Source organism: Lentzea sp. NPDC092896, from assembly GCF_044754905.1.
GTDB lineage: Bacteria > Actinomycetota > Actinomycetes > Mycobacteriales > Pseudonocardiaceae > Lentzea.
This window is the reverse complement of record NZ_JBIVPX010000004.1, coordinates 227650-283520: the sequence shown is the minus strand read 5'-3', so window position 1 is coordinate 283520 and position 55871 is coordinate 227650. Positions and strand designations below refer to the sequence as shown.

The 55871-nt window shown below is 68.8% G+C and carries 58 protein-coding genes (2 of these 58 only partly in view); 15 read left to right on the top strand and 43 right to left on the bottom strand.

The features are described 5' to 3' along the window. Positions 1 to 1055: the beginning of a DNA translocase FtsK gene (locus ACIQF0_RS22255; RefSeq protein ID WP_401032047.1), read on the bottom strand. Its footprint begins 1330 nt before the window's first position; 1055 of the gene's 2385 nt are visible here — the first part of the coding sequence; the start codon lies at positions 1053 to 1055; its stop codon lies off the left edge, out of view. A gap of 118 nt (positions 1056 to 1173) precedes the next feature. Between ACIQF0_RS22255 and ACIQF0_RS22250 the strand changes: the two genes are divergently transcribed. After that, positions 1174 to 1947, top strand: coding sequence for a lysophospholipid acyltransferase family protein (locus ACIQF0_RS22250; protein WP_401032044.1), 774 nt, complete (start codon positions 1174 to 1176; stop codon positions 1945 to 1947). Here the strand turns inward: ACIQF0_RS22250 and ACIQF0_RS22245 are convergent. Both ACIQF0_RS22245 and ACIQF0_RS22240 read right to left on the bottom strand, forming a co-directional pair. Further along, on the bottom strand, positions 1844 to 2524 hold the full coding sequence (locus tag ACIQF0_RS22245) for a hypothetical protein (protein WP_401032041.1): 681 nt from the start codon (positions 2522 to 2524) through the stop codon (positions 1844 to 1846). The genes ACIQF0_RS22250 and ACIQF0_RS22245 overlap by 104 nt on opposite strands. A gap of 48 nt (positions 2525 to 2572) precedes the next feature. Next, a complete protein-coding gene (locus ACIQF0_RS22240) occupies positions 2573 to 5344 on the bottom strand; it encodes a BTAD domain-containing putative transcriptional regulator (RefSeq protein WP_401032038.1) in 2772 nt (923 codons plus the stop codon). Between the two features lie 137 nt (positions 5345 to 5481). Here ACIQF0_RS22240 and ACIQF0_RS22235 point away from each other — a divergent pair, with 137 nt between their 5' ends. Continuing rightward, the gene (locus ACIQF0_RS22235; RefSeq protein ID WP_360048042.1) at positions 5482 to 6096 is read left to right on the top strand and encodes a class I SAM-dependent methyltransferase; all 615 of its coding nucleotides are present in this window, start codon (positions 5482 to 5484) and stop codon (positions 6094 to 6096) included. Here ACIQF0_RS22235 and ACIQF0_RS22230 read toward each other — a convergent pair. Further along, complete coding sequence (locus ACIQF0_RS22230; RefSeq protein WP_401032034.1) at positions 6093 to 6512, bottom strand: helix-turn-helix transcriptional regulator; 420 nt, start codon at positions 6510 to 6512, stop codon at positions 6093 to 6095. The two genes, ACIQF0_RS22235 and ACIQF0_RS22230, sit on opposite strands and share 4 nt — an antisense overlap. A gap of 57 nt (positions 6513 to 6569) precedes the next feature. On the opposite strand from ACIQF0_RS22230, the gene ACIQF0_RS22225 reads away from it, so the two are divergent. After that, positions 6570 to 7250 (top strand): SDR family NAD(P)-dependent oxidoreductase, encoded by a 681-nt coding sequence (locus ACIQF0_RS22225; RefSeq protein WP_401032031.1) that lies wholly within the window; start codon positions 6570 to 6572, stop codon positions 7248 to 7250. On the opposite strand, the gene ACIQF0_RS22220 is transcribed toward ACIQF0_RS22225, so the two are convergent. The 10 genes from ACIQF0_RS22220 to thyX form a co-directional block, all read right to left on the bottom strand. Further along, on the bottom strand, positions 7239 to 8240 hold the full coding sequence (locus ACIQF0_RS22220) for a hypothetical protein (protein ID WP_401032028.1): 1002 nt from the start codon (positions 8238 to 8240) through the stop codon (positions 7239 to 7241). The two genes, ACIQF0_RS22225 and ACIQF0_RS22220, sit on opposite strands and share 12 nt — an antisense overlap. Positions 8241 to 8307: 67 nt before the next feature. Continuing rightward, the gene (locus ACIQF0_RS22215; protein WP_401032026.1) at positions 8308 to 8667 is read right to left on the bottom strand and encodes a hypothetical protein; all 360 of its coding nucleotides are present in this window, start codon (positions 8665 to 8667) and stop codon (positions 8308 to 8310) included. Further along, positions 8667 to 9470, bottom strand: a complete 804-nt coding sequence (gene atpB, locus ACIQF0_RS22210) for a F0F1 ATP synthase subunit A (RefSeq protein ID WP_360048036.1) — start codon at positions 9468 to 9470, stop codon at positions 8667 to 8669. The genes ACIQF0_RS22215 and atpB overlap by 1 nt, the downstream gene beginning before the upstream one ends. Positions 9471 to 9547: 77 nt before the next feature. Next, complete coding sequence (locus ACIQF0_RS22205; RefSeq protein ID WP_396426036.1) at positions 9548 to 11227, bottom strand: ribonuclease J; 1680 nt, start codon at positions 11225 to 11227, stop codon at positions 9548 to 9550. Beyond that, positions 11224 to 12120 carry a 4-hydroxy-tetrahydrodipicolinate synthase gene (dapA, locus tag ACIQF0_RS22200; RefSeq protein ID WP_401032022.1) on the bottom strand — a complete coding sequence of 299 codons (897 nt, stop codon included), beginning with the start codon at positions 12118 to 12120 and terminating at the stop codon, positions 11224 to 11226. The genes ACIQF0_RS22205 and dapA overlap by 4 nt, the downstream gene beginning before the upstream one ends. A gap of 19 nt (positions 12121 to 12139) precedes the next feature. Next, positions 12140 to 12751, bottom strand: a complete 612-nt coding sequence (locus ACIQF0_RS22195) for a TIGR03085 family metal-binding protein (protein WP_319977417.1) — start codon at positions 12749 to 12751, stop codon at positions 12140 to 12142. A 25-nt stretch (positions 12752 to 12776) separates the two neighbouring features. Further along, complete coding sequence (locus ACIQF0_RS22190; RefSeq protein WP_401032019.1) at positions 12777 to 13190, bottom strand: hypothetical protein; 414 nt, start codon at positions 13188 to 13190, stop codon at positions 12777 to 12779. A gap of 2 nt (positions 13191 to 13192) precedes the next feature. Then, positions 13193 to 14635, bottom strand: a complete 1443-nt coding sequence (locus ACIQF0_RS22185) for a protein kinase domain-containing protein (protein WP_360048032.1) — start codon at positions 14633 to 14635, stop codon at positions 13193 to 13195. A gap of 71 nt (positions 14636 to 14706) precedes the next feature. Next, positions 14707 to 15108, bottom strand: coding sequence for an ACT domain-containing protein (locus tag ACIQF0_RS22180; protein WP_093597593.1), 402 nt, complete (start codon positions 15106 to 15108; stop codon positions 14707 to 14709). A 5-nt stretch (positions 15109 to 15113) separates the two neighbouring features. Continuing rightward, the gene (gene thyX / locus ACIQF0_RS22175; protein WP_319977422.1) at positions 15114 to 15818 is read right to left on the bottom strand and encodes an FAD-dependent thymidylate synthase; all 705 of its coding nucleotides are present in this window, start codon (positions 15816 to 15818) and stop codon (positions 15114 to 15116) included. Between the two features lie 67 nt (positions 15819 to 15885). Between thyX and ACIQF0_RS22170 the strand changes: the two genes are divergently transcribed. Together ACIQF0_RS22170 and ACIQF0_RS22165 are read left to right on the top strand one after the other, a co-directional pair. After that, complete coding sequence (locus ACIQF0_RS22170; protein ID WP_360048031.1) at positions 15886 to 16401, top strand: toxin-antitoxin system HicB family antitoxin; 516 nt, start codon at positions 15886 to 15888, stop codon at positions 16399 to 16401. A gap of 5 nt (positions 16402 to 16406) precedes the next feature. Further along, positions 16407 to 17363, top strand: coding sequence for a DUF4097 family beta strand repeat-containing protein (locus ACIQF0_RS22165; RefSeq protein WP_401032014.1), 957 nt, complete (start codon positions 16407 to 16409; stop codon positions 17361 to 17363). A 32-nt stretch (positions 17364 to 17395) separates the two neighbouring features. Here the strand turns inward: ACIQF0_RS22165 and ACIQF0_RS22160 are convergent, their stop codons facing one another. From ACIQF0_RS22160 to ACIQF0_RS22150, 3 genes are read right to left on the bottom strand one after another with little or no spacing between them, the layout of a single operon-like run. Beyond that, positions 17396 to 17890 (bottom strand): hypothetical protein, encoded by a 495-nt coding sequence (locus ACIQF0_RS22160; protein WP_401032012.1) that lies wholly within the window; start codon positions 17888 to 17890, stop codon positions 17396 to 17398. Positions 17891 to 17908: 18 nt separating this feature from the next. Further along, positions 17909 to 18517 carry a TetR family transcriptional regulator gene (locus tag ACIQF0_RS22155; RefSeq protein ID WP_401032009.1) on the bottom strand — a complete coding sequence of 203 codons (609 nt, stop codon included), beginning with the start codon at positions 18515 to 18517 and terminating at the stop codon, positions 17909 to 17911. A gap of 6 nt (positions 18518 to 18523) precedes the next feature. Beyond that, positions 18524 to 19507 carry an aldo/keto reductase gene (locus tag ACIQF0_RS22150; RefSeq protein ID WP_401032006.1) on the bottom strand — a complete coding sequence of 328 codons (984 nt, stop codon included), beginning with the start codon at positions 19505 to 19507 and terminating at the stop codon, positions 18524 to 18526. 128 nt (positions 19508 to 19635) lie between these two features. On the opposite strand from ACIQF0_RS22150, the gene ACIQF0_RS22145 reads away from it, so the two are divergent. Further along, the gene (locus ACIQF0_RS22145) at positions 19636 to 20178 is read left to right on the top strand and encodes a helix-turn-helix domain-containing protein (RefSeq protein WP_360048024.1); all 543 of its coding nucleotides are present in this window, start codon (positions 19636 to 19638) and stop codon (positions 20176 to 20178) included. Then, the gene (locus ACIQF0_RS22140; protein WP_401032003.1) at positions 20175 to 21041 is read left to right on the top strand and encodes an SRPBCC domain-containing protein; all 867 of its coding nucleotides are present in this window, start codon (positions 20175 to 20177) and stop codon (positions 21039 to 21041) included. Before ACIQF0_RS22145 ends, ACIQF0_RS22140 begins: the two co-directional genes overlap by 4 nt. A 171-nt stretch (positions 21042 to 21212) precedes the next feature. Here ACIQF0_RS22140 and ACIQF0_RS22135 read toward each other — a convergent pair whose 3' ends face one another. Continuing rightward, entirely contained in the window at positions 21213 to 21719 is a 507-nt protein-coding gene (locus ACIQF0_RS22135) for a hypothetical protein (RefSeq protein WP_401032000.1), read from the bottom strand. A gap of 21 nt (positions 21720 to 21740) precedes the next feature. After that, the gene (locus ACIQF0_RS22130) at positions 21741 to 22283 is read right to left on the bottom strand and encodes a GNAT family N-acetyltransferase (RefSeq protein ID WP_401031997.1); all 543 of its coding nucleotides are present in this window, start codon (positions 22281 to 22283) and stop codon (positions 21741 to 21743) included. Between the two features lie 70 nt (positions 22284 to 22353). On the opposite strand from ACIQF0_RS22130, the gene ACIQF0_RS22125 reads away from it, so the two are divergent. After that, complete coding sequence (locus ACIQF0_RS22125; protein ID WP_401031994.1) at positions 22354 to 23565, top strand: winged helix-turn-helix domain-containing protein; 1212 nt, start codon at positions 22354 to 22356, stop codon at positions 23563 to 23565. A gap of 492 nt (positions 23566 to 24057) precedes the next feature. Here the strand turns inward: ACIQF0_RS22125 and ACIQF0_RS22120 are convergent, their stop codons facing one another. The 18 genes from ACIQF0_RS22120 to rimP form a co-directional block, all read right to left on the bottom strand. Next, positions 24058 to 24495 (bottom strand): tetratricopeptide repeat protein, encoded by a 438-nt coding sequence (locus tag ACIQF0_RS22120; RefSeq protein ID WP_401031991.1) that lies wholly within the window; start codon positions 24493 to 24495, stop codon positions 24058 to 24060. Continuing rightward, positions 24492 to 25229: a 4-hydroxy-tetrahydrodipicolinate reductase gene (gene dapB, locus ACIQF0_RS22115; RefSeq protein WP_401031988.1), complete on the bottom strand. Its 738-nt coding sequence runs from the start codon at positions 25227 to 25229 to the stop codon at positions 24492 to 24494. The genes ACIQF0_RS22120 and dapB overlap by 4 nt, the downstream gene beginning before the upstream one ends. Then, positions 25226 to 26518, bottom strand: coding sequence for a M16 family metallopeptidase (locus ACIQF0_RS22110; RefSeq protein WP_401032807.1), 1293 nt, complete (start codon positions 26516 to 26518; stop codon positions 25226 to 25228). The genes dapB and ACIQF0_RS22110 overlap by 4 nt, the downstream gene beginning before the upstream one ends. A 107-nt stretch (positions 26519 to 26625) precedes the next feature. Continuing rightward, positions 26626 to 28875, bottom strand: a complete 2250-nt coding sequence (locus ACIQF0_RS22105) for a polyribonucleotide nucleotidyltransferase (protein ID WP_360048132.1) — start codon at positions 28873 to 28875, stop codon at positions 26626 to 26628. Between the two features lie 231 nt (positions 28876 to 29106). Continuing rightward, positions 29107 to 29376 carry a 30S ribosomal protein S15 gene (gene rpsO, locus ACIQF0_RS22100; protein WP_045318466.1) on the bottom strand — a complete coding sequence of 90 codons (270 nt, stop codon included), beginning with the start codon at positions 29374 to 29376 and terminating at the stop codon, positions 29107 to 29109. A gap of 271 nt (positions 29377 to 29647) precedes the next feature. Further along, entirely contained in the window at positions 29648 to 30136 is a 489-nt protein-coding gene (locus tag ACIQF0_RS22095; RefSeq protein WP_319977437.1) for a helix-turn-helix transcriptional regulator, read from the bottom strand. An 84-nt stretch (positions 30137 to 30220) separates the two neighbouring features. Next, entirely contained in the window at positions 30221 to 31153 is a 933-nt protein-coding gene (locus tag ACIQF0_RS22090) for a bifunctional riboflavin kinase/FAD synthetase (RefSeq protein WP_401031984.1), read from the bottom strand. Positions 31154 to 31388: 235 nt separating this feature from the next. Further along, positions 31389 to 32276 carry a tRNA pseudouridine(55) synthase TruB gene (gene truB / locus ACIQF0_RS22085; RefSeq protein ID WP_360048135.1) on the bottom strand — a complete coding sequence of 296 codons (888 nt, stop codon included), beginning with the start codon at positions 32274 to 32276 and terminating at the stop codon, positions 31389 to 31391. A gap of 176 nt (positions 32277 to 32452) precedes the next feature. Further along, on the bottom strand, positions 32453 to 33814 hold the full coding sequence (locus ACIQF0_RS22080) for a nitrate/nitrite transporter (protein WP_396426074.1): 1362 nt from the start codon (positions 33812 to 33814) through the stop codon (positions 32453 to 32455). A gap of 98 nt (positions 33815 to 33912) precedes the next feature. After that, positions 33913 to 35214: an MATE family efflux transporter gene (locus tag ACIQF0_RS22075; protein ID WP_360048137.1), complete on the bottom strand. Its 1302-nt coding sequence runs from the start codon at positions 35212 to 35214 to the stop codon at positions 33913 to 33915. A 50-nt stretch (positions 35215 to 35264) separates the two neighbouring features. Then, on the bottom strand, positions 35265 to 36398 hold the full coding sequence (locus ACIQF0_RS22070; protein WP_401031979.1) for an ROK family protein: 1134 nt from the start codon (positions 36396 to 36398) through the stop codon (positions 35265 to 35267). Beyond that, entirely contained in the window at positions 36395 to 37381 is a 987-nt protein-coding gene (locus ACIQF0_RS22065) for a bifunctional oligoribonuclease/PAP phosphatase NrnA (protein WP_401031976.1), read from the bottom strand. Before ACIQF0_RS22065 ends, ACIQF0_RS22070 begins: the two co-directional genes overlap by 4 nt. 157 nt (positions 37382 to 37538) lie before the next feature. Continuing rightward, positions 37539 to 37988 (bottom strand): 30S ribosome-binding factor RbfA, encoded by a 450-nt coding sequence (gene rbfA / locus ACIQF0_RS22060; RefSeq protein ID WP_360048142.1) that lies wholly within the window; start codon positions 37986 to 37988, stop codon positions 37539 to 37541. Between the two features lie 13 nt (positions 37989 to 38001). Next, positions 38002 to 38298, bottom strand: a complete 297-nt coding sequence (locus ACIQF0_RS22055; protein WP_258947864.1) for a DUF503 domain-containing protein — start codon at positions 38296 to 38298, stop codon at positions 38002 to 38004. A 70-nt stretch (positions 38299 to 38368) separates the two neighbouring features. Continuing rightward, positions 38369 to 41584, bottom strand: a complete 3216-nt coding sequence (infB, locus tag ACIQF0_RS22050; RefSeq protein WP_401031972.1) for a translation initiation factor IF-2 — start codon at positions 41582 to 41584, stop codon at positions 38369 to 38371. A gap of 87 nt (positions 41585 to 41671) precedes the next feature. Next, positions 41672 to 41914 carry a YlxR family protein gene (locus ACIQF0_RS22045; RefSeq protein ID WP_245822111.1) on the bottom strand — a complete coding sequence of 81 codons (243 nt, stop codon included), beginning with the start codon at positions 41912 to 41914 and terminating at the stop codon, positions 41672 to 41674. Positions 41915 to 42040: 126 nt separating this feature from the next. Then, positions 42041 to 43054: a transcription termination factor NusA gene (gene nusA / locus ACIQF0_RS22040; RefSeq protein ID WP_360048145.1), complete on the bottom strand. Its 1014-nt coding sequence runs from the start codon at positions 43052 to 43054 to the stop codon at positions 42041 to 42043. Continuing rightward, on the bottom strand, positions 43051 to 43575 hold the full coding sequence (gene rimP, locus ACIQF0_RS22035) for a ribosome maturation factor RimP (RefSeq protein ID WP_189153688.1): 525 nt from the start codon (positions 43573 to 43575) through the stop codon (positions 43051 to 43053). The genes nusA and rimP overlap by 4 nt, the downstream gene beginning before the upstream one ends. Before the next feature lie 129 nt (positions 43576 to 43704). On the opposite strand from rimP, the gene ACIQF0_RS22030 reads away from it, so the two are divergent. After that, positions 43705 to 44148 carry a hypothetical protein gene (locus ACIQF0_RS22030; protein ID WP_401031967.1) on the top strand — a complete coding sequence of 148 codons (444 nt, stop codon included), beginning with the start codon at positions 43705 to 43707 and terminating at the stop codon, positions 44146 to 44148. Beyond that, entirely contained in the window at positions 44145 to 44573 is a 429-nt protein-coding gene (locus ACIQF0_RS22025; protein ID WP_360048149.1) for a ferritin-like domain-containing protein, read from the top strand. The genes ACIQF0_RS22030 and ACIQF0_RS22025 overlap by 4 nt, the downstream gene beginning before the upstream one ends. Here the strand turns inward: ACIQF0_RS22025 and ACIQF0_RS22020 are convergent. The 4 genes from ACIQF0_RS22020 to ACIQF0_RS22005 form a co-directional block, all read right to left on the bottom strand. Beyond that, positions 44570 to 45286, bottom strand: a complete 717-nt coding sequence (locus ACIQF0_RS22020) for a hypothetical protein (RefSeq protein ID WP_360048151.1) — start codon at positions 45284 to 45286, stop codon at positions 44570 to 44572. The genes ACIQF0_RS22025 and ACIQF0_RS22020 overlap by 4 nt on opposite strands. A 67-nt stretch (positions 45287 to 45353) precedes the next feature. Further along, a complete protein-coding gene (locus ACIQF0_RS22015; protein ID WP_401031963.1) occupies positions 45354 to 46307 on the bottom strand; it encodes an aminotransferase class V-fold PLP-dependent enzyme in 954 nt (317 codons plus the stop codon). After that, entirely contained in the window at positions 46300 to 46764 is a 465-nt protein-coding gene (locus ACIQF0_RS22010) for a DUF4442 domain-containing protein (protein ID WP_360048155.1), read from the bottom strand. The genes ACIQF0_RS22015 and ACIQF0_RS22010 overlap by 8 nt, the downstream gene beginning before the upstream one ends. An 11-nt stretch (positions 46765 to 46775) precedes the next feature. Continuing rightward, complete coding sequence (locus ACIQF0_RS22005) at positions 46776 to 47729, bottom strand: glycosyltransferase (protein WP_401031960.1); 954 nt, start codon at positions 47727 to 47729, stop codon at positions 46776 to 46778. A 22-nt stretch (positions 47730 to 47751) separates the two neighbouring features. On the opposite strand from ACIQF0_RS22005, the gene ACIQF0_RS22000 reads away from it, so the two are divergent. Together ACIQF0_RS22000 and ACIQF0_RS21995 are read left to right on the top strand one after the other, a co-directional pair. Beyond that, positions 47752 to 48309 carry a sugar O-acetyltransferase gene (locus ACIQF0_RS22000; RefSeq protein WP_401031958.1) on the top strand — a complete coding sequence of 186 codons (558 nt, stop codon included), beginning with the start codon at positions 47752 to 47754 and terminating at the stop codon, positions 48307 to 48309. A 4-nt stretch (positions 48310 to 48313) separates the two neighbouring features. Beyond that, a complete protein-coding gene (locus ACIQF0_RS21995) occupies positions 48314 to 48721 on the top strand; it encodes a YjbQ family protein (RefSeq protein WP_401031955.1) in 408 nt (135 codons plus the stop codon). Here ACIQF0_RS21995 and ACIQF0_RS21990 read toward each other — a convergent pair. Then, positions 48617 to 49576, bottom strand: coding sequence for an ABC transporter permease (locus ACIQF0_RS21990; protein ID WP_401031952.1), 960 nt, complete (start codon positions 49574 to 49576; stop codon positions 48617 to 48619). The two genes, ACIQF0_RS21995 and ACIQF0_RS21990, sit on opposite strands and share 105 nt — an antisense overlap. Before the next feature lie 119 nt (positions 49577 to 49695). On the opposite strand from ACIQF0_RS21990, the gene ACIQF0_RS21985 reads away from it, so the two are divergent. Next, positions 49696 to 50661 carry a hypothetical protein gene (locus ACIQF0_RS21985; RefSeq protein WP_401031950.1) on the top strand — a complete coding sequence of 322 codons (966 nt, stop codon included), beginning with the start codon at positions 49696 to 49698 and terminating at the stop codon, positions 50659 to 50661. Positions 50662 to 50912: 251 nt separating this feature from the next. On the opposite strand, the gene ACIQF0_RS21980 is transcribed toward ACIQF0_RS21985, so the two are convergent. After that, complete coding sequence (locus ACIQF0_RS21980) at positions 50913 to 53900, bottom strand: BTAD domain-containing putative transcriptional regulator (protein ID WP_401031948.1); 2988 nt, start codon at positions 53898 to 53900, stop codon at positions 50913 to 50915. Between the two features lie 746 nt (positions 53901 to 54646). Here ACIQF0_RS21980 and ACIQF0_RS21975 point away from each other — a divergent pair. Next, positions 54647 to 54922, top strand: coding sequence for a hypothetical protein (locus ACIQF0_RS21975; RefSeq protein WP_360048166.1), 276 nt, complete (start codon positions 54647 to 54649; stop codon positions 54920 to 54922). A 44-nt stretch (positions 54923 to 54966) separates the two neighbouring features. Then, positions 54967 to 55871, top strand: partial view of a BTAD domain-containing putative transcriptional regulator gene (locus tag ACIQF0_RS21970; RefSeq protein ID WP_401031944.1) — the start only. It continues 1651 nt past the right edge of the window; the window shows 905 of its 2556 coding nt (coding positions 1-905); it begins with the start codon at positions 54967 to 54969; its stop codon lies off the right edge, out of view.

Below are 55871 nucleotides of genomic sequence, written 5' to 3'. Positions count from 1 at the left end.
ACCGTCGGGCCGCGGGTGAAGCCGGTGACCTGGGCGTCGATCGAGAACTGGTCCAGCACGCCGGAGATCGCCTCGATCATGAGGTCGTTCGCCTTGCTGCGGGTCTTCGGCGCGTCGCCGTCCTTGAGCACGTCCGGTGGCGGTAGCTGGTACTCGCCCTCGACGGCGCGCACGGCCATCGCCGGAGCGGCGGCCTTCTTCTCCTTGACCGGCTTCGGGGCGGGCTCGGAAGCAGGCTCGTCCAGCGGAAGCTCGGCCTGCGTCTCCTCCTCGACGGGCTCGACGGCCTGACGACGGCGGGACGGGCGGCGCAGGCGCACCGGCTTCGGTTCCTCGACCGGCTCCTCCTCGTCGGCGGGCTCGTCCGAGGACTTGGTGCCGGGGTGCAGCAGCGAGCGAATGCGTTCGGGCGCCTGGCGAATCGGCGTGTGCGTCACGACCAGCAGGCCGTAACCGAAGATCAGGAACAACAACGGCCCGGCGACCCACGGCGTCAAACCCTGCGCCAGGAACCCACCGGCCAGATAGCCCAGGGCTCCACCGGCGTCGCGGCGTTCGATCGGGTCCATCGGCAGGCCGCCGATGAGGTGGAACATGCCGAGCACGCCGATCAGCAGCAGCAACGAACCGATGATCAGCCGCGGCCGCGCGTCGGGCTTGGGATCGGTGCGCATCAGCGTGACGCCGATGCCGAGCAGCACGACCGGCACGATCACGGCCGGGAACCCGACGGAGCTGCGCACGGCGACGTCGACCCACTGCCCGACCGGTCCGCCTGCCTGCCACCACACGCCCGCGCCGGTGATGACCGCCAACGCGATCAGCAGCAGCCCCAGGCCGTCACGACGGTGTTCGGGATCGAGGTCCTTGCTACGGCTGACGGTGCGCACGAGACTGCCGACGCCACGGCCCAAAGCACCCCACACGGCACTGATGGCGCCGCCGCTCTTCTTGCGCGGTGCGGGCTTTCTGGACGCGGTGGATCGCGCCCGCGGCTTGGCTGGTGCTTTGCCGCGTGACGTGGTCTTTCTCGAAGTCCCTGTGCGCCCGGCCATGTGTACAAGGTAGTCCCTCGCGTCCCACCAGCCCCGTTAACGCCGGGAACGCGCGCGAATCCTCATGGTTCCCCGGTTCCGGCACGGTGTTGTTCCGACACGCCGTACGCTGCCCCGCGTGTCCACACCGCTTTTCTGGCGCGTGCTCATGGTGGTCGACCGGGGCCTGATCGCGCTGACTGGCAAGCTCGAGGTCTCGGGCGACATCCCGCCGGAACTTCTCGGCAAGCCGTTGCTGCTCGCCTCCAACCACATCGGCAACCTCGACCCGATGGTGCTCATCGCGGCCTGCCGCAAGATCGGCGTCAACCCGCGGTTCATGCTCGCGGGCGGTCTGCTCGACGCGCCGATCATGGGCCCGGCGCTGAAGGCGTGCGGTCACCTGCGCGTCGACCGGCGGTCGGCGAACGTGGGTGAGGCGATGCACCGGGCCGTCGCGGCGTTGCAGAAGGGCGGCGATCCGATCGCCGTCTACCCCGAGGGCAAGATCACGCTGGACCCCGGCATGTGGCCGGAGCGCGGCAAGACCGGCGTGGCCCGGATGGCGTTGGGCGGCGGCATTCCGGTGGTCCCCATCAGTCAGTGGGGCGCGCACGAGGCCGTGTACTGGGGCAACCTGAGCGTCGGCGGCTGGAAGGACCTCCTGCCGTACCTGACGTCCTGGCTGCGCGCGGTGCGCAAGCGGCCGACGTTCAAGGTCCACTTCGGCAAGCCCGTCGAGTTGACGGACCTGAACGCCGAGACGATGGGCGACGCCCGGCGCGCGCACGAGCGGATCATGACCGCGATCACCGAGGGCTTGGTGCCGTTGCGTCTCGACGAGCCGGACGTGCCGAAGTTCCACGACCCGACGCGTCCGACGACCGGCGCCTCGCCCTGGCGGCCCGCCTGATCGAGTAGCCGATCACCGTGATCAGCATGAGCACCGGCATCGGGTTGCCGCGCCACAGGCTGATCGCGAAGTCGATCACCGGGATGACCAGCGCCGCGACGAACGTGAACGCGCTCGCCGTGGGCAGTTTGACCTTCGAGTCGGCCCACGGCGTGCGCCCCCACGGTTTCGCGACGCTGAGCCACGCCTGGAACGCGATCGCGCTGATCATGAGCGCGGTGCCGACCGGCATCCACGCGGTGACGTGCCCGTTCAGCGCTTCCTGCAGGTTGTCGCTCAGGATGAAGACGCCGATGTAGAGCTGGCTGATCGTGATCACGAACTTCGCGAGCACCCACCAGTGCCGGAAATAGCCCCACGGCGTGGTCGCGCTGAGCATGAAGCCGCTGAACGCGCTGGTGTTGGCCATGATCGCGAGCACGCTGTGGTCGAGATAGCGCGCCATCCTGAACGCGTTGAGGTCGCCCGACTTCATGCCGTAGAGCACCAGTGCGAGCAACGCCACGGCCTGGCTGAGCCAGCCCACGGACGTGACGACGTGCAGCCACACCAACAGGGTCCGAGCGCGCTTCTGCATGACATGTAGCTTGCCTACGCATCAGCGCGAGCACATCAGGGATGTCCCCTATCCCAGCTCGTGCAGCCGTGCCCGCACTTCGGGAGTGAGCGGGTGGTCGTAGTCCTCGTAGATCGTCAACGCTTCCAGCAGGTGCGTCCGCGCCACGTCCGGCTGACCGGCGCTCGTCTCCCCAAGGCCGTGCAACGCCTCCGCGAGACTCTTGCGGTCGCCGAGCACGCGCAGGAACGCGACCGCGCGCCGGAACGAGTCGCGCGCCTCGACGCGTTGTCCCAGCTTCGACTGCGCCCAGCCGATGCTCACCAGCGCCATGGCCTTGCCGTGGGGAGCGTCGTGCGAGTCCATCAACTCGAACGCCGTCCGCGCCGACGCCAGCGACGCCTCGAACTGGCCCGCTGAACGCAGGTTGTCGCTCAGGAACAACCTCGTGCCGCCCTCGCCGAACCACGAACCGACCTCGGCGTGCCCGCGCAGGGCCTCGCCGAACCTTTCGACGGCGAGGTCGAACTGGCGCAGGCCGCCGTACGCCATGCCCAGGCCGGTCAGACTCCACGCGGCACCGGCGGCGTCGCCGATCTCGCGGCGGATCGCGAGCGCGCGGTCGAAGAGCTCCAGCGCGTCCGCGAATCGCTGACCGCGGAACGCCGAGAGTCCCTGGCCGTGCACCGCCCACGCACGGGCGACCTGGTTGCCGTCACGGGCGGCGGTGCGTTCGGCCACGCGGTAGGTGCGAGTCCACTCGTCCAGAGCACTCGACACGATGAAGTAGTTCCACAGCGCCACCGGGATCTGCCACGCCGCCGGCGAGTGGTGGTCCTCCGCGAGTCTCGCCACCGCCAGCAGGTTCGAGGATTCCGTGCGGCACCAGGTGAAGGCCTCGTCGTGCGAGGTGAAGTCCTGAGTGGACAGCGGCGGCAGCAGGAACGCGGGGTGGTCCGGCGGCGCGATGACGGTGCCGGCGGCGTTCGCGGTGTCGAAGTACCAGCCCAGCAGGCGCCTCACGGCCTCGGCGCGGCCGTCCGACGACTCCTCGGTGGCGCTGAGTTCCGTGGCGTACAGGCGAAGCAGGTCGTGCAGCCGGAACCGGCCGCGCGCGACCTCCTCCAGCATGTGCCCGCCCGCCAGCACGTCCACCAGCGTCCGGGCCCGGGACACCGGCATGCCCACCAGCGCCGCCACGGCGTCCAGGCTGATCTCGGCGCCCGGATGCAGGCCGATCAGCCGGAACATCCTGGCGGCGTCCGGTTTCAGCGCCAAGTACGACCACGAGAAGGCGGCGCGCACGGCCGTGTCCTCGTCGTCGCCCGTGGCCAGCACGTTCAACCTGTCGTGCTCGTCCGCGAGATCGCTCGCGAGATCGGCCAGCGTGAGATGCGGACGCGTCACGACGCGTTCGGCCGCGATCCGCACCGCCAGCGGCAGGTGCCCGCACAGTTCGACGAGCTTGGCCGCGGCGGCGGGTTCGGCGGCGACGCGGTCCGCGCCCACCGCGGACGTCAGCAGCGCCAGCCCCTCGTCGCGCGTCAGGATCGACAACGTCAGGGAGTGCGCGCCATCACGGGCGACGAGGCCGCCGAGGTGATTTCGGGACGTCACGAGCACCATCGACGTCGACCGGCCCGGCAGCAGCGGACGGACCTGCTCGGCCAGCCGCGCGTTGTCGAGCAGCACCAGAACCCGTTTGCCCGCAAGGACACTGCGGTACAGCGCGGACTTCGCGGGCAGGTCCTCCGGGATGCGTTCGGACGGCACGCCGAGGCTCTGCAGCAGCTGGTGCAACGCGGCGGCGGGCTGCACGGGCGGTGCCGACGAGTCGAACCCGCGCAGGTCGACGTGCAGCTGGCCGTCCGGGAACCGCGACGCCACCTGGTGCGCGAACCGCACGGCCAGCGCGGTCTTGCCGACGCCGCCGGTGCCGGTGATCGCGACGAGCACCGGCGCGTGGTCGTGCGGAACGACCTCGGCGAGCTTCGCGAGCTCCTTCTCCCTGCCGGTGAAGTCGCGGATCTCGTGCGGCAGCTGGACCGGCACCAGCGCGGGCGCGGCGGGTTCCGGCTGCGGGTCGTGCCGGCCGATCAGCACCTGTTCGTGCAGGTGGCGCAGCTCTGGGCCGGGTTCGATGCCCAGTTCCTCGATCAGCAGCCGGCGCAGGTCCGTGTAGACGGCGAGCGCCTCCGCCTGCCTGCCGCCGCGGAACAACGCCGACATCAGCAGGCCGTGCAGCCTCTCGCGCAACGGATGCGCGCTGACCAGCGTCGTGAGCTCCGCAGCCACTTCGGCTTCACGCCCGACCGTCAGCATCAACGCCGCACGCTGCTCCACGGCCGTGAGTCGCATTTCGGCCAGGCGCGCGCGTTCCACCGCCGCGAACGGTCCCGGCACGCCGTCCAGAGCGAGACCCCGCCACAGATCCAACGCGGCGTCGAACGCCGTGATGGCCTCGGCGGGCCTGTCCCGCAGCCGCCCGGCCTCGTCCAGATGCGCGCGGAAAACAGCGGCATCCGAACTACCGGACGGGAGCCTCAGCAAGTATCCAGCGTCCGTGGAGAGCAGCACGGAACTCGGCGCCCGCGACGCCCGGTCCGGTTCGAAGAGCCTGCGCAGCCCCGCGACGTAGGTGTGGATGCCGTTGTCGGCGCTGGCGGGTGGATCTTCGCCCCACACGGCGTCGATCAGCTCACTGCGCGACACGACGTGATTCGCGCGCAACGCGAGCACCGCGAGCACAGCTCTCTGCCGCGGCGGACCGAGCGTGAGCTCCTTGCCGTCCACCGTGGCCGCGAGCGCGCCCAGCAAGCTGACGCGCAACTCGTTCTGCACCCTGTGTCTCACTTCGTCGCTGTCCGCGTTCAGCTAGCAACCTACCGTCAGTTTTCGTCCAGAAGCCATCCAGAAGGCGTGCAGAGAGGTTCTCCACACTTCACTCAGGTGGATTGGGCCGAAATGAGGGGCGGGGAATGAACGCGGCCGAGGTCTTCGACACGCTCGGGCTGGAATACCAACGCGCTTGGTCGCACCAGCCCGCACTGCACGGCACTCTCGCCTGGTTCGCCGCGACCCAGCCCTCCGGCTCGCGCGTGCTGGACATCGGCTGCGGCACGGGCGTTCCCGTGGCGCGGACGCTGGCCAAGGCGGGCATGAGGGTCACCGGTCTCGACGTCTCCCCGGTGATGGTCGACATCGCGACCACCCAGGTCCCCGACGCCACGTTCCACAAGATCGACATTCGCGACTTCGAGTCACCTCCCGGTTCGTGGGACGTCATATGCGCCGTCTTCTCGCTGCTGCAGATGACCCAGGCCGAGATCATCCAGACCCTCGGCCGCATCTCGACCTGGCTGCGACCCGGCGGCCACTTCTTCCTCGCCACCGTCGCGGTCGACGTCGAACAGGTGACCCTGCCCTGGATGGGCCAGGAGATCGAGGTGTCGTCGTTCTCCGAGGAGAACTTCGAGGCGCACCTGGGCGAGGTCGGCCTGCGGGTCGTGCGGCGGAGCCGGCCGGTCTTCACCCCGTCCTACCCCGGTGCCATGCCCGAGGAGTCGCTGCACCTGGTGTGCCAGCGCCCTTAGTTTCCGGCGATGTCCTGAACGACGTCCCAGAAATCACCTGACGCACGGGCGAACAGAGCCTTGCGAACCGCACGCGCGTGCGCCGGTCGGGCAGCGGCGAGGGCGTGCCGGCCCTCATCGGTGGCGATGACCAGCACGCGCCTGCCCGCGCCGTCCTCGCGCCGCAAGAGCCCCCGCTCGGCCATCCTGGAGAGCTGACGCGAGAGGCGGGGACGCTTCCAGTCCAGCATCTCGCCGAGGTCCTGCTGGGGCATGCGCCCGTCGCCGTTCTCGATCACCCGGGAGAGCACCGCGAAGTCGGCCGCGGACAGCCCCGCCGCACCCTGGATCTCCTGCGCGACCGCGGCGAGCACCGCGTCGTTCGCTCGTTTCCAGGCGATCCACCGCGCCATCTCGGCGTCGCTCAGGTGCGTCATGCCCCTCACACTACCTTCGAGTTGCCATGTAAACACACGCGGGCGCATGCTGTTTACATGACAACTCAGGTTCTGATCACCGGCGGCTCCGCGGGCATCGGGCTCGGCCTGGCCCGACGGCACCTCGCCGCCGGACACCGCGTCCTCGTCACCGGCCGCACCCCGGCCCGTCTCGCCGCGGCGGCCGACCTGCTGCCCGGCGCAGAGACGTTCGTGAACGACATCGCCACCCCCGAGGGCCGGCTGCTCCTCGCCGAGCACGTCCGGCGGACCATGCCGGACCTGGACGTGCTGATCAACAACGCCGGCGTCCAGCGACGGGTGGGCATCGCGGAGGACAGGTCCACCTGGGCCGAGGCGCAGGAGGAGATCGACATCCTGTTCGCCGCACCCGTCCACCTGGGACGGCTGCTCGTCCCGCTCATGCTCGCCCACGGCAGGCCCAGCACGCTGATCAACGTCACCTCGGGCGGCGCGTTCGTCCCACAGTCGTTCGCGCCGCTCTACAGCGCGTCCAAAGCCGCGCTGCACAGCTACACCGTCACCCTGCGCCGCGCCCTGGAGTCCACCCCGATCCGGGTGGTGGAACTGATCCCACCGGCCGTGGCGACGGAACTCGCCGGGCCGGGCCAGGCACACGGCGCCGACCTGGACGAGTTCTGCGACACCGTCTTCCCACTGCTGGACGGCTCCCGCGCCGAGGTCGGTTTCGGTCCGACCGCCGCCCTAGTCCAGTAGCGCCAGCATGCTCTTCGTGGCGCGCTCCGCGGCTTCCGGCGTGCGCCTGCCGAGGCCGCACGACGTCGCGATGTCCACAGGCCGTCCCAGCGCTTCCTCCACGAGCCCACGCACGACCAGTTGGTCCTCATAGGACTGTTCCTCGTGCGCGATGCCCGCGATGACCCGCACACACGGCACGAGCTTGCGCAACGGCGCGTAGAACTCCGGCTTGGTCGTCGGCGGCACGTCCCCGCCGGACATCGGCAGGTGCACGAACTCCAGCGTCCGCCCCTCAGGCCAGCGCCGCACCAGCGCGTTCGCGAGCAGCACCAACGGACCGGTGTCCTTCAGCTGCTTCAACGCCTTGTGCCCCATGTCGCCGAGACACAGGTGCACGCCGAACCGGCTGCCCTCGGGCGCCGACCGGACCTGCGCCGTCACGAACCGCGCCATCGTGTCGGCCATCAACGGCCGCAGCGGCGCGGGTGCCGACAGGACCGCGATCAACGCGGCCGGCACCTCCAGCTGGAAGACAACGTTGTCGGAGGCCGCACGGATGCGCGACAACTCTTCGGCCACCGCCCGCAGGAACGTCCGGCCGTGCCGGATCACCCCGGTGGGCCCGAAGGTGAACAACGCCAGGTCCAGGTAGCCGGGCACACCGACCTGCAACGGCAGCGCCGCCCCGAGTTCGCCGAGCACCTCCAGCTCTTCGAGAGCGTGCTCGGCGAACCGCAGCGGGACGTCCTCCGGCCGCAGCCGGGCGTGCAGCGGCACCTTCAACCGGTCGACGTCGTCGTAGTCCGTCCAGTCGCCGCTGCGCACGGTCACGACCTGCGGCAACCGCTTCAGCTCCTTGACCACCGGCACGAACCACTGCGACCGCGGCCCGGTCTCCCCACCGTGGACCCGGTCGAGGTGCTCGGCGATCTCGTCGAGTTCCCACGACAGGGCGGCCTTGGCGGTGGCGAACTGCGGCATGGTGCCGACGAAGTGGAGCTTGCGCATGATCGCCACAAGGCCACCGGCCGCGTGCGTTATTCCATGCGGCGTCTCAATTGTGGCGCCGGCCGCGCTAGCGCGCGAACCCGCGAAGCTCGACGGGCACCACACCTGCGTGCACGTCGCCGTCCCGCACGGTCCACGCGGTCGCCTGCTGCCGCTCGTCGGTCAGCAGGAAGAACCCGACCGGCTGGTCTCCGTCGGAATCCACCAGCCGCGCCAGTTCGGCGACCTGCGCGCGCAGCCAGTCGACGGACTGCTCACGGATGTCGCCGCCGTAGAACACGAAGAGCGTCGAGTTGAACGGCCGCGATGGAATCGCCCAGCCGGCGGAGTACAGGTCGTGATGGTGCGCGGCCAGCACCTGCTCGACCACTTCACGCTGTCCGTGCACGAACTCGATCCAGCCGCGCACGCCGACGTACATCCCCATCAGTGCTGCTCGGCCAGCGCCCGGCCGATGAAGTGCGCCGACAGCAGGGCGAAGATGTAGGCCTGCAGGACCTGCACCAGCGCCTCCAGGAAGAACAGCGCGATGGCGAGCGCGAAGCCCAGCACCGACACCGGCTTGAGGTAGATCGGCGCGTTGAACAGCAGGAACTCGCTGCCGATCGTGAACACCAGGATCAGCAGGTGGCCCGCGAACATCGCCGCGAACACCCGGATCGCGAGGTTCACCGGGTCGAAGAAGAACTTGAGGATGACCTCGGTCGGGATCAGCAGGCCCCACAGCACGGGCTTCGGCACGCCGGGAATGATGAACTGGTTGCGCAGATAGCCCCTGAGCCCGAACTTCCTGATGCCCACGTAGTGGTAGAGCGGGAAGATGATCAGCAGCGCGACGGCCGCCGGGAACCCGCTGTGCGTGAACGTCGGGAACTGGATGAACGGAATCAACCCGTAGAGGTTGTTCACGAGCACGAAGCAGAAGATGCTGACGATCAGCGGCACGTACGGTGCGAATTCCTTCGCGCCTATCTGCTCACGCGCGATGGTGTTGCGGCCGAAGTCGTAGACCGACTCGGCGGCGAACTGCCAGCGCGACGGGATCAGCTTCATGCTCCTGGTGGTGACCAGGAAGAACGTCAGGATGATCGCCACCGACAGGACCAGCAGCGCCTGCGGCTTGGTGACGGAGAAGTCGAACGGCAGGCCCAGCGGCTCGTGCCAGGTGAAAATCGGTGGAAGAAGAATGTCTTCTTTGCCCGGAGGGCTGAAGACGTCATTACCGGCCATAGGGCGAACCCCCTCGTCCATGGTCTGGGACCAGACCTTATCGGACGAGGGGGACGCAGATCACAGCAGGGTCACGTTCACACCGGAATGACCGTGGGAACGATCATCGGACGGCGACGGTAGGTCTCCGCCACCCAACGGCCCACAACGCGTCGCACGGCCTGAGCGACCCGGTGCGTGTCGGCGATGCCCTCGGCCTCGGTGCGCGCCAGCTCCATCTCCACGAGCGGCACGACGGCCTCCAACGCCTTGGGGTCGTCGGAGAAGCCGCGGCCGGAGATCGTCGGCGCCGTCACGGCCCGCCCGGTCGTCTGGTCGATGGCGACCGAGATCGAGATGAAGCCGCCCTCGCCCAGCACCAGCCGGTCGGACAGCGTCGACTCGCCGACGTCACCCACGGACAGGCCGTCGACGTACACGTGGCCGACGACGACACGGCCGGACACCGCCGCCTTGCCGTCGATCAGGTCCACGACGACGCCGTCTTCGGCGATCACGACGTGGTCCTCGGCGACGCCCGTGGCGACCGCGAGAGCCGCGTTCGCGCGGAGGTGGCGCCACTCGCCGTGCACCGGCATCACGTTGGACGGCCGCACGGCGTTGTAGAGGAACAGGAGTTCGCCGGCCGGTGAGTGGCCGGAGACGTGCACCTTGGCGTTGCCCTGGTGCACGACGGTCGCGCCGAGCTTGGCAAGGCCGTTGACGACGTTGAAGACCGCGTTCTCGTTGCCGGGGATCAGCGACGACGCGAGGATCACCGTGTCGCCCTCGCGGATCGAGATCTGGCGGTGGTCGCCGCGGGCCATGCGCGACAGCGCCGACAGCGGCTCGCCCTGCGATCCGGTGGAGACGAAGATGACCTCGTCCTCCTCCATCCGCATCGCGACGTCGAGGTCGACGAACAGACCGTCGGGCACGTTCAGGAAGCCCAGGTCGGACGCGATGCCCATGTTGCGGACCATCGACCGGCCGACGAACGCGATCTTGCGCTTGTACTGCACGGCGACGTCCAGCACCTGCTGGACGCGGTGCACGTGCGAGGCGAAGCAGGCCACGATGACCCGCTGGTCCGCCTTGCGGATCACGTTCTCCAGCACGGGGCCGATCTCGCGCTCGGGCACCACGAAGCCGGGCACCTCGGCGTTGGTCGAGTCGACCAGGAAGAGGTCGACGCCCTCGTCGCCGAGACGCGAGAAGCCCGCCAGGTCGGTCAGTCGACCGTCCAAGGGCAGCTGGTCGAGCTTGATGTCACCGGTGTGCAGGACGAGCCCCGCGGCGGTGCGGATGGCCACGGCCAGCGCGTCCGGGATGGAGTGGTTGACGGCGAAGAACTCGAGCTCGAACGGCCCGTACGAGCGCCGCTCCCCCTCCTTGACCTCCACGAGCCGCGGGGTCTGGCGGTGCTCACGGCACTTGGCGGCGAGCAGCGCCAGCGTGAAGCGGGAACCGACGACCTGCACGTCGGGACGCAGCTTCAGCAGGAACGGGACCGCGCCGATGTGGTCCTCGTGGCCGTGCGTCAGGACGACGGCATCGATGTCGTCGAGCCGGTCCTCGATGGCGCGGAAGTCGGGCAGGATCAGGTCCACGCCCGGTTGGTCGTCTTCGGGGAAAAGAACGCCGCAGTCGACCACGAGCAGCCTTCCGGCATGCTCGAAGACGGTCATGTTGCGGCCGATCTCGCCAATTCCGCCGAGTGCGACGACGCGGAGGCCGCCTTCCGGCAGTGCGGGCGGTAGTTCGGTCGATTGGGTCACGCGTTGACTCCCAGTTCGGCCGCGATGGCCTCGATGTCCTCGGCTGCGGCAGGCACCAGCGGCAGACGGGGCTCACCCACGTCCAGTCCGCGCAGGCGCAGCGCAGCCTTCGTGTACGTCACGCCGGGAACCCGGCGGAATGGTCGCAGCAACGGCAGCAGCGACTCGTGGATTTCTTTTGCCCGGACCACGTTTCCGGATTCATACGCATCAATGAGATCCCGCAGGCGATCCGCCGCGAGGTGGCCGATGACACTCACGAACCCGACGGCGCCCACGGACAGCCACGGCAGGTTCAGCGGGTCGTCGCCCGAGTAGTAGGCGAGGTCGGTGCTCGCGATCACCCTGCTGCCCGCGTACAGGTCGCCCTTGGCGTCCTTCACGGCCAGGATCCGCGGGTGTTCCGCCAGGCGCAGGAGCGTGTCGACCTCGATCGGCACGACCGCGCGCGGCGGGATGTCGTAGAGCATCACCGGCAGCTCGGAAGCGTCGGCGATGGCGGTGAAGTGCGCCAGCAGGCCTTCCTGCGGCGGCCTGGAGTAGTACGGCGTCACGACCAGCACGCCGTGTGCGCCGGCCTTCGCGGCCTGCTGCACCAGGTGCACGCTGTGCGCGGTGTCGTACGTGCCCGCACCGGCGACCACGGTCGCGCGGTCGCCCACTGCTTCGACGACGGCCGTGAGCAGCGCGGCCTTCTCCCGATCGGTCGTCGTCGGGCTCTCGCCGGTCGTGCCGTTCACGACCAGACCGTCGTTGCCCAGGTCCACCAGGTGTTTCGCCAGTTCCTGCGCCTTGGGGAGATCGACCTCGCCGCGCGAGTCGAAAGGCGTGACCATGGCGGTGAGAACGCGGCCGAACGGGCGGTCCGGCCCTGCGTACGGGCTTCCTGGCATGCGCAGAAACTACCCGAGTTCACACACTTCGGTTCAACGACCGCACCCGTTGCACCGCGTCGGCGTCACCGCTGTATTCCACGCGGGCCTCGTCGCGCCCGAACGCGAGCATCACGAGCTCGGACACCTCACCGGTGATCACCACTCCGTTCGCGCCCTGCTTGGCGACGATGTGCTCACCATCAGGCCGTACGAGCGTCACGCCCACGGGCGACGACTTGTACGTCATGCGCGCGGTGAACGGCAGCAGCTTCCACAGGACCTTTTCGCGACGCTCGTCGTACGGCCGCGGTTCCCAGTCGGTCTGCGCACGCCGAACGTCCTCGTGGTGCACGAAGTACTCGCCCGTGTTCATCAGGTCGTCGACCGGCTGGATCCAGAACGGCGGCGTGCGCACCAGGTCGAGGAGTTCGCTCCACGCCTTGTGCGTGTAGTCCTCCTGGACCTTCTCCGTCCACTTCGCGAAGACCGGCAGCACGATGCCGGGCGCGGTGTCCGGGCGGCGCTCGCGGATCGCGAGGTGCGCGGCCAGGTCCTTGGTCAGCCAAGTGCCGCACAGCGTCGGCGCGTCCGGGCCGAGCTCGGTCATCAGGTCGACGAGCGCTTTGCGTTCGTCACGGGCGAGGCTCACGTCCCCATTGCACCACAGCCGGCGATCAGGCCTCGTTCGGCTTGTAGCAGCTCTTGAAACCGTCGGGCTTGGACGAGTTGTCGGCCAGCAGCTTGACCACCTGGTCGCGCTTCAGGTTCTCGGGGTAACCGGGCCAGTCCGGTTCCTGCCCGTTGACGTGCAGCTCGTCCAGCCAGTAGCCGGACTGCCCGGAGGTCTTGGCCATCTCGAGGTCGCAGCCCTTCACGCGCACCATCACCTCGATGGTCTTCTCCGAGGACTTGATCGTGCGCTTGCCGACCTTCTTGACCTTCTTCGCGGTCTCCGTGCTGGGCTCGCCGGGGTTGCTGAACCCGGCGGCCTTGAGCTCGGCGACGAACTTGTCCTCGTTGCTGGCGCACGCGCTGAGAGCGGCGACGCCACCGAGGACCAACAAGGCGGAGATGATCCGTCTTTTCACGTTCAGTTGTCCTTCTTCGCGCTGATCGAGCCGTCGAGTTTGGTGCTGTCCTTGGCACTGGCAAGGCACCAGATCTTGCGCTCGGCGTTGCCGCTCTTGTCCTTGGTCCACGAGCTCTCACTCGGGACGAGCGTGGTCAGCTTGAGCTTCGATCCGTCCTTGACCCACTGCGAGTTCAGCGTCATCTCGCAGCGTGCCACGCCGAGGCTCTTCAAGGAGTCGACTCCGGGATATGCGGCGTCGGGAAGGTTCGACTGGACGGGCAGCGTGTCGATCACGTCGAACACCTCGAAGTCGTGCGGCTTGTCGCACTCCTCGCGGCTGTCGGAGTTGAGCAGCTTGGCCGGGGCGACCTCGCCCATGCCGCACGTGTTCTCGTAGAGACCGAACACCGGGATCTCGGCGCCCTCGCCGTACGTGAGCGCTGCGCTGGCGCCGCTCGCACCAGGCGTCGTGAACGCCTTGTGCACGTAGATGCCACCCGTGAACGCCGCCGCCGCGATGACGACCGCGCCGACCAACGCGAAGATGCGGTTGCGCTTCTTCTTCGCCGGGTCCACGGCGGGCGCCTGCTGGTACTGCTGGGTCTGCACCGGCGCGATCCCGGTGGGCGGCGTCGGCTGGTTGCCGATGCTGGAGAGCATCGCGCGTGCCTGTGGGCCGGACAGCCGGGCGTTCGGGTCCGCGATCAGCAGACCGGTGATGACGGCGCTCAGCACACCCGTCGCACGGGTCAGCCGCGGCGTCTCGCTCATGATCGCGTGCAGCGTCGAGGCCGTGGAGGAGCGCTCGAACGGGCTCCAGCCCTCGACGGCGTAGCAGAGGGTCGCGCCCAGGGCCCACAGGTCGGACGCCGGGCCGGCCTCGTGACCGTGGATGCGTTCCGGCGCCATGTACGCGGGCGAGCCGATGAGGCTGCCGCTGGTGGTCAGGCGCGGGTCGTCGACGGCCTGGGCGATGCCGAAGTCGGTGAGCTTGAGCTTGCCGTCCGGGCGCACCATCAGGTTGCCTGGCTTCACGTCGCGGTGCACGATCCCGGACTGGTGCGCGGTCTCGAGCGCCGACAACGCCTGCAACGCGATCGACACGACCTGGTTCTGCGGCATCGGTCCGTGCGTGCTGATCAACGTCGACAGCGTCGCCGCGTCGACCAGCTCCATGATGATGTAGGTCAGGCCGTTCTCGTTGATCGCGTCGTAGACGGTCACGACAGCGGGGTCGTTGAGCTTGCCGGCGGTGCGCGCCTCACGCAGAGCGCGCTCTTCGAGCACACGGCGTTCCTCGTGCGCGATGCCGTCCGGCAGGTGCAGTTCCTTGATCGCGACGAAGCGTCCGATGTGACGGTCCTGGGCGCGCCAGACGATGCCCATGCCGCCACGACCGAGCTCCGCGATCAGGGCGTACCTGCCCGCGATGACGCGTGGTTCGACAGCCTGTCCGTGCAACGTGCGCTCCTACAGCCTCGGAACCGGGGGCGTTGACGGTACTTCAGACCCGCCTAATGGAGGATCGGTTCCTAAGCTTCCGGCGCTACAACCAGTTCGTGACCTGCGGCACGCAAGGCGAGCACCGCACGTCCCAGATCTGTGTGCTTCACCAACAGGTGGTCCGTGTCGTAAGTGGACAACGCGAACAGCGAGACGCCCGCCGCCGCCAGTTCACCCGCCAGAGCAGCCATGATGCCGGTGAGCGTGAACTCCAGCGGCCCGCGCACGGTGAGCAGCCGCCAGCCCTTCTCCGTCGTGTCACCGTCCACAGCGAACGAAGCCGGCGCGATGATCGACAACTCGGCCGGGGTCCTGGTCACGGACACCAGGACGTCGGTGAGGTCGAGCAGCCCGGCGGGGACGGGAGCGTCCGCTGCCAGGCGGGTGACCGCGTATTCGCCGGGCCGGACGTCCACGATGAGCCGCTTCATGGCTGTCAGCCTTCAACCACCAGCGGGCTGGAGGCAACTTCTGTGCCGTCCGGGAGTGTCGAGATGACGAAGTCCGCGAACGCGTTCGGCGCGGCCTTGGTCAGTTCGCGCAGGCAGGCGATGGCGAGCTCGCGCAGTTCGACGTTGATGTGTTCAGTGGCGCGCATCGCGATGAAGTGCCGCCACGAGCGGTAGTTGCCCGTCACGACGATCTCGGTGCCGGTGGCGTTGGGCAGCACGGACCGTGCGATCTGCCGCGCGCGTCGGCCGTTCACGGTCTTCTCCAGGCTCTGCACCAGGTCCTCGTACGCCTTGAGGCTCGCCTCGGTCGCGGCGACGAACCGCGCGTGCAGCTCGGGGTCCTTCGCGATCAGGTCCGGCTCCACGACGTCGGTCGGGTCGGTGCGCTGGGAGAGCTGCGAGTACGAGAAGTGCCGGTGGCGGATCAGCTCGTGGGTGAGCGAGCGGGACAGCTCGGTCAGGTAGAGCGATGCGCTGCCGTGCTCGAACGCGGCGAGGTGCCCGACGTCGAGCAGGTGGTGCAGGAACGTCGCGTTGGTGTTCGTCATGGGGTTCGAGCGGTCCCACGACTGGTAGCAGGCGCGGCCGGCGAACTCGACGAGCGCGGCGCCGCCGTCCGCGTCGGTCGTCCACGGCACGTCGTCGGGTGGGATGAACTCGGTCCTGGCCACCAAACGCACTCTCGGCATGGGCCGAGGTTAGCCCTGACATCACGTGGTGGTTGCACGATGTCGCAAGTGACGTCATAGTGGTGTCATGGATCTGTCGCCGTACATCGCGTCACTGCGCGAGGACCTGGCGACGGCCGCATCAGCGGGGGACGAGAACACCCGTCGAACGGCCGCCGCGTTGTCCGCAGCGCTCGAGCCAGCCGCGCGACTGGCAATCATGAACGCACTGTCCGACCTGGCCGCGGAGGTCACCGCCTCCCTGGACGGCCAGGTCGTGGACGTCCGGCTGGCAGGCCGTGACGTCCAGGTGGTCGTCACCGGCTCCGCCGAACCGGAGCCGGAACCGGCCCCGAGTCACGAGGTGCCGAACTTTGGCGCAGGTGACGCCACGGGTGACATCAGCCGCATCACCCTGCGCATGATCAACGAGCTCAAGTCGAAGGCCGAGGCCGCCGCGTCGGCTCAGGGCGTGTCGCTGAACTCGTTCATCCAGCAGGCCGTGGGTGGCGCGGTGCACGGCAAGCACAAGCATCACGGACACAAGGGGTGGAGCGGAAACGCCGGCCAGGGCTCGCGCGTCCGCGGATGGGTGCAGGGGTGAGCGGGATGACCGAACCGACTTCAGAACCGACCGAGCCGACAGCCGAACCGACGGCGGAAGCGGCCTCCGAACCGGCGGAGCCCGCCGGCGTGGTGCGCCAGCAGAGCTTCGAGTTCGCGGGCGTCGCCGAGATCGACATCTCGCTGCTCAGCGGCCGGGTGCAGGTGCAGCTCGTCGACGGGCCCGGTGTGCACGTCGAGGTGCGGCACGACCCGAACGCGGGCAACTCGTGGACCGAGGGCCTGTCGAGCGTGCTGAGCTGGGTCAGCGGGCAGTTCGGCGCTGACAAGGCGACTCCCCCGTCGGGTCCGGAGGAGGCCGTGCGCGACGCACGCGTCGAGTTGCTGGGCAACCGTTTGCGCATCGAGTCGTCCAAGGCGCTGCCGTTGCGTGCCGTGCCGCTCTCCGTGGTCGTGACGGCTCCCGTGGGGTCGCACGTGTCGTCACGGACAGGTGCGGCTGACGTCATCGTGACGGGCGGTGCGGGTCGTCTCGACCTGAACACCGGCACGGGCAGCGTGTCCGCGGACCGGGCGACCGGCGAGGCCAAGGTGAACTCGGGCGCCGGCACCGTGCGCCTGGGCACGATGCTCTCGTCGCTGAAGGCCAAGACGGGCAGCGGTGACGTCGAGGTGTCGTCGATCGGCGGCACGACCACGCTGATCACCGGGACCGGCGACGTGTGGCTGGGCGCCGTGCAGGGCAACGTCCAGGTCCGCACCGGCAGCGGCGATCTGACCGTGGCCGACGCGGCCTCCGGCGAGATCCAGCTCGGCACCGGCTCCGGCCACATCCGGGTCGGCATCCGGCAGGGCACGCTGGCCCGCATCGACCTGGTGTCCACGTCCGGCAACGCCCGCAGCGACTTCGACGTCTCGTCGGCGCCGTTGGGTGACGCCACTTTGTTGGTCACGGGCCGCACGGGCAGCGGCAACGCTCTGGTGACCGCCGCTTCGAGCTGACCGGGGGGTCGGGTAAGGCCCGGACGACGTCCCTACGGCTCCTGGAACGGTTTGGAGCCGCCGGGGACGTCGTCCGGGAAGAGCGGGCAGCGGATCTCGCCGGTCAGGAACTTCCTGGTGAAACCCGAGAAGTTCCCGTCGTACGACCAGCTCTGCCGCATGTCCGTGATCACCACGGTCCACTCGTCCGGCTCGCCCTTGGTGTACCAGAGGCAGTGGTCGCCGTTGACGGTCATGCCCCAGGGCAGCAGACCGGGAGACTCCGGGTGCACGCGCAGGCCCGGCTGACGCCGCAACGCACGCAGCATTTTGGGCGCCAGCGACATCCAGTTCATGAAACCGGCACGTGCTGTCGGGTGCAGGATCCGGACGTAACCGCCGACGATCAGTGGCGGATAGGCCTCGGCGAGATGCACGAAATCGCTGGGCAACGCCGTGCCCGCCCGGCCTTTGACCGCGTCCCAGTCGACCGGGTCAGGCCGCCTCTCGGGCGCTCCCAGCAGATCGATCCACTCGTCAGGCGGCACCGTTCACCTCCGTGACCCTCAAGCATCGCCTGTGGCACTAGGGATTCGGTTGTACCGCAGTCCAGCGACGACCAGTGAGACGACGGCGTCGAACGCGTCCTGAATGTGAGGATTCCCCCACTCCTGGGCGTGCGCCGGGTGGTGGAACACCTGCGTCGCGTCCCACACCGCCTGCGCCGTCTTCTCGACGTCGTCGGTCACGAACTCCCGGGTTTCCACTCCGGCGCGGATGATGCGCGCGACCTGACCGACCAGGTGTTCCAGGTGGTAGTCGACGACGGCGTTGTTCTCGCCGACGAGCGTCCGGAACGTCGTGAACAGCTCCACGTCCTCGCTGTGCGAGAGCCGCTTCTTGTCGAAGAGCCTCTGCAACCAGTCCCTGAGCATCTCGGAGGCGGAGAGGCTCGGATCGAACTCCTTCTCCATCTCCTCGTGGATGGCGTCGAGCCAGCGCCGTGTCACGGCCTCCCGGAGCGCGGCCTTGGTCGCGAAGTGGCGGTAGACGCTGCCGTGGCTGACCCCGAGCGCCTTGGCGACGTCGACCACCGTCGCCTTGGCGGGGCCGTACCTGCGCAGGACCTCTTCGGTCGCCGCGAGGATCGCCTCCGAGGTCAACGCCTCCGCCACTTCATCTCACCTCTCGCTGTCCAGCATGGCCATCTGCTCGGCCGCGTACCGCGTGCCCGCAGCGGCGCCAACAGGAACAACAGCGTCGATCTCCTGCAATTCCCGCTCGGTGAACGTCACGCCGACGGCACCGATCGCCTCGTTCAGCCTCGCACGCTTGGTCGTGCCGACGAGAGGCACCACGTCTTCTCCGCGTGCCGCGACCCAGGCGATCGCGAGCTGCGCGACCGTGACGCCCTTGTTCGCCGCGATCTCGCCGAGCTTCTCGACCAGGTTCTGGTTGCGGGTCAGGTTGTCGCCCTGGAACCGGGGCGCGTAGCCGCGCCAGTCGCTCGCGTCGAGGGTGAGCGGCGTGGTGGAGATCAGGCCGCGCGAGAGCACGCCGTACGCGGTGATGCTGATGCCGAGTTCACGGGTGGTCTGCAGGATCTCCCGCTCGACGCCGCGCTCCAGCAGGCCGTACTCGATCTGCAGGTCCGCGATGGGGTGCACGGCGTGTGCACGGCGGATGGTGTCGGCGCCGACCTCGCTCAGGCCGATGTGCCGGACGCGGCCCTTGTCGATCTGCTCGGCGATGGCGCCGATGGTGTCCTCGATCGGCACGTTCGGGTCGAGCCGCGCCGGCCGGTAGATGTCGACGTGGTCGGTGCCGAGGCGTTCCAGCGAGTACGCGAGGAAGTTGGCCACGGCGACCGGCCGGGTGTCGAACCCGATGAACGCGCCGTCGGCGTCGCGCATGCCTCCGAACTTGACGCTGAGCTGCACCTCGTCGCGACGGCCCTTGATGGCCTCGGCGACGAGCATCTCGTTGTGGCCCTGGCCGTAGAAGTCACCGGTGTCGAGCAGTGTGACGCCCGCGTCGAGCGCGGTGTGGATGGTCGCGATGCTCTCGTCCCGGTCCGCCGGGCCGTAGGCGTTGGACATGCCCATGCAGCCCAGGCCGATGGCGGACACGACCGGGCCGGTGGCTCCGAGCTGACGCTTCTGCATTTCGAACCCCTTCGTCTCTGTCTGTTCCTCCACCATGCCCGATGGACTGACAGATTTCAATATCTGTCAGTCCATAGTTGTCCACTCCATTGACAAAAGAGTTTTGAACATTCAAAGTCTTTTTTGCGATGAGAGACGTGATCTATCTGGACCGGATGGAGCAGGCCGAGACCCTGCTCAAGCCGCAGCGCGTGGAGGTGCTGCGGCAGCTCGCCGCGCCGCGCTCGTGCACCGAGGTCGCCGAGGTGCTCGACCAGACGCCGCAACGCGTGCACTACCACGTGAAACAGCTGGTCAAGGCCGGTCTCGCGACCCAGGTGTCCGAGCGCAAGGTGCGTGGCGTCCAGGAGGGCCTCTATCAGGCCGTGGCGCGGTCGTACTGGTTGTCGCCGCGGCTGGTCGGCCGGATCGGCTCGCGTGACGAGCTCGTACTGGGCCACCTGGTCGACCTCGCCGAGCAGATCCAGGTCGACGTGGCGGCGTTGGACCGCTCCAGCGAACTGCCGTCCGTCGGCGTGTCCGGCGAGATCCGGGTGCGACCGGAGGAGCGGCAGCAGTTCCTGGCCGAGCTGCAGACGACGTTGCAGGACCTCTTCACCCGATACGGCGGCGCGGAAGGGGATGCGTTCCGCATCGCGCTCGCCTGCTACCCCAAAGGAGAAGACCGATGAGCACCGGAACCATCCGCGTCCGCACGTCCGCGCCCGCCGAGAGGATCTACCGGGCGTTGACGACCGCCGACGACCTGCGGGTGTGGCTGGCCGAGCACGCGCACGTGGACCTGGAGGGCGGCGAGTACGAGTTCTGGGGGCGCCACACGCCCGACGGCGAACGCGGCCGGCAGAAGCTGCTGGGCTTCGACGACAGGTCGGTGCGCTACTCGTGGTTGCTGTACGGCACCGAGTACACCCTTGAGCTCGGCGTGGAGGAGCGCGACGGCGAGACGCTGATCGCGGTGACGCAGTCCCCGTACCCGACCTGGGGCGTCGGCGACGACCAGTCGGAGGTCCTCCAGACGTTCTGGCCGCTGGCGCTGGGAAACCTGGTCGAACTCGTGGAAGGCCGGCCGGTGCTGGGGTTCTGCGACTTCACGTCGCCCGAGCAGCGGTTCGAGTTCGACATCGCCGCGACACCGGCGGCCATCATCGACGCGCTGACCGATCCCGCCGTGTTCGCACGCTGGTTCGGGGCGCGGATGGAGATCGAACCGCACGTCGGCGGCCGGTGGGCGATGGGAAGTCTCGCGGAGGAGGAGAACCCCGCGAAGGTCGTCGCACTGGACGAGGCGAACCTCGCGCTGGAGTTCCCAGGCGGGATGGTGACGTCCTGGGAGCTGAAGGGCTCGGAGGGCAAGACGCGGCTGACGTTCGTGCAGAGCGGCTTCGACCCGGCCAGCCCGCCCTACGGGCCGTGGATGGGCTGGCTCAGCGGGTTCGCGGACCTGCGCCGCATGCTCGAGCTGCCCGGCTGGCGCCCGATGTGGCACTCGTTCGACCTCCCCGGCGTGCCTGACGGGGTTCTCGTTCTCGAATAATCGGGCGTGAAACGGGCGGGTGAGAGCCAGATCATTCGGCTCTCACCCGTTTGCGCCTGACTTTCGTCGGTCGCTGATCGATATCTTCGGGGTTGTGCTCGAGTCAGCGCGCATCGCCGTCGCCGCAGTCCTGATCGCCTTCTCCGTGACGGCGTCGATCTTGTTCAGCTACTAGATCCAGGCCATCACGATGGCCGGTGAGGCCGCGAGAACGCTGAACCTCGCGAAGCGGCCCACCAGTCCGGTGGCGACGAACATCGTGGTGGACATGCCCGCGAGGCCGGCGAGCACGCTCGTCGCCATGAACGGCGGCACCCCGACCAGCGCGCTCACCCCGTGCGTGCCGGCCATCCAGTTCGGGTGCGCCTTGCACTTCACGTGGATCCAGTCGCCCCAGCGGTGCATGCGCGTGCCAGGACCGAACCAGCGCCTGAGCTTGGACGGCTTGTCGCTCGGCTTGCGGTGCATGAACTTCGGCAGGTGGATGTCGCCCCGCGCGGCGTAGAAGTACAGCAACTTGCCCAGCACCTGGCCGACCGCCACCGAAAGGCCGACGATCCAGAAAGAGGTGTCGGGCCAGCGCGCGCAAAGCCCCAGGACGAACATCTCGATGCTGATCAGGGGAACGATGGCCGAGCCGAGCGCGACCCCGAAGGTGAGACCAACCAGGGCGAGCACCCGGCCGAGGTTACACAGATCTCAGTCACCGAGTCGGACGGTCAGCGGACCGGACACCCGCACTTCGCGCAACGGACGACCGCCTGCGTCCAACGTGCGCACCGTGCCATCCCCCGTCCAGCCCAGTCGTTCGTAGAAGTTCCGCGACGCCTTGTCGGCTTCCGGCACCCACGCGATGCCGCGCGTCGCCCCGGTTTCGTCCAGCCTCCTGGCGGCCTCCGCGACGAGCCGCGTGCCGTGCCCGCGCCGTCCCCAGCGGGGTTCCACGAGGACGCTGAGCAGCGCCGTGGTCGCCGCGTCGTCCGGGAGCGTTCCGTCCGCTTTGGCCACTTCCTCGTCCGGAGCCTTGCTGGCCACGACGAACCCGACCGTCCACTCCCCCTCGGTCGCTTTGAGGACCGCGCCGCTCCGGACGGCGAGCGCCCACGCCTCGTCCGCGTCGAGCGCGTCGAGGACTTCGGGCGGCAGCAGTTCGGCGTAGGCGAGCCGCCACGTCTCCCGATGGATGCGGACGATCTCCGAAAGGTCAGCAGCGGTGGCGATGTGCACGCCGGCGTCGGCCATAAACGCAGCTTATCGATGCCGCGTCGCGGAATTGTCAGGGGTGCGTGGCACCATCGGCGACGTGCAGAGGATGAGTGCGGATGTCGCCCGTCGAATCGCCCTGGGCGCCCAGGGCTTCACCGACCTCAGGCCGCCGGTGGCCACCCGCAGACACCTGCAACGCGTCCTGTCCCGCGTGCAGCTGCTGCAGATCGACTCGGTGAACGTGGCCGTGCGCGCGCACTACATGCCGCTGTTCTCCCGCCTGGGCGCCTACGAGCCCACCCTGCTGGACGAGGCGGCCTGGACGCACTCCCCGCGCAAGCCCCGCATGCTGGTCGAGACCTGGGCGCACGAGGCGTCCCTCGTGCCCGTCCTTGACTGGCCGCTGTTCCACTCGGGCGCGAAGAAGCGCGGCTGGTGGCAGAACTACCAGACCATCCTCGAACGCTCCCCCCAACTCGTCGACGACGTGCTAGCCGCCGTGAAGGAACTGGGCCCGATCGGCGCCGGCGCCCTGGAAAAGGCCCTCATGGGCGACAAGGGCCGCGCGAAGGGCCCGTGGTGGGACTGGTCCGAGGTCAAGCGCATCTGCGAGGTCCTGTTCGGCGTGGGCATCCTCACCACAGGCACCCGCCGCTCGTTCGAGCGCCTGTACGACCTGACCGAACGCGTGATCCCAGCCGACGTCCTGGCCCAGAAGTGGACTCCCGAGACCGGCGCCCGAGAACTGGTCCTCCGCTCCGCGGTAGCGCTGGGCGTGGCCACCGAACCAGACCTGCGCGACTACTACCGCCTGGACCCACGCCGCTCCCAGGCCGCAGTGGCGTCCTTGGTGGAGGAAGGCGTGCTGGAGCCCGTGGCAGTCGACGGCTGGCGCGGCGTCGGCTACCGACACGTGGACGCGCGCGCCCCACGCCGAGTAGTCGGCCGAGCGCTGCTCTGCCCGTTCGACCCGCTGATCTGGGAGCGGGCGCGCACCGAGCGGATCTTCGGCTTCCGGTACCGCATCGAGATCTACGTGCCAGAGCCCCGCCGCGTGCACGGCTACTACGTGTTCCCGTTCCTGCTGGACGGCGCACTGGTGGCGCGCGTGGACATCAAGGCGGACCGCGCGGCCGGCGTGCTGCGAGTGCAGTCGGCGTGGGCGGAGGAAGGCGTGGAGCGCGGACGGGTCGCTTCGGAGCTGGCCGCAGAGCTGCGGCTCATGGCCGACTGGCTGGGCCTGGACGACGTGCTGGTGGTACAGAAGGGCGACCTGGCAGCAGAACTGATCGCGGCCGTGATCAACGGCAGCCCCTGAAATCACGCTGACGCAGGGGTACCCCCTGACCGGGAACCCCTACATCTCAACGTACTCAGAGGGTCTGACAGTCCAGCGACACCAGGTCACACCGAACAAGCGCAAAGCCGAAGGCGAGCCGTCCTTACCGAACGGGCTGGGCGGTGGGGTCCCGTCACGAGTCGCACCACAGCTCTTGCTGCATGCCTGAAGGGGTGTCAACTCGACACGCTTTTCGTCGAGTTGACACCCCTTCAGGCATGTGGCCCGCTCTTGGTGCGACTCGTGACGGGACCCCACCGCCAACGCAACCCTCTAACCAACCGGCGGCCGCCCAACGCAACAGGCGTGCCATCAACCCGCCCGTGGCGCGGACCCCCCGATCAGATTGCCGGGGGTCTGGGGGCAGAGCCCCCAGGGGAAGCACGCAACGCAAGCTGGCCGCCCGCACGGTGACCACCCGCAAGCCAGCCACCCACAAGCCGGGAACGCAACCAACCACCCCCGACAAGATCAGGCGTGCAGCTCAATCGCCTTCCGCATGGTCTCCCGAGCCCGCCCACGATCCCCAGCGATGTCGTACGCGTAAGCCAACCGGAACCACACCCGCCAGTCGTCAGGCGAAGCCTCGACCTCAGCCCGCCGCTCCTCAAACCAAGAGTCGGCAGCATCCCGATCCACCCGCCCAGACGGCCGCCGAGGCAGATGCGAGACATCCGGCAGCAACCCGTCCGCATCCAACTCGCGGGCCATCCTCTCGGTCTCCCACCCAAACCGCAGGTTGGAGTACACGAGCCAGACCCCGAGCAACGGCAAGATCAGCACACCGATGCCGAGCAACACACCGACCACCTGACCGGTCTGCAGCAGTGCCACAGCCCGGCCGGTGAGCAGGACGAAATAGACCGCGAGGGCCGCGATCAGCACCCCGACGGTGACGCGGACCTTCACAGGTCCAGGTACTTGTCTAGGCCGACGGCGAGCCCGGGGCGACCCACGATCTCCCGCACACCCAGCACCACGCCGGGCATGAAAGAGGTGCGGTGCAACGAGTCCTGACGGATCGTCAGGGTCTCGCTCTCGCCGCCGAACACGACCTCCTGGTGCGCGATCATCCCGGAGATCCGCAGCGAGTGGACCCGCACGCCGTCCACGACGGCACCGCGCGCGCCCGGCTCCTCCTGCGTGGTCGCGTCGGGCATGGGGTCCATGCCGGAGCGTGCGGCCGCGATCAGGCGGGCGGTGTGGGCGGCCGTGCCCGACGGGGCGTCGGCCTTGCGCGGGTGGTGCAGCTCGATGATCTCGGCCGACTCGTAGTAGCGGGCGGCGATCTCCGAGAAGCGCATCAGCAGGACGGCGCCGATGCCGAAGTTCGGAGCCACCAGCACACCGACTGAAGGCTGTGAGGCGAGCAACGCCGCCACCGCGTCCAGCTTCGGCTGGTCGAAACCGGAAGTGCCTACGACGCAATGGATTCCGTTGGCGATGCAGAACTCCAGGTTCCCCATCACGACGTCGGGGTGCGTGAAGTCGACGACGACCTGCGCGCCGGCGTCCACCAAAGCCTGCAACGGGTCGTCGGCGTCGATGGCCGACACGACCTCCATGCCCTTCGCGGCCTCGACCGCGCGGACCACCTCGGAACCCATGCGGCCCCGCGCGCCGAGAACTCCGACGCGAATCATGCAATCACCTCGTGTACCTGGTCCGGCAGATCGTCGGCGTGATCGTAAGGGCCGACCACCGCCGCGGCGACGGGACGGCGCAGCAGATCACGTGCGAGCGACGCCACTTCGTCGGCCGACACGGCGTCGATCCGCGCCAGCGTGTCCTCGACGCTCAGGTGGTCGCCGTAATTCAGTTCGGACTTGCCGATGCGCGACATCCGGGAACTGGTGTCCTCCAGGCCCAGCACGAGCGCGCCGCGCAGCTGTCCCTTGCCGCGCGCCACTTCCGCGTCCGACAAGCCGCCGCGTGCGACGTCCACGAGCACCTCGCGGATGACGCCGGCGGTCTCGCCGAGCCGGTCCGGCTGGCAGCCCGCGTAGACGGCGAACGTGCCGGTGTCCGCGTAGAGGCCGACGGACGAGTAGACCTGGTACGCCAGGCCTCGCCGTTCGCGGACCTCCTGGAACAGCCGGGAGCTCATGCCACCGCCGATGGCCGCGTTCAACACGTTCAACGCGAACCGGCGCTCGTCGTGGCGGTCGATACCGCGCATGCCGAGCATCATGTGCGCCTGCTCGGTGTCATCGGTGTGCAGCACCAGTTTGCGGGCGTCGGCGATGCGCGCGCGACCCGCTCGTGGCACCACCGCGCTGCCCTCCCGCGACAGCCGGTCGCCGACGGCCTTGCGCACCAGGCGCATCACGTGCGTGTGCTCGATGTTGCCCGCGACGGAGAACACCATGCGCGGCAACGTGTACCGCTTCTTGTAGAACGAGTAGAGCGCGTCTCGTTCCATGTCCTGAATGGACTTCTCGGTGCCGAGAACCGGACGCCCCAACGCATGCGCGCCGAACAGCGCCTCGATGAACGCGTCGTGCAGCAGGTCTTCCGGGTCGTCGTCGCGCATCGCGATCTCTTCGAGCACGACACCGCGTTCGGTCTCGAAGTCGCGCGGACCGCAGATCGCCTCGAACACCACGTCCGCGACCAGGTCCACCGCGAGCGGCAGGTCCTCGTCCAGGACGTGCGCGTAGTAGCAGGTGTGTTCCTTCGCGGTGAACGCGTTCAGCTCGCCGCCGACCGCGTCGATCTCCTCCGCGATGGCCGCCGCCGTGCGCCGCGCGGTTCCCTTGAAAAGCAGGTGTTCCAGGTAGTGCGCCGCACCCGCGACCTCTGGCCGTTCGTCACGGGACCCGACCTGCACCCACAGCCCGACCGAGGCGGACCGCACGCTCGGGATGCGCTCGGTGATGACCCGAAGGCCCGAGGGCAGCATGCTGCGCCGCACCTCGGACCCCGCGGACATCTCGAGCACCCGCGTGCTGCCCGGCTTCTGCAGGTGCCCCAGCGTGTGAGTACGCGGACGGCCGCGGGTGGATGCACCCGCGGCCGTCACGTTGTTGTCTGTCGTGCTCACTGCGCGGGAGCCGCCTCAGGCGCAGCTTCCTCGGCGACCGGAGCCTCGGCGCCCTCAGCCGGCTTCGCGGCGTCCTCTTCGGACACCACGACGAGGCTGATCTTGCCGCGCTGGTCGATGTCGGCGATCTCGACGCGGAGCTTGTCGCCGACCTTGACGACGTCCTCCACCTTCGCGATGCGCTTGCCGTTGCCCAGCTTCGAGATGTGGACGAGACCGTCCTTGCCGGGCAGCAGCGAGACGAACGCGCCGAACGCCGCGGTCTTCACCACGGTGCCCAGGAAGCGCTCGCCGACCTTCGGCAGCTGCGGGTTCGCGATCGCGTTGATCATGCCGATCGCGGCCTCGGCCGAAGGGCCGTCCGCCGCACCGACGTAGATCGTGCCGTCGTCCTCGATGGAGATGTCGGCACCGGTCTGCTCGGTGATCGAGTTGATCATCTTGCCCTTCGGGCCGATGACCTCGCCGATCTTGTCGGTCGGGATCTTGACCGACGTCACGCGCGGAGCGAAGGCGCTCATCTCGTCCGGGTCGGAGATGGCCTCGGCCATGACCTCCAGGATGGTGTAGCGCGCGTCGCGGGCCTGGCCCAGCGCCGCCGCCAGCACCTCGGACGGGATGCCGTCGAGCTTCGTGTCGAGCTGCAGCGCCGTCACGAACTCCTTGGTGCCCGCGACCTTGAAGTCCATGTCGCCGAACGCGTCCTCGGCACCGAGGATGTCGGTCAGCGCCACGTAGCGGGTCTCACCGTCGACCTCGTCGGAGACGAGACCCATCGCGATGCCGGAGACCGGCGCCTTCAGCGGGACACCCGCGTTGAGCAGCGACAGCGTCGAGGCGCAGACGGAGCCCATGGACGTCGAGCCGTTGGAGCTCAGCGCCTCGGACACCTGGCGGATCGCGTAGGGGAACTCCTCGCGCTTGGGCAGCACGGGCATGATCGCCCGCTCGGCCAGCGCGCCGTGGCCGATCTCGCGGCGCTTCGGCGAACCCACGCGGCCGGTCTCACCGGTCGAGTAGGGCGGGAAGTTGTAGTGGTGCAGGTAGCGCTTGTGCGTCTCGGGAGCGAGCGAGTCGATCTGCTGCTCCATGCGCAGCATGTTCAGCGTGGTGACACCCAGGATCTGGGTCTCGCCGCGCTCGAACAGCGCCGAACCGTGCGTCCTCGGGATCACGGCCACCTCGGCACCGAGGTCACGGATGTCCGTGAGGCCACGGCCGTCGATGCGGACCTTGTCGCGCAGGATGCGCTGGCGCACGAGCTTCTTGGTCAGCGAGCGGAACGCGGCGCCGACCTCCTTCTCGCGACCCTCGAACTGCTCGGCCAGCTTCTCCAGCGTGGCGGCCTTGACCTCGTCGAGCTTCGACTCGCGCTCGGCCTTGCCCGCGATGGTCAGCGCCTGCGCGAGCTCGCCGGAGGCGGAAGCCTCGACGGCCTCGAACGCGTCGGCCTGGTAGGCCGGGTACGTCGGGTACTCGCCGGTGGCCTTCGCGGCGACCTGGGCGAGCTGCGCCTGGGCCTCGCAGAGGACCTTGATGAACGGCTTGGCGGCCTCGAGGCCCGCGGCCACGACCTCTTCGGTCGGGGCGGTGGCACCCTCGGCGATCATGTCGATCACGTTGTCGGTGGCCTCGGCCTCGACCATCATGATCGCGACGTCGCCGGACTCGACCACGCGGCCCGCGACGACCATGTCGAACACGGCCTTCTCGAGCTGCTCGTAGGTCGGGAACGCCACCCACTGGCCCTCGATCAGAGCGACGCGGACGCCACCGATCGGGCCGGAGAACGGCAGACCCGCGAGCTGCGTCGACGCGGACGCGGCGTTGATCGCCACGACGTCGTACAGGTCCTTCGGGTTCAGGCTCATCACCGTGATGACGACCTGGATCTCGTTGCGCAGACCGTCCACGAAGGACGGGCGCAGCGGACGGTCGATCAGGCGGCAGGTGAGGATGGCGTCCGTGCTGGGACGGCCCTCACGCCGGAAGAACGAGCCGGGGATGCGGCCCGCGGCGTACATGCGCTCCTCGACGTCCACCGTGAGGGGGAAGAAGTCGAAGTGCTCCTTGGGGTGCTTCGACGCCGTCGTGGCGCTCAGAAGCATGGTCTCGTCGTCCAGGTACGCCACCACGCTGCCGGCGGCCTGACGCGCGAGGCGCCCGGTCTCGAAGCGGATGGTGCGCGAGCCGAACTTGCCGTTGTCGATAACGGCAGTCGCCTCGTGGACCTCGATGTCCGTCATTTACTTGTTACTCCTCGTCTTTTGGACACCGCTCACGCGTTTTGACGAGGCCGGTCTTCGATCGAAGTCCCCTGGGGCGTTTCCACCAGGAGGCCACTACCGAGGACCGGCGATAACTGCTTCGCGCGATGCGGGTCCTGTGTTTCGTTCCTCTTTGCAACCAGGGATCTGTATACACCCGGTTGTGCGCCGAGGGGGAGTGACCGGCCGGTCACTCCCCCTCGGCAAGTATCACCTGCGCAGACCGAGGCGCTGGATCAGCGCGCGGTAGCGGTTGATGTCCACCTTGGTCAGGTAGTTCAGCAGACGGCGGCGACGGCCGACCATCAGCAGAAGACCACGGCGGGAGTGGTGGTCGTGCTTGTGCTGCTTCAGGTGCTCCGTGAGGTCAGCGATGCGCTTGCTCAGCAGGGCGACCTGGGCCTCGGTGGAGCCGGTGTCCGAGTCGTGCAGACCGTACTCGCCGAGGATGGACTTCTTCTGATCCGTGGACAGTGCCACTAGGTACTTCTCCTACTTGTTCAGGTCCGTGCGGCCCCGCCCGCCGAATTGCTGGCCGGGGTAGCCGGTACTGGCCGCCACGGACCGCAGCCAGACCCAACTGCGAAGGCTATCAGGCACAGTGCTCAGCGGCGCGCTGACGTGCGCAACCCCACCCGATTCACGGGTGTGGGGGCACCGTCGGCGCTGCTCACGAGTGCTGTTTCGCGCCACTGTCCGGCGCGCTCACCCATTGTGGTTCGCACCGGCAAGCCGTGCCAACCGAATTAATTCACTTCACCGGGTAACCCGCGGCGCGGATGGCGCGGCGGAACAACTCCGCGATCGCCGGGAAGTCCTCGTGCAGCAGATCAGCGGCCTGCTGGAGCTCGACGCGGTCGGCGACGCGACGCAGCACCGGGTACGCGACGCTCTCGTCGCCGTTGACCGGCAGCGAGTCGCGGGACACGGTCGGCTTGGACTCCCGCACGTCGTCGAGCGCCCGCTGCAACGCCTCCGGCGCCCCGGTCGCCACGTCCGGCGTGAGGATCTTGCGCTCCAGCATGATCATCCGCGCGAGCACGGAGGGGTTGCCGATCTTGGCGCGCCGGCCGCTCATCACCTGGCTGAGCATCGGCGCGCTGATCCCGAGCACGTCCGCGAGCTGGGCCTGGGACACGTTGAAGGCCACGACCAACCGGCGCACGCGGTCACCCAGAGGCTCCCCGTACCACTCCCTCTGCAGGGCGAGGTTGCGCTGAACGATCTTGTGGTCCTCCACGTCGCCCTCTCCAGTAGCCCGTTCTCCGACCAGCATCCTGCCAGCCTGCGAACGCACAGACGTCCGCTTCGCCCAATCTGACGGTCACGACTCGGTGAGCAGTTCCCTCGTTCGGTCTACATCTCGATGCATTTGTTCCAGCAGGGCTTCGACGGAGTCGTACTTCTCCATCTCGCGCAGCCTTTCGACGAAGTCCACGGCGACGCGCTGCCCGTAGTAGTCCTCGTCGACGTCGAGCACGAACGCCTCGACCCGGCGTTCCCTGCCGGAGAAAGTCGGGTTGGTCCCCACGGAGACGGCGGCCTTCAAAGTCTTGCCCTTGGCGTCGGTGAACCAGCACGCGTAGATGCCGTCCGCCGGAACCGCGGCGAACTTCGGCGTCGACAGGTTGGCGGTCGGGAACCCGAGGTCCTTGCCGCGCCCGTCGCCCTTGACGACGATCCCCTCGAGCCGGTGCGGCCGGCCCAACGCCTCCGCCGCCGCCTTCACGTCGCCGGCGTCGATGCACGCCCGGATGTAGGTGGACGAGTACGTCACCTCTTCTGCGGACACCAGATCAGCCCCCTCGGTCACGAATCCGAACCGCTGCCCGAGCTGGCGCAGCATCGCGACGTTACCGGCAGCCTTGTGCCCGAAGGTGAAGTTCTCACCTACCACGACAGCAGCCGCGTGCAGCTTCTCGACCAGCACCTCGTGCACGAACTGGTCCGCGGGCATCCGGCTGGTCTCCAGGCTGAACGGCACCACCACGAAGTGGTCGATGCCCAGCTCCTCGACCAGTTGGGCGCGCCGCCGCAGCGTCGTGAGCTGCGCGGGATGGCTGCCGGGCCGCACGACCTCGGACGGGTGGGGGTCGAAGGTCATCAGCACGCTCGGCAGTCCGCGCTGCTCCGCGAGTTCGACGGCACGTCCGATGAGGGCCTGGTGGCCTTTGTGGACACCGTCGAACACGCCGATGGTCACTACGCAGCGGCCCCAGCCGCCGGGAAGGTGATCTAGTCCGCGCCAGCGTTGCACGGTGATCAGCCTACGACGCCCGTCCCGCCTGACGCCTGCCCGCCTCGCAAGGCGGTCCGAACTCGGGCACAGGGAGGGCCTGTGTCGAAGTCCGGTTCGATGAGAGTCGCGCTTGAGGTGGTTCCTGGTGGTGCGGCCGGACGGCCCGCGTACCGGCGTTGTACGTGGGCCGTCCGGCCGTGCCGCCAGGGCCGCCTCGGGCCCGGCTATCGCGGACCGGACTTCGACACAGGTCCTAGTCCGCCGGGCTCAGGACCACCACCGGCTTGCAGGCGGTGCCCTCGTCCTTGACCAGCGCGATGACGTGCCCGTCCGGCCCGAACACGCCGTAGGTCCCCTCGATCCCGCCCGCGCGCAGCCGCTGCCCGTGCGACAGCGCCGAAGCCTCGGTCGGGTCGATCTCCCGGCGCGGGAACGCCGTCGCGACCGCCGAGTCCAGGTCCAGCGACAGGCCGGGCGTCTCCTCCAGCTGCGCCAGGGTCTTGGCCACGCGGAGGTCGAACGGGCCGACCCTCGTGCGCCGCAACGCCCCCAGGTGCCCGCCGACGCCCAGTGCGGCGCCGAGGTCGCGAGCCAGCGCGCGCACGTAGGTGCCGGACGAGCACTCGACCATCACGTCGAGGAGGACCTGCTTGTCCTCACGGCGTGAGAACAGCACGTCGAACCGGTGCACCGTCACGGGGCGTGCGGGGATCTCGACTTCCTCACCGGCGCGCACCCGTGCGTAGGCGCGCTTGCCGTCGATCTTCACCGCGGAAACGGACGACGGCACCTGCTGGATCGGGCCGGTCAGCTTCGCGATCTCGGCGGCGATCGCGTCGTCCGCGACGCCGGAAGCGTCCTCAGTGGACAGAACCTCGCCCTCGGCGTCGTCCGTCGTGGTGGACGCGCCGAGCACGATCGTCGCGAGATAGGCCTTGCTGTCGAGGGCGAGGTGACCGAGGAGCTTCGTCGCCCGCTCGATGCCGAGCACGAGCACGCCGGTCGCCATCGGGTCCAGTGTGCCGGCGTGCCCGACCTTGCGGGTGCCGAGAATCCTGCGCACACGCGCCACCACGTCGTGCGAGGTCATGCCGTCCGGCTTGTCGACGACGACCAGGCCCGGTGCAACAGAGGGTTTCACGGCGCAAGAGCTTAGTGCGCTGACCACAGCCGTTGCCGGTCGCCTTCAGTTCTCAGCAGGACACCTCACGGCACCGGCCCCGCGCCCCCATATGCCCGATATGAGGGCGCGGGGCCGGCACCGTGATGCGCCCGTCTGAGAACCGAACGCGCGCGACAACGTATGCGGTCAGCGCACTAAGCGACGTGCAGAGCGTCCCAACGACGACGCCGGATCTGCACCGGCACAGTCTCACCACGCTCCTCCGCCTCGAACACCGCGGCACGCGCGCGACGCCACCACACGAGCATCCGCCAGCCGCCCAGAACGAGCACCAGCACGCAGAAGCTCAACGCCACGCGGAACGCCGTGGCGGGCGCCAGCACCCCCTCCACGAGGTCCAGCAGCACACCGACACCCAACGCGGTCACGGTCACCGCGAGGAAGCCGCCGACGTTGACCAGACCGCTCGCGGTGGACTGGCGATGCGACGGGTTGTAGTCACGGGCGAGAGCGAACGCCACGCCCGAGATCGGCCCGCCCACGGTCAGCACGAGGAACACCACGGCGATGACCGGCGCTGGGACGTGCCCGCCCGGCCACAACAGCAGCACGCCCCAGCCGGTGAACGCGAACGCCAGGAACCCGACCGAGATCGGCATGCGCCACTCGGGGTTGCGCGAGAACAGGCCACCGATGATCGGGCTCGCCACGATCGCGCCGATGACGAGCAGGCCGAGCGTCGAGGACGCGGCGCGCGGCGACATGCCCTGCGCCTGCACGAGGTACGGGTAGCCCCAGAGCAGACCGATCACGGCCGGCGTCGACATGGTGCTGAAGTGCGCCCAGAACCCGAGCCGGGTGCCGGGCACGCGCCACGCCTGCCGCACCTTCGGCCAGATCTTCTTGAACGGCACGACTTCCGGCTTCGGCGCGGTGAATCCGGCCGGCACGTCCCGCACCCGCAGGAACGCCACGACCGAGTACAGCGCGGTCACCCCGCCCGCGATGAGGAACGCCCACGTCCACCCGATCGAGCCGAGCATGAGAGTCAGCGGCACGGTGGCGACGAGGTTGCCGACACCGCCGATCGCGGCCGTGACCGCGACGACGAGCGAGTACTGGCGCGGCGGGAAGTGCGTCGCGACGAGGCGGATCACGCTGATGAACGTCATCGCGTCACCCATGCCCAGCACGGCCCGCGCGACGAGCCCGAGCCCGTACGAGTCGGCGATGGCGAAGAGCACCTGGCCGGTGCCCATGAGCAGGGCGGCGACGGTGAGGACCCGGCGCGGCCCGTACCGGTCGACGAGCAGACCGGTGGGAATCTGCATGAGGGCGTAGACCCCGATCTGCAGCACGGTGAACACACCGAGCTGAGCGGGTCCGAGCCCGAAACGTTCGCTCGCCTCCAGTCCGGCCACGCCGAGCGTGGTGCGGTGGAACAGGGCGGCGAAGTAGACGAAGACGGCGGTGGTCCAGATCAGCCACGAAGTGCGGGTGGCGCGATCGACCGGTGGCAAGGCGGCACTCTCCCCAGGTCGGAGGCAGGCAGACATTAGTTACATCGCCTAAACAACCTTCTTGGTAACGATTTCATGCCGTGAGGTCGGCCACAGCGTCCGATCGGGCGTCCACCCCGTGGGGCTGCTCACAGCTACCGAACCGCGCCCTCGACCGCCCACTCCCCCGAGCGCGTGCGCCACACGACGGCGACCAGCCGCAGCACCATGAACGCCGACAACCCCGTCCAGATCCCGGCGAGCCCCCACCCGAACGCGTACGAGGCCCACACGAGCGGCAGGAACCCGATCACCGCGGAGCCGAGCGTCGCGGTCCGCATGAACTTCACGTCACCGGCGCCCAGCAGCACACCGTCCAACGCGAACACCACGCCCGCGATCGGTTGCAGCGCAACGAAGAACCACCACGCGTTCGGAATCTCGCCCAGCACCCCGGCGTCCGTCGTGAACGCCCGCGGCAGCACCGTGAACAACGCCGCGAACACGAGCCCGAGCCCGATGCCGAACACCAGCCCGTACCGCGTGATCTGCCAGGCGAGCTTCTCCGCCTGCCTGCGCTTCGACGCCCCCAGTGCCGCGCCGACGAGCGACTGCGCCGCGATGGCCAACGAGTCGAGCACAAGTGCGAGGAACGTCCACAGCTGCAACACGACCTGATGCGCACCCAAGGCAGCGACGGACGACCGTGCCGCGACGGAGGCCGCGCTGATGAAGCACGCCTGGAACGCCAAGCTCCGCAACACCAGGTCACGCCCCATGCCGAGCTGCGCGCGCATGGCGGTCCACTGAGGCTTCAACGACACGTGCTCCGCGAACAGCGCCTTGAAGAACAACCCGGCCGAGAGCACCTGCGCCACCACGTTCGCGACGGCCGAGCCCTCCAGCCCCCAGCCCGCGCCGTAGACGAGCGCGGGACACAGCACCGCGCTGATGCCGTTGCCGATCAGGATGTACTTCAGGGGCCGTTTGGTGTCCTGAACACCGCGCATCCACCCGTTGCCGGCCATCGTGACGAGGATGAACGGCGCACCGAACAACGCGATGCGCACCCACTCCACCGCCGCGTCCGCCACAGCGCCACCACCGGCGAGCAGCTCCGCCAACGGCCGCGCGAACAGCTGCCCCAGCAGCACGACGAGCACGCCGGCCGCCAGCGCCAGCCACGTCGCCTGCACGCCCTCCTCGACGGCCTCCTGACGCCGCCCAGCCCCGTGCAACCGGGCCGTGCGCGCCGTCGTGCCGTACGAGAGGAACGTCAGCTGCGTCGACACCTGCGTGAGCAACACACCGCCGAGCGCGAGCCCGGCGAGCGGCAACGCCCCCAGGTGCCCGACCACGGCCGTGTCGACGAGCACGTACAACGGCTCGGCCGCCAGCACCCCGAGAGCGGGTACCGCCAGCCCGATCACCCGCCGAGCGGGAACCCGATCCTCCACCTGACGAACCTATGCGGTGACAGCCACCACCGTGCGGTGATGGCGGCCACTCACGACCGTTGGGGCAGCCCGAACACCTGCTCGCGCGCCACGGCCAGCGCCGAGTGCAACGCCCCGGACCGCACCGGGTTCGCGGTGATCTGCGCGAGGTACACCGGCGTCCGCGGCACCACGAGCTTCAGCAGCTCGGCGGCCACGAGATCGCACAACGTCTCGCCACCCGCGTGTGCCACCCCACCGGACAGCAGCACCAGTTCCGGGTCGAGCACGCACACGACGTTCGCGAGCCCGAGCGCGATCCGATGCGCCAGGACTGTGAGGAACGCCCGGCCTTCGGTACCGGCGTTCAGCGCGTGCGCCACCGCCTCCAGCCCCGACGACTCCTTGATGCCGTACTCGGCCGCCAGCTCCACGATCGCGTCGCTGTCGACCTGGTCGCCGTAGCGCCCACCGGGCACCTGCATCGAGTCGATCTCACCCGCACCGCCGGTGACGCCGCGCAGCAGCACGCCGTTGACCACGACCGCCGACCCGATCTCGTCCGCGGGCCAGAACAGCACGAAGTTGCGCACCCCGGCCGCCTTGCCGGAGCTCATCTCCTCCAGCGCGGCGAGGTTGATGTCGTTCTCGATCGACACCGACGTGCCGAACAGCTCGCGCAACGTCGAGGGCAGGTCGACGTCCACCAGCCCCGGCAGGTGCGGCGCGAACCCGAGGTGCCCGGTGGACGGATCCACGGCACCCGGTGTGCCGACCACGACGTGCGCCAGCGCGTCCAGCTTGAGCCCGGCCAGCGCCGTCGCCTTCTGCACCGTCTCCCGGAAGACCTGGAGGGTGTTCTCCTTCGGCATCGGCGCGCTGTGCTCGGCCAGCAGCGATCCGGTGATGTCCGCGATGGCCACGTCGATCAGCTCGGCCGTCAACGCCACCGCGGCCACGTACCCGACGCCGCCGTTGACGGCCCACATCTGCGCCCGAGGTCCACGCCCGCCACCGCGCAGCCCGGTGCGGACGACCATGCCGTCCTCTTCGAGCCGTGCCAGCAGCTGGGCGGTCGCGGGCTTGGACAGCCCGATGACCTCCTCGAGCTCGGCCCGCGTCATCGCCCCACTGCGCAGCAGCGTCTCGATCGCGGCCCGGTCGTTGATCTCCCGCAGCAGCCGCGGGCTCCCTGTCCGTGTCATGACCCCACCTGCTCCAACGCGCCCTTGAGCGCGGCGACGACCTGCTCAGCGGCCCCGTCGAAGGTGAACCCGGCCGCCAGCCGGTGCCCACCGCCCCCGAGGACCTGCGCCACCTCACGAACATCGACCCGGCTCACGGCCCGCAGCGACACGGACCAGAACCCGGGCCGCAGTTCCTTCAACACAGCCGCGACCTCGGCCTCGGAGGCGGAGCGCACGACGTCGATGACGCTCTCCACCTCTTCGCTGCGCACTCCACTCGCGTCATCGAGGCTCACGACCGCATGCGCCAGTCCCAGGCCGTGTGCGGCCTTCTGGTCAAGCTCTGCTTTGGCCAACACCCGCGACAACATGCCGAGGTACGCGAACGGATGCGCGTCCATCAACGGCCGTGTAACGGCGTATGCGTCCACTCCGGTCTCGAGCAAGCGCGCGGCGGTGTGGTGAGCCTCGGGTCCGGCCTTCCGAAAGCCCCCGGTATCGGTCACGAGTCCGGCGTAAATGCAGCGGGCAATCGGCTCGTCGATCTCGACGTCCATCTCGTCGAGCAACTTGAGCGCAATGAGCGCCGTGGCTTCCGCACGGTCGTCGATGCAGTTCACCGTTCCGTACCGCGTGTTCGACACGTGGTGATCCACCACGATGACGGGCCCGGTGCAGGCGGCGACGCGGCCGGCGAGCGGTCCGAGCCGCTGCAGGCTTCCCGTGTCCATGACGACCAGGAACTCCGGCTGCTCCGGCACCTCGTCGCGGTGCACCAGCAACCCCGCTGTGTCCAGCGCTTTCAGGCTTTCGGGCACACCGTCGGGCTCGCCGAAGGCCACGCGCACCGTCACTCCGCGCCGGTGCAGCGCGAGCCCTACCGCGAGGGCACTCCCGAGCGTGTCCGCGTCGGGGTTGATGTGACTGAGCAGGGTCACATCACGGGCACCGGCCAGCAACCGCGCGGCCTCGGCAATGGTCGTGCTCAGGTCGTCTGCCACAGGGAGACGTTAGCCGCTCACCGTCTCGAAATGTTGTACGGCACCCTCAGACAAGACAGTTTCCATCCGATTTCCGCGCCTGTGTGCCATGTGGACGAACGGCCGCGCAACACAAAGGCGGACACGTTCGCACGTGTCCGCCTTGGTCAGTTGCTCGTCAGTCCTCGTCTTCGTCCTCACGAGGAGCCTTGTACGGGTCGGCCTCTCCGGCGGGAGCAGCTCCCACCGCGCGCCGAGCCACCTCGGCGTCCGAGGCCTGCGCCTTGGCGAGGAGCTCTTCCATCTTCCGAGCCTCGTCCGGAACGGTGTCGGTCATGAACGTCAGCGTGGGCGTGAAACGCACCCCCGTCTGAGCTCCGACCATCGACCGCAGCACACCCTTGGCGCTCTCCAGGGCCAGTGCGGCCCCGGCGTAGTCGGGCTCCACGTTCAGACGCTCACCGAGCACGGTGTAGTAGACGGTCGCGTCGTGCAGATCCCCGGTCACCTTGGTGTCGGTGATCGTGACCCGAGCCAACCGCGGATCCTTGACCTCGTGCTCGAGAGCCGAAGCCACGATCTGCGAGATCCGCTTGGCGAGCTTGCGGGCACGTGCCGTGTCGGCCACGAGCCTCCCCTTCCTAGTCGTCCTCCGGCCCGACGAAACGCGTCCGGGCAGAGAGCAGTTCAAGTTCGGGACGTCCGGCGACCAGCCTTTCACAGCCGGCGAGGACGTCCCTGACGTGCTCCAGGTCGGCGGCGACTGCCGCGACCCCGATCAAGCTGCGCCGATGCAGGTCGAGATGACCGGCTTCGGAGACAGCGACCTCGAAGCGCTTGCGCAGCTCGGCCACGACAGGCCGCACCACCGAGCGCTTCTCCTTCAACGAATGGACGTCGCCCAAGAGCACGTCCAGTTCCAGAGCACCCACGTACATGGGCAAGATCCTCCAGAAGAAAAGGGTGCGGAGCCACCGGTTAAACGGCTCCGCACCCCTCATCAACCGACTAGGCGCGCGGCTTCTCGCGCATCTCGAAGGTCTCGATGATGTCTTCCAGCTTGAGGTCGCTGTAGTTGCCGAGCGTGAGACCACACTCGAAACCTTCGCGGACCTCGGTGGCGTCGTCCTTGAACCGCTTGAGCGAGCTGATCGGGAGGTTCTCCGCGATCACCTTGCCGTCACGGATCAGGCGAGCACGCGCGTTGCGGCGGATCTCGCCCGACAGGACCATGCAACCCGCGATCGTGCCGACCTTGGAGGACTTGAAGACGTCGCGGACCTCGGCGCGGCCGAGCTGGACCTCTTCGAACTCCGGCTTGAGGAGACCCTTGAGGGCCGCCTCGATCTCGTCGATCGCCTGGTAGATGACCGTGTAGTACCGGACGTCCACACCTTCGCGGTTCGCGAGTTCGGTCGCCTTGCCCTCGGCCCGGACGTTGAAGCCCAGGACGATGGCGGAACCGGCCACGGCGAGGTTGATGTCGCCTTCGGTGATGCCACCGACACCGCGGTGGATCACGCGCAGCTCGACGTCGTCGCCGACCTCGATCTTCATGAGCGCGTCCTCGAGGGCCTCGACGGTACCCGAGTTGTCACCCTTGATGATCAAGGTGAGTGCTGAAGTCTCCTTCAGCGCTGCGTCCAGGTCCTCCAGGCTGACGCGCTTGCGCTTCGCCGCGTTGGCGGCGTTGCGGGTGCGGGCCTGACGACGCTCGGCGATCTGGCGGGCGACGCGGTCCTCGTCGACGACGAGGAACGAGTCACCGGCGCGCGGCACCGAGGTCAGACCGATGACCTGCACCGGACGCGACGGGGTCGCGTCGTGCACGTCGTCGCCGTGCTCGTCGACCATGCGGCGGACGCGACCGTACGCGTCACCCGCGACGATCGAGTCGCCGACGCGGAGCGTTCCGCGCTGGACGAGAACCGTGGCGACCGGACCGCGACCGCGGTCGAGGTGAGCCTCGATCGCGACACCCTGGGCCTCCATGTCCGGGTTGGCCCGGAGGTCCAGCGACGCGTCGGCGGTCAGCAGGATGGCATCGAGCAGGCTGTCGATGTTGATGCCCTGCTTCGCCGAGATGTCGACGAACATCGTGTCACCGCCGTACTCCTCGGCGACGAGGCCGTACTCGGTGAGCTGCTGGCGGATCTTGGAGGGGTTCGCACCCTCCTTGTCGATCTTGTTGACCGCGACCACGATCGGCGCCTGAGCGGCCTGCGCGTGGTTGATGGCCTCGACCGTCTGCGGCATCACGCCGTCGTCAGCGGCGACGACGATGACCGCGATGTCGGTCGCGTTCGCACCACGAGCACGCATGGCGGTGAACGCCTCGTGACCCGGGGTGTCGATGAAGGTGATGAGCCGCGGGTTGCCCTCGAGCTCGGTCTGGACCTGGTAGGCACCGATGTGCTGGGTGATGCCACCGGCCTCGCCCTCGGCCACCTTCGCCTTGCGGATGGTGTCGAGCAGTCGCGTCTTACCGTGGTCGACGTGACCCATGACGGTCACGACCGGCGGACGGATCTGGAGGTCGTCCTCGTCACCGGCGTCCTCGCCGTAGGTGATGTCGAACGTCTCCAGCAGCTCGCGGTCCTCCTCCTCGGGGGACACGACCTGCACGACGTAGTTCATCTCGGAGCCGAGCAGCTCCAGGATCTCGTCGGACACCGACTGGGTCGCCGTGACCATCTCGCCCAGGTGGAAGAGCACCTGCACGAGCGACGCCGGGTTGGCGTTGATCTTGTCGGCGAAGTCGGTCAGCGAGGCACCGCGCGGCAGGCGGATCGTCTCGCCCTGCCCCTTGGGCAGGCGGACGCCACCGACCGAAGGCGCCTGCATGTTGTCCATGTACTCCTGGCGCTTCTGCCGCTTGGACTTGCGTCCACGACGCGCCGGACCACCCGGACGACCGAAGGCACCAGCGGTACCGCCACGACCAGCGCCGCCACCGCCACCGGGACGACCGCGGAAACCGCCGCCACCGGCAGGGGCACCGCCACCTGCGCCGCCGCCACCACCGGGTCGGAAGCCACCGCCACCGCCGCCACCGCCGCCGGGACGGAAGCCACCGCCGCCGCCACCGCCGCCACCGGGACGGAAGCCGCCACCGCCGCCACCGCCACCGCCGCCTCCGCGGAAGCCGCCGCCACCGCCGCCGCCCCCACCGGGACGACCGCCGCCACCGCCGCCGCCACCAGGACGACCGCCACCGCCGCCGCCACCGGGACCAGGCCGGTTACCGGCCGGACGGTTGCCCGGCATCATGCCGGGGTTCGGACGCGGGGGCATGTTGCCCGGGTTGGGACGAGGACCGCCCTGACCGGGCCCACCGGGACGGGGACCGCCCTGGCCGGGACCGCCGGGACGACCGCCCTGTGCGGCAGCCGGACGCTGACCACCCTGGCCGGGCGCACCACTCGGACGAGGGTTCGCCGGACGCGGGTCGCCGGGCTTCGGGCCGGAGGGGCGCTCGCCCTGCTCCGGACGCGGGCCGGGACGAGGCCCAGGACGCGGCGAGGGAGCGTTGCCGCCACCGACGCCGAAGGGGTTGTTGCCCGGACGCGGGGCGCGCGGGCCGGCAGGCTTGGAAGACTGCGGGCGCGGCGGGACCACGGACGGGGACTGACCACCAGCGGACGCGGCCGGAGCCTGCGGCTGCTGGGGCTGTGCTGCGGGCGCCTGCTGCGGAGCCGGGCGCGGGCCCGGACGCGGGCCACTGCCCGGCTTGGAGCCACCGGCCGGAGCCGGGGCAGCCTTCGGGGCGGCCGGAGCCGACGCGGCGGGTGCCGGTGCGGCGGCCGGAGCCTGGGGCTGCTGGGCGGGAGCGGGAGCCTGCGCCGCGGGAGCCGGGGCCTGCGCGGCAGGAGCTGCCGGAGCGGGCTTGGGCGCCGGAGGGCGCGGAGCCGCGGGCTTCGGGCCGGGGAAGGCCTTGGGCGCTGCGGGCTTGTCGGATGCTGCCGGCTTGGACTCCGCCGGTGCGGCGGGCGCCGCGGCAGCAGCGGGTGCGGGTGCCTTCGGCTTCGGAGCGGCCGGCTTGGGAGCCGACGGCTTCGAGGACTTGGCTTCGTACGCGTCACGAAGACGCCGGGCCACGGGGGCCTCGACGGTCGAGGACGCGGACTTCACGTATTCGCCTTGTTCGGCGAGCTTGTTGAGAACTTCCTTGCTCGTAACACCGAGCTCTTTTGCGAGCTCGTGCACGCGGGCCTTGCCTGCCACTGCTCTCCTAGGTAGTGAGGCCGGCGGGCAAGTCCCATCGACCTCGTCTTAACGTCGCGCGTTCATGTCTTCAGCTTCACGGCTGACTCATGACGGGTCGACCTGCTTCCTTGTTGCTTGTTGGCCGCGGGGCTGTCCCGAGGCCAAGTTCCCTTGCTGCTGCTCCACGTGCTCGCGCAGCGAAGCGACGTCGAGTGCTCCCTGGACCTTGAAGGCCCGCGAGAACGCCCGTCGCCGCTCGGCGTTGCGGAGACATTCGAGATCGAAATGCAACCAAGCACCTCGACCAGGAAGCCGCCGACGGACGTCCGGAACCACCGAACCGTCCACCGCGACCACACGCAGCAGCTCAGACGGCAACGTCCGGGCACGGCATCCAATGCACGTACGAACAGGGCCGATGTGCTGGGAGACCGCTCCCGACGTTGAACCGTTGATAATTCTATCCCCTGGAGCTCACTCAGCCGAACCAGATGTGACCGCACCGGCGGCCGGAGCCTCCGCGTCACTGCGGATGTCGATGCGCCAGCCCGTCAGACGGGCGGCCAGGCGGGCGTTCTGCCCCTCCTTGCCGATCGCCAGCGAGAGCTGGAAGTCCGGCACCACGACACGCGCCGTCTTGGCGCGCTCGTCGAGCACCCGTACGGACACAACCTTGGCCGGGGACAAGGCATTCCCGACGAACGTGGCCGCGTCGTCCGAGTGGTCGATGATGTCGATCTTCTCGCCACCGAGCTCGTGCATGACGTTGCGCACACGGGCACCCATCGGGCCGATGCAGGCGCCCTTGGCGTTCACTCCGGCAACCGTTGATTTCACCGCGATCTTCGAACGGTGACCTGCCTCACGTGCCACCGCGGGGATCTCCACGGTGCCGTCCGCGATCTCCGGGACCTCGAGGGCGAACAGCCGCCGCACGAGGTTCGGGTGGGTGCGCGAAAGTGCGATCTGCGGCCCGCGCGCACCGCGGGACACGCTCACGACGTAGCACTTGATGCGCTCGCCGTGGTTGTACTGCTCGCCCGGCACCTGCTCGGCCGGCGGCAGCACTCCTTCGGTGTCGCCGACCTGCACGACGACCATGCCGCGGGCGTTCGCACGGGCGTCGCGCTGGACGACACCCGCGATGATCTCGCCCTCCTTGGCGGCGAACTCACCGAACGTGCGCTCGTGCTCGGCGTCGCGCAGGCGCTGCAGGATGACCTGCCGCGCCGTGGTGGCCGCGATGCGGCCGAAGCCCTCGGGAGTGTCGTCCCACTCCTCCCGAATCGCACCGTCCGGCGCGATGTCCTGCGCGATCACGCGCACGACACCGGTCTTGCGGTCGATCTCCACCTTCGAATGCGTGGCATGCCCGTCGGTGTGCTTGTAGGCGGTCAGCAGTGCTGACTCGATCGCCTCCAGGACCGTCTCGAAGGGGATGTCCTTTTCACGTTCGATCGCCCTCAGGGCGGCGATGTCGACGTTCACCTCGGCTCCTCCTTCGGTGCTTTCCGAGTGAGCCGAGCCAGTTCCTCGACCGGCGGCTGCTTGAACTCGATCTCCATGACCGCGCGTTCGATATGGCGGTACTCCACGCGCCGCAGCTCGTCCTTGTGCAGCAGCTCGACCCCGGTCTCGTCGCACTCGCCGACCCGGCCGAACCACTCGGCCTGCTCGGGCTGCTTGATCTTCACGAGACGCAGGTGAGCGCGCTTCCAGTGGCGCGGGCGCGTCAGGGGGCGGTCGACACCCGGCGAGGTGACCTCGAGGGTGTACGGCCCGTTGATGATGTGGTCGTGCTCGTCGAGCGCGGCGGAGACCACGCGGCTCGCCTCGGCGACCTCGTCGAGCCCGATGCCGTCCTCACCGTCCACGACGACCTTGACCAGACGGCGGCGCCCAGCCTGATTCACGTCGAGCGCGTCGAGGTCGAAGCCGGCGGCCTCGAGAGCTTCCCGCACAACGGGTGCTAGCTGCGCGGAAAGCTCTCCGCGCGGCGGGCTGGACACGTGGTGTCTCCTTCAGTTCGAACGCATGAAAACCCCGGCCGACGGTACTTTCGGCGGCCGTGGACGACCAGACTATCTCGTTCGCCCGGCTCCCACCGCGCCGCACGGCTGCTGGCAATATGAGGTCGCGTGATCTCCGAATCGGTCAGCCGCCGCCGTGTGCTGTTCGCGGTGGCCGCCGCACCGCTCGCCGTTGCGTGCACCACAGAACCTCCGCCGCCACCGCCGCCGGACCCGCTGTCGGCCCTCGCGGCGCAGGCGCGTGCGGACGCCAAGCTGGCCCAGTCGCTGACGACGGTGCCCGCGGCGGCCGAGATCGCGAAGGCCCGTGAGACGCACGCCTCGTTGTTGCAGGCCGAGGTGGACCGCGAACGCCCGCCCGCGTCGTCCACGGCGCCGCCCGCCCCCACCTCGCCGCCCACGCCTCCCGACCCGCTGGCGGCGCTGCGGACCGCGCTCGACGACTCCGTGCGGGAGGCCTCGGCCGTCGTCGCCAAGCTGCCCGCCCACCGCGCCGGTCTCGTCGGCTCGGTGGCCGCCGGCTGCGCCTCGCTGCGGGAGGTGCTCGCATGAGCGTCGAATCCGTGCAGACCGCGCTCGGCACCGAGCACGCGGCGTTGTGGACCTACGGCATGGTGTCGGCGTTCCTGGGCGACCAGGCCGCCGCCGTGGCGGAGGGCGCGAACCTGCACCGGGCACGCCGGGACACGACCGAGCGGTGGCTGCGCGACCACAGCGCGACCCCGAACCCGCCCGCGGCCGCCTACCTGCCGCCCACGCCGGTGTCGGACGGGCCTTCCGCGCTCGCCGCGCTGGTGGCCGTCGAGCAGGACACCTGTGCCGCGTGGCGTGGCGTGCTGGAGCGGACTGACGACCAGGCGCTGCGCACGTCGGCGTTGGAGGCGTTGACCACGGCCGCCGTCCGTGCGACCCGGTGGCGCCGGACGGCCGGGACGAACCCGGCGTCGATCACGATGCCGGGTGTCGCGTCCGGTTAGCTGCCGAAGGAGGACGCGAGCCTGATCGCGTCCGCGGAGACCCGCTTCATCTCCTTGTTGTGCGCGAGCGCGTCGGCGCCCCTGGTCGGCGAGTCGGACTCGACGATCACGACCAGCTGGTCGCGTTGCTCGGAGGCGTAGCCGCCGTTGGCCAGCGTGGTCAGCGGCGGCACGGTGATCGCCTTGTCCAGCACCAGGTCCTTGACGTTGCCGGTGCCGTCCTTCTGGGTCAGCTCGCGCAGCTGCCGTGCCTCGTCCGCGTTCTTCATCTTCACCACGGACACCGACGAGTACACGGTGCTGCCGTTGGGCAACTTCGCCGTGTAGAACGCACGCGTCAGCTGAAGACATGGCGTGGTCTTGAAGAAGGCCTGCGTCTGGCTCGTCGCGTGGGCCGCGCAGTCGCTGTCCTTCACCGGTTCCGGCAACTCCGGCACGGTGGTGAACTCGAACTCCCCCGCGGTCTTCTGCGGTTGCGCGACCTGCTGGTCGATCGGGTCCGACGGCTGCAGCACCCACCACACGAACCCCGACACCACCGCGACGCCGACGAGCGCCAGCGCCTTGCCCACCCAGGTCGACTTGCGCTGGGGTGGAGGCGGCGGCGCGGGCAAGTGCCCCTGGCGGTTGTCCATGATCGACTGGAGCTTCACGAGCTCGTCGGCCGGGTACAACGGCGCGGTGTCGGTGGGCCTCGGTGGGAAGCGAGGCATGTTCTGGGTCACCTCTTCAGGTGACTGGCGTGGTTCCGACACAAGGACCCACGGTAACGGACGGCAGTCACGCGAGCGCTTCGAGCACCCGGTCAACGTCCTCGATCGTGTTGTACATGTGACACGCATACCGCGTGCGACCTGCACGAACCGAGGAAACAACACCCTGAACGGGTGGCCTGCCGACTGAGACGATCGCCGAGTCGTTGGGCGGCAGGCCCAGTCCACTCAGGAGACGATCCGTCAGTTTCACGCAGTGCGCGCGCACGGCTTCGAGGTCCAGTGTGGCCACCCACGGGAGCGCGACAGCCGCACCGACGTGCGAGAACCACGTCGGCGAGAGGTCGAACCGCCGTGCGTCCGAACGGAGCACAAGATCGGTGCCGTAGTTCTCGCCGGTGCTGTACCAGTTGGCCGCCAACGGCTTGAGCGACTCCATCCGGTCCGGCCGCACCGCCATCCAGGCCGCGCCGCGCGGTGCCATCAGCCACTTGTAGGCCACGCCGACGACGAAATCGGCCCACGCCAACGACAACGGCCGCCACCCGGCGGCCTGCGACACGTCGAGCAGCACCGGTTTGCCCGACGCCCGCAACGCTTCGAGGTCCGCGATCTTCCCGTCGGCCGACTGGACCACGCTCATCGCGACGAGGTCGCACTCGTCCACTGTGGACACGATCTGGTGCCCGGCGGCGACGAACGGCAGCGTGACGCTGGTGAAGTCGCCGGGATCCACGAAGACCTTCGAGCCGACCGGCAACGACTGCGCGACCAGCGACACGAACTGCGACACCGTGGCGCCGCAGGCGACCGACGTGGCGGGCACCCCGATCAACCGCCCGAACGCCTCACGCGAGATCTCCACGGCGTCGTTGAACGTGGACGACGTGTCCTGACCGCGCCGCCACCGCTCGTGCGAGGCGCTCACCGCGTCGGCGACGTGCCGCGGGGGCACGCCGATGGACGCCGTGTTCAGGTAACCGGGCTCGACGTCGAAAACCGCTCCGAAGGCCTCACGCATGCGCGAGCTGCTTGCCGCGCTTACGTCGCGCGTAGACCTGCTTCTTCACCCGTGCGATCACGGTCCCATCCTGCCCGACGACGTCCGTCTCGAACCAGATCAAGGCCTTCTCGCCGCCGCTGGTCTGCTCGAGCACCTGCGCGACGTGCTCGTCGGTCAGCCGGAACTCGGCGTGGACCGTGCCGCGGCCGGGCGCGACGAACTCGATCTCACCCGCCTGGTCCCACACGACGTGGTCGCCCTGGAGCTGGTTGAACAGCAACAACACCCAGAACGGGTCGGTCATCGCGAACAGCGAACCGCCGAAGTGGGTGCCGAAGAAGTTGCGGTTCCACGGGCGTAGACGCATCCGCACCCGTGCGTACCGGTAGTCCGGCGAGATCTCCACGACGCGGATGCCGGCGAACAGGAACGGCGGCCACAGGTTCATCCCGAAGCGCAGGCGGCTTGCCTTCATAAAAAACAGTGTTACACAACGCTCGCCAGACTGTCCGCAACTTCCTCGGGCGAGGGCATGTGACGTATCTCCCGGGTGATCTGACCTGCGGCTTCGCGGTACGAGGAGTCCGCGAACAGCTGTCGCACACAGTCCGCGATCGGCCCGGCACTGAACGCGGCCGGCCGCAGCGCCGCACCGGCCGCGACGAGCGCGTCGGCGTTGCCGAACTGGTCCGCGCCCTGAGGCAGCACGACCTGGGGAACCCCGGCGGCGAGCGCGCCCAGCATCGTGCCGCTGCCACCGTGATGAACGGCCACGTCCGCGTACCGGAGCACCTCGGCCTGGGGCAGCCACGGGTACACCTTCACGTTGGGCGGCACGTCGCGGAGTCCGACCCGCGGCGCGGCCACGACCACCTGTGCCTCGGAGATCTTGCCGAGCCCCACGACCGCCTCGGCGAGCAGTTCGCGCGTGCCGAACGCCGTGCCGAGCGTGAGGTAGATCAGCTTGCCCGTGGTGCGCACCGGCACGTCACCGGGCGGCGAGAACGGCACCGGCCGCAGCGGGATCCGGTCCTGCTTCAGGAAAGCGGGGTCCTGCAACGAGGGCGGGCAGATGTCGAGGTGCCGTCCGCCGGTGGGCCGCACGAAGCCGATGCCGTCGGGGAACATCCGCCCGAACCCGTGGAACAGCGCGGAGAACCCGCGGCGCCGGGCTTCGGTGACGACCTCGGGCACCGCCCACTCGCCGATCACGAGGTCGGGCAGCAACCGTTCCAGTTCCGGCGCGATGTCCTCGGCGTAGATCTCGCCGAACACGACCCCCGGCCGAAAGGGCCGCAGCCCGAGCTTCCCGAGCACCGGGTGCATCTGCTCGCCGACCGCGAAGTGCACCTCGTGGCCGGCGGCGCGGAAGGCCGACGCCAGCGGGATCAACGGATAGGTGTGGCCGACCGTGGCCATGCTGGCGAAGAGCACGCGCATGATCTGACGATACTGAGTCCTCATGGGAACCAACCGCGAGAAGATGATCAACGGCGAGCCCTACCTCCCCGGAGACCCCGAGCTGGACGCGGACCGCCGGCGCGGCTGGCGTGAGATGGCCCGGTTCAACGCGCACGACCCGGAGGACACCGACGGGATGTACGCGATCCTCAAGGGGTTCGTGGCGGAGATCGGTGAGAACTCGACGTTCATGCAGCGCCTGCAGATCGAGTACGGCTACAACACCCGCATCGGCGCGAACAGCTTCATGAACTACGGCGGCATCATCCTCGACTGCGGCCCGGTGACCATCGGCGATCACGTGATGATGGGTCCGAGCGTGCAGCTGCTGACGGCGTTGCACCCCATCGAGGACCACGACGCGCGGATCGAGGGCTGGGAGACGACCGCGCCGATCGTCATCGGGGACGAGGTGTGGTTCGGCGGCGGCGTGATCGTCTGCCCCGGAGTCACCATCGGCAACAACACGGTGGTCGGCGCGGGCAGTGTCGTGACGCGTGATCTGCCTGCTCACGTGCTCGCGGTCGGCAACCCCGCACGGGTGGTTCGTAAGATCTGAGGTCATGCGCAGCGAGGAGATCCGGATCCGCACCGGTGCCGACGAGGTCGTGCACGACCTGACGCGGGAATGCCAGCGGTTCCTCGACAGCGAGAACGGCGACGGCCTGCTGCACGTGTGGGTGCCGCACGCGACCGCGGGCGTCGCCATCATCGAGACGGGCGCCGGCAGCGACGACGACCTGCTGACCGCGCTGGAGCGCATCCTGCCCCGCGACGTGAAGTGGCGGCACCGGCACGGCACCCCTGGCCACGGCCGTGACCACGTGATGCCCGCGCTGGTGCCGCCCTACGCGACGATCCCGGTGCTAGGCGGTGTGCTGACGCTCGGCACGTGGCAGTCCATCTGCCTCGTCGACACCAACGTCGACAACCCCGTCCGCACGGTCCGTCTGAGCTTTCTCGCCGGCTAGCAGCAGGACGAGCCCTACGAGCGCGATCCCGCCGAACACCCACCACTCGGTGCTGACGGACCCGTCGTACATGAGACTGCGCAGGCCTTCCGCCGAGAACCGGAACGGCGTCCACGACCACAGGACCGCCTTGTAGGCCGGGTTGAGCAGCTCCGGAACCTGGCCCGCGACGGCGGGCGCCATCAGGTAGAGGATGCCGAGGATCCCCATCGCGCGGATGCCGAGGTGCTTGAACAGCCCGGCCTGCAGCAGCGCGAACGACACGGCGACGGCGAGCAGGAACGTGAGCGCCTCGGCGTTGACCGTGACACCCCACCACGCCAGCAGTCCCGTGGTCGAGCCGGTGACCAGGACGGCCGTGGTCAGCGCCGACAGCCACCTGAGCCTGCCGCCCTTCAGCACCACGAACAGCAGTCCGGCGATCATCCCGCCGACCCACAGCAGTGCCGACGCGGCGAGCGGCGCGGTGCGTTCGGCGGCCGTCGGTGTCCGCGCGTCGATCCTGACCGGCAGCCCGGCACCCTGCGCGACACCGGTCAGCACCTGCTGCGCGACCTGCGTGCCGGACGGGTTGACCGCGGGGTTGAGCCGGATCGTCGCCTGGCCGGGCGCGATCTCCAGCACCCCGTAGACCTCCTTGTCCCGAAGGAGGTTCCGTGCCTCGTCCGCGGACACGACCCGGATGTCGACCTCGGCCGAGTCGGCGGCTTGGACCTTCTCCGCGATCGGCGGAGGCGCCACGACGGCGAGCGGAACGTCGTGCGGGTGCACGGTGGCCTGCACACCGAAGGTCAGCAGGCCGAGGAGAAACGCCACCACCGCGCCTGCGACGGCGGTGACCAGCGCGGTGCGCATCATCTGCCCCCTTAGTTCATCATGCGTTGAATTTAACGCGCACGCTACGCCTCGCCCGTTCCCGAAGTCAACGCATGGTGAATTAAGCCTCTGTCAGACCCACCAGGTACCGTTTCCCCGTGACTTACCCAGGTGGCGGCGGACAGGGCGGCTGGAACGACCAGCAGGGCTGGGGCCAGCAGCAACAGGGTGACTACCAGAGCGGTGGCTACCAGACCGGCGGCTACCCGCAGACCGGTGGCTTCCCGCAGCAGCCCCAGTTCCCGCAACAAGGTCAGTTCCCGCAGCAGGGTTACGGCGGGTACGGCGGCCTCGGCGTGTACGGCGGCTTCGACAACGAGCCGCCGAAGAAGAGCAAGAAGACGCTCTGGCTCGTGATGGGCGCCGTCGTCCTCGTGCTGCTCGTCGGCGGTGGCCTCACCTGGTTCCTGCTCTCGCGCCAGGACAACACGACCGCGCAGCCCGACCCGTCCACCTCGAACAGCACCTCCGCGCAGCCGACCGACACCGCGTGCCCGAAGAACGAGGGCCAGCAGTGCATCGAGACGGGGCTCGGCTACAACTACGTGGTCCCGAAGAACTGGGACGTCATCGCCGACGCCAAGATCCCGGTGGACGGGTTCGACGGCGTCCTGCTGTCCGGCATCACCACCTACGGCGACTACACGTGCGAGGGCAAGCCGTTCACCAAGGGCACCAACGGCGGCACCCAGCTCCCGAAGGGCGACATCAACAAGGCGGCCACCGACTTCACCAAGGCCCTCTCCGCGCAGTACTACTCGTCGGGCGGCGACCCCAAGGTGACGACCACGGAACCCAAGCCGGTGAAGATCCAGCACACCCAGAAGGACGGCAAGAAGGTCGTCGTCGACGGCGTGCAGGTCGACGCCACGGTCACCCAGACCGGCAACAAGTGCCTGGCGAGCAAGGGCATGGTCAAGGTCGTGGTGCTCAACGGCAGCACCAAGCTGCACGTGCTGGCCGTGAACGGCGACCTGGAGGGTGGCGGAGGCGGCACCAACCCGCCGCTGCTCAAGGAGTCCGACCTGCAGAAGATGGTCGACTCGCTCACGCCGACCTCCTAGGACATGTCGCGCCGCCGCCCACCGGGGCGGCGGCTCGCTCGCCGGCCCGGGGCAGCTACGCGGGTTCGCACCGCCGACGTGCTGACACCGCACGGCCCCTCAGGGTTCGCATGCCTCAGGAACGCCACAAGGCTTCGCGAGTCGATTCGCCCTGGGTCCCGCCCGTCCGAGACGCAACAGTCAGCGGGTCGTCATCACGAGCGCTCGCAACGAGTCGCCGCGCCACGATTCGAAGGCGGCCGGCCGCCGATCTACCGCGCGCCGCCGTTGGACGTGACGGCGGCGGGCAGCGGGTTCTCGGCGGTGATCTTCTCCAGCACCGCCAGCGCCTTGCTCTCCCACAGCGCGAGCCGCAGTTCCTGGAACGTCATCATCGCCTGCTCCACGATCGCGATCGCGTGGAACGTCTCCCCGCGCTGCGACACGAGCTGGGCCAGGTCGAGCCTGATCCGCGCGGCCCCGACGCGGTCGAGGTTCTCCTCGCACAGCCGGATCGCGCGCCGCAGCAACCGCCCCGCCTCGGCGAACATGCGCATGCGGCCGTGGATCAGGCCGAGAGAGTGCAGCGCGTAGCTCTCCCCCACGGTGTCACCGGAGCGCTGCACCATGCCGAGCACCGACGTGATGAGCTGCTGCGCCTGCTCGTAGCGCCCCTGCACGAGCATCGCACTGCCGAGCCGGTACAGGACCTGGGCCTCCACCCGCGGGCTGGAGATCTCGCGGCACATGCCGAGGGCGCCGCGCAGCTGACCGACCGCCAGCTCGTGTTCGCCGCGGTCCAGTGACAGCTGCGCGAGCTGCGACACCACGTAGGCCTGGCCGACGACGTCACCGACGCGTTTGAAGCCCACCAGCGACTGCTCGAAGATCCTCAGGGCGATCTCCGGACGGCCTTCGTTGTACTCCAGCAGGCCGAGGTTGCGGCGCACCAACGCCAGCCCGTGGGTGTCGTCGAGCTCCGTGAACAGCTCCAGCGCCGGTTCGAGAGCGGCACGGGACGCGTCCATGCGCCGCTGGCTGTGGTGCAACGACCCGAGCGAGCACAGCAGGGCCGCGGTGCCGCGCTTGTTGCCCGCCCTGCGCACGGCCTCGAGGGCGCGTTCGTGGGTCTGCTGCCAGTCGTCGAGGTAGCTGCGGGTCTCGAACAACGTCACGAGCGTCATCGCGAGGTCCCAGCACAGCTCGTCCAGGCCGGCGTCGGCGGCCTGCAGGACGGCGGCGCAGATGTTCGGGCGCTCGCTTTCCAGCCACCCCAACGGGTCCTGCAGCACCTGGTCGAGGTACGGGGCGCTGGGCTGCCAGCGCCGGCCGGTGCCGTGCAGAACGGTGAAGTCTCCGCCGTAGAGGCGTTGGTGGGCCTGTTCGGCCATCGCGAGCCAGCCGCCGGCCACGCGTTCGACGGAGGCCAGTTGCGTGGCGGGGGCCTCGTGCACCGCGAGCTGTTCCTTGGCGAACAGGCGGATCAGGTCGTGGAAGCGGTAGCGGGGCAGGCCCGTGATGTCGCTGCCGACCACGTCCAGCAGCTGGGCGTCGACCAGGCGCTCAAGCAGGTCGAAGCCTCGGTGGCGGTCGTCGTCCGTCAAGGCCGAGGCTGTCCAGACGGGCAGGCTTTCCGCTTCCAGCAACGACATCAGCCGCATCACCCGGCACGTGTCGGACTCCAGGCCGTCGTAGGTCAGCGACAGGCTGGCGCGCACGACCATGTCGCCGTGCACCAGTTCGTCGAGACGGTGCCGTTCGTCGGCGAGGCGGCCGACCATCGAGGCGAGGCTCCAGTGTGTGCGGGCGGCGAGGCGGGCGCCGATGATCCGCAACGCCAGTGGGAGCCCTCCCACGACGTCCACCAACGCGGCCGCGGCGACCGGTTCGCTCTGCAGGCGCTGCTTGCCGATGATGCGCCCCAACAACTCCAGAGCGTCATCGGAGTCCATGAAGTCGACGTCGACCAAATGAGATCCGGCGAGACCGGTCAGCCGGGTGCGGCTCGTGACGACCACACCGCACGTGGGAGAGCCCGGAAGCAGTTGGTGCACCTGTGACTCGCTGCCCGCGTCGTCCAGGACCACGAGCACACGGCGGTTCGCGAGCATGCTTCGGTACATGTCCGCCCGCTCGTCGACGCCGTCGGGCAATGTCGAGCCCACGGCACCCAACGCGGACAGGAACCGGCCGAGCACCTCGGCCGGTGTGGCCGGTTTCGCCTGGGTGCCGCGCAGGTCGCAGTACAGCTGGCCGTCCGGGTAGGTCTCGGCGGCGACGCGATGGGCCACGTGCACCGCGAGAGCGCTCTTACCGATGCCCGCCTTGCCGGAGATGTTCACCACCGGCATGGTCATGTGGTCGCCCGCGAGAATGCTCTCAGCGCGCGCCACCACGTCCTGGCGGCCGATGAAGTCGGAGATGGTGGCCGGAAGCTGGTGCGGTGACACGACGTTCTGCACGGTGACCGGAACCGACTTCTCCTGATCGAGGCGCAGCACCTCGTCGTCGGTCAGGATCGCGGTCTCGAGCTTGCGCAACTGGTCGCTCGGTTCGAGGCCCAGGTGTTCGATGAACAGGTCGCGGCCGGCTCGGTAAACGTCGAGCGCCTCGGACTGCCTGCCGGAGCGGTAGAGCGCGAGCATCAACTGGCCGCGCGGGCGTTCTCGCAGCGGGTGTTCCGTCACCATGCTCTGCAATTCACCGATGAGTGCGTGATGGCGGCCCAGCAACAACTCGATGTCGACGCAGTTCTCCAGCACCGACAGACGTTTCTCGTCGAGGCGCAGTGCTTTGTTCTGCAACGTGGCTCCGGCGCCGCCGAGTGCGGGTCCGCGCCACAACGCCAATGCCGCTCGCAACACCGCCGACGCCTCTTCCATGCGGCCCTGCCGGACGGCGGCGTCGGAGTCGGCCACGCGGCGTTCGAAGAGGAAGGTGTCGATCTTGTCCGCGGCGACGCGCAGCAGGTAGCCGGGCTGGCGGGTCTCGATCTGGGCGTCGACGCCGACTCTCGCGAACTCCCGCCGGAGCGCGGACACGCAGATCTGGATCTGCGCCCGTGCGGTCGACGGCGGGGTGTGCTCCCAGACGAGGTCGATCAGCTGGTCCATGCTGACAACGCGATTGGCTTCGAGCAGCAATGCGCCCAGGATCGTCTGCTGACGTCCTGGCGGCACCTGCACCTGCTCCTCCGCTCCGATCACCTCGATCGGACCGAGCAGCTTGAAAATCAGTTCCTCGTCAGGGGCGGAGCTCATGACGGACGACCCCTCGCGCCTCTATTTCCCGCAATGCCCCTGCACCTCACGCTCCGGTCGTTTTCACCGTTACCGAATCACATTTACCGAAGACGTGGAAAAAGGCACTTCCAGGACGTCATCTCAAGATCGGATTTAAGATGAAAATCCTTCACATCTCGTGTTTGACCTCCGGTTGCATCAACTGCAGGCGAGTACTCCGATGGGTGATGATCTCCGAAGTTAGCCTCGGCGAGGAAAACTGTCAAGATCCTTCTTGTGCATGACTACACGATCCACCATAATGCGCTCGATCTCAATAGGCATCTCATTTGGAGATGATCAGATCCGGGGCATCTTGGCAGATCAACGAGTACGTGAACCCGAGAATTCATCGTTGTGGCGGCGGACTTCACGGCGATCGTACGGCATGCCGCCAAGCAGCCTGAACGTCTCATCGGGACTACTCCGAGCGGCACAAGCCGTTCGTTCGGATCGCTAACCGCACCCAACCATTGCGGTACACCGCACCTAATTCTCCGGATAAGCGACCACCCTGCGTAGTAACAGCTGTGTGCTGACTGGCGGGTCAGCTATTGAAGCGTCTCAATTGGTTGCGCGAGCCCCGCCATCACGGCCGATTGATACGCGGTGGGTGCGCGATAGAGCGGCGATGGGCGGCACTTCTAACTTCGTTCTCAGGCACCGATCGAAGGTGTCTGAAGCACAACTCGAACCAAGGACCGACCAAGAAAGAGGAGGCCGACATGATCCGCAAGACGACCGCAGCCGCTCTGGTTCTCTCCGCCATCCCGGCGGCCCTCGCGTTGACGCTCTTCACCGGCACCGCACAGGCCGACGACGACACCCCGTGGGGCAAGGGCGCGGGCGGTGACACCCCCTGGAGCCAGATCGTCAACGACGGCGACACCCCTTGGGGCGCCATCGCTTCCGACGACACCCCGTGGGGCAAGGGCATCACGCTGCCGGCCCTTCCGGCCGACGGCGACACCCCGTGGGACGACGACACTCCTTGGGGCTGATCGTTCCCCCTCCGTTCGGACAGTCACCCAAGGAGGCCAGAACCATGCGATTCCACCTGCTGGGCTCACTGGAAGTCCTCGACGACGACCTGCCCGTGCCGCTGGGCGGCGTCAAGCAGCGCGCGGCTCTGGGTTTCCTCCTGTTGCACGCCAACCGAGTGGTGGCGACGAGCAAGCTGCTCCAAGCGTTGTGGTCACGGGATGTCCCGCCCACGGCGCGCAAGATGCTCCAGAACGCCGTCTCAGGGCTGCGAGGCGTTCTCACTCCCCACGGCAGCAACCCCGAAGGGTCCGCACTGCTGCTGACCCACGCGCCGGGGTACCTGCTGCGCGTGGACCAGAACTCCCTCGACCTGTCGCGTTTCCAGCAACTGACCGAACAGGGACGAGGTGAACTCTCCGCCGGCAACTGGCCCGCCGCGGCGACTGTGCTCCGCAAGGCACTGAGCTTGTGGCGAGGACCGGTGCTCGCGGATCTTGCGGAGACCGGCATCAACTGGCCGGAGCTGACCGCCATCAAAGACGGGCGGCTGGCGACGCAGGAAGACTGCTTCGAGGCAGAACTCGCCTGCGGAAGGCACTACGAGATCATCGGCGAGCTGGAGTCGCTGATCGAGGTGGAGCCGTATCGCGAACGACTCAACGGGCAGCTGATGCTCGCGCTGTACCGGTGTGGCCGGCAGGTGGACGCGCTGAGCGTCTACCGCCGTACCAGGGCGGCGTTGGTGGAGGAACTCGGCCTCGAACCGGGTCGCGAGCTCCAGGAACTGGAGCGCGCGATCCTCGACCACGCCCCCGCGCTGGACCTTCCTCCGTCGGTGCAACGCAGACATCTGCTCTCCGTCGGCCAGGCCTCTCCCGTGTCCGCTCCCGTCGTGATCACGCCACCCGTCGCAGAGCCCGTCGCTCCGGCGGTCACCGCGGGCGCGATGAACGTGACGACCGTGGA

Excerpts from the sequence above, each read along its gene's own strand:
- ACIQF0_RS22145 (WP_360048024.1), top strand. The coding sequence starts at position 19,636 with ATGAGAGACGTGATCTATCTGGACCGGATGGAGCAGGCCGAGACCCTG.
- ACIQF0_RS22150 (WP_401032006.1), bottom strand. The coding sequence starts at position 19,507 with ATGCAGAAGCGTCAGCTCGGAGCCACCGGCCCGGTCGTGTCCGCCATC.
- ACIQF0_RS21990 (WP_401031952.1), bottom strand. The coding sequence starts at position 49,576 with ATGCGCACCGCGCTGGTCACCGCCGTCGCAGGCGCGGTGGTGGCGTTT.
- ACIQF0_RS22025 (WP_360048149.1), top strand. The coding sequence starts at position 44,145 with ATGAGCGTCGAATCCGTGCAGACCGCGCTCGGCACCGAGCACGCGGCG.
- ACIQF0_RS22105 (WP_360048132.1), bottom strand. The coding sequence starts at position 28,875 with ATGACGGACATCGAGGTCCACGAGGCGACTGCCGTTATCGACAACGGC.
- ACIQF0_RS22130 (WP_401031997.1), bottom strand. The coding sequence starts at position 22,283 with ATGGCCGACGCCGGCGTGCACATCGCCACCGCTGCTGACCTTTCGGAG.
- ACIQF0_RS22070 (WP_401031979.1), bottom strand. The coding sequence starts at position 36,398 with ATGACACGGACAGGGAGCCCGCGGCTGCTGCGGGAGATCAACGACCGG.
- ACIQF0_RS22165 (WP_401032014.1), top strand. The coding sequence starts at position 16,407 with ATGACCGAACCGACTTCAGAACCGACCGAGCCGACAGCCGAACCGACG.
- ACIQF0_RS22140 (WP_401032003.1), top strand. The coding sequence starts at position 20,175 with ATGAGCACCGGAACCATCCGCGTCCGCACGTCCGCGCCCGCCGAGAGG.
- ACIQF0_RS22000 (WP_401031958.1), top strand. The coding sequence starts at position 47,752 with ATGGGAACCAACCGCGAGAAGATGATCAACGGCGAGCCCTACCTCCCC.
- ACIQF0_RS22215 (WP_401032026.1), bottom strand. The coding sequence starts at position 8,667 with ATGGGGATGTACGTCGGCGTGCGCGGCTGGATCGAGTTCGTGCACGGA.
- ACIQF0_RS22080 (WP_396426074.1), bottom strand. The coding sequence starts at position 33,814 with ATGTCTGCCTGCCTCCGACCTGGGGAGAGTGCCGCCTTGCCACCGGTC.
- ACIQF0_RS21975 (WP_360048166.1), top strand. The coding sequence starts at position 54,647 with ATGATCCGCAAGACGACCGCAGCCGCTCTGGTTCTCTCCGCCATCCCG.
- ACIQF0_RS22230 (WP_401032034.1), bottom strand. The coding sequence starts at position 6,512 with ATGACGCACCTGAGCGACGCCGAGATGGCGCGGTGGATCGCCTGGAAA.
- ACIQF0_RS22055 (WP_258947864.1), bottom strand. The coding sequence starts at position 38,298 with ATGTACGTGGGTGCTCTGGAACTGGACGTGCTCTTGGGCGACGTCCAT.
- ACIQF0_RS21980 (WP_401031948.1), bottom strand. The coding sequence starts at position 53,900 with ATGAGCTCCGCCCCTGACGAGGAACTGATTTTCAAGCTGCTCGGTCCG.
- ACIQF0_RS21995 (WP_401031955.1), top strand. The coding sequence starts at position 48,314 with ATGCGCAGCGAGGAGATCCGGATCCGCACCGGTGCCGACGAGGTCGTG.
- ACIQF0_RS22005 (WP_401031960.1), bottom strand. The coding sequence starts at position 47,729 with ATGCGCGTGCTCTTCGCCAGCATGGCCACGGTCGGCCACACCTATCCG.
- ACIQF0_RS22225 (WP_401032031.1), top strand. The coding sequence starts at position 6,570 with ATGACAACTCAGGTTCTGATCACCGGCGGCTCCGCGGGCATCGGGCTC.
- thyX (WP_319977422.1), bottom strand. The coding sequence starts at position 15,818 with ATGCCGAGAGTGCGTTTGGTGGCCAGGACCGAGTTCATCCCACCCGAC.
- ACIQF0_RS22235 (WP_360048042.1), top strand. The coding sequence starts at position 5,482 with ATGAACGCGGCCGAGGTCTTCGACACGCTCGGGCTGGAATACCAACGC.
- ACIQF0_RS22220 (WP_401032028.1), bottom strand. The coding sequence starts at position 8,240 with ATGCGCAAGCTCCACTTCGTCGGCACCATGCCGCAGTTCGCCACCGCC.
- ACIQF0_RS22180 (WP_093597593.1), bottom strand. The coding sequence starts at position 15,108 with ATGAAGCGGCTCATCGTGGACGTCCGGCCCGGCGAATACGCGGTCACC.
- ACIQF0_RS22110 (WP_401032807.1), bottom strand. The coding sequence starts at position 26,518 with ATGTCCGCGGGGTCCGAGGTGCGGCGCAGCATGCTGCCCTCGGGCCTT.
- ACIQF0_RS22020 (WP_360048151.1), bottom strand. The coding sequence starts at position 45,286 with ATGCCTCGCTTCCCACCGAGGCCCACCGACACCGCGCCGTTGTACCCG.
- ACIQF0_RS22015 (WP_401031963.1), bottom strand. The coding sequence starts at position 46,307 with ATGCGTGAGGCCTTCGGAGCGGTTTTCGACGTCGAGCCCGGTTACCTG.
- ACIQF0_RS22170 (WP_360048031.1), top strand. The coding sequence starts at position 15,886 with ATGGATCTGTCGCCGTACATCGCGTCACTGCGCGAGGACCTGGCGACG.
- dapA (WP_401032022.1), bottom strand. The coding sequence starts at position 12,120 with ATGCCAGGAAGCCCGTACGCAGGGCCGGACCGCCCGTTCGGCCGCGTT.
- ACIQF0_RS22125 (WP_401031994.1), top strand. The coding sequence starts at position 22,354 with ATGAGTGCGGATGTCGCCCGTCGAATCGCCCTGGGCGCCCAGGGCTTC.
- ACIQF0_RS22245 (WP_401032041.1), bottom strand. The coding sequence starts at position 2,524 with ATGCAGAAGCGCGCTCGGACCCTGTTGGTGTGGCTGCACGTCGTCACG.
- dapB (WP_401031988.1), bottom strand. The coding sequence starts at position 25,229 with ATGATTCGCGTCGGAGTTCTCGGCGCGCGGGGCCGCATGGGTTCCGAG.
- atpB (WP_360048036.1), bottom strand. The coding sequence starts at position 9,470 with ATGGCCGGTAATGACGTCTTCAGCCCTCCGGGCAAAGAAGACATTCTT.
- ACIQF0_RS22010 (WP_360048155.1), bottom strand. The coding sequence starts at position 46,764 with ATGAAGGCAAGCCGCCTGCGCTTCGGGATGAACCTGTGGCCGCCGTTC.